This is a genomic window from Methylobacterium sp. AC690 (assembly GCF_979256535.1).
This window is the reverse complement of the sequence record NZ_CEEDOX010000023.1, coordinates 1-54645: the sequence shown is the minus strand read 5'-3', so window position 1 is coordinate 54645 and position 54645 is coordinate 1. Positions and strand designations below refer to the sequence as shown.

Annotated in this window: 57 protein-coding genes (1 of these 57 only partly in view); 33 read left to right on the top strand and 24 right to left on the bottom strand. The window is 72.6% G+C overall.

Annotated features, from left to right (window positions below):
- The 3 genes from cysW to AC0IY1_RS22190 all read left to right on the top strand — a co-directional run.
- Positions 1–131 carry the final stretch of a sulfate ABC transporter permease subunit CysW gene (gene cysW, locus AC0IY1_RS22200; RefSeq protein WP_055946695.1) on the top strand. Its footprint begins 754 nt before the window's first position, so 131 of the gene's 885 nt are visible here — the last part of the coding sequence; its start codon lies off the left edge, out of view; its stop codon occupies positions 129–131.
- Positions 132–135: 4 nt separating this feature from the next.
- Positions 136–1182 (top strand): sulfate/molybdate ABC transporter ATP-binding protein, encoded by a 1047-nt coding sequence (locus AC0IY1_RS22195; protein WP_055946692.1) that lies wholly within the window; start codon positions 136–138, stop codon positions 1180–1182.
- Positions 1183–1271: 89 nt separating this feature from the next.
- Entirely contained in the window at positions 1272–1832 is a 561-nt protein-coding gene (locus AC0IY1_RS22190) for a DUF4337 domain-containing protein (protein WP_243910365.1), read from the top strand.
- 65 nt (positions 1833–1897) lie between these two features.
- Here the strand turns inward: AC0IY1_RS22190 and AC0IY1_RS22185 are convergent, their stop codons facing one another.
- Entirely contained in the window at positions 1898–4222 is a 2325-nt protein-coding gene (locus AC0IY1_RS22185; protein WP_471772449.1) for a Tex family protein, read from the bottom strand.
- 282 nt (positions 4223–4504) lie between these two features.
- On the opposite strand from AC0IY1_RS22185, the gene AC0IY1_RS22180 reads away from it, so the two are divergent.
- Positions 4505–4678 (top strand): hypothetical protein, encoded by a 174-nt coding sequence (locus AC0IY1_RS22180; protein WP_181017261.1) that lies wholly within the window; start codon positions 4505–4507, stop codon positions 4676–4678.
- A 166-nt stretch (positions 4679–4844) separates the two neighbouring features.
- Here the strand turns inward: AC0IY1_RS22180 and AC0IY1_RS22175 are convergent, their stop codons facing one another.
- Positions 4845–6320 carry an OpgD/OpgG family glucan biosynthesis protein gene (locus AC0IY1_RS22175; RefSeq protein ID WP_471772501.1) on the bottom strand — a complete coding sequence of 492 codons (1476 nt, stop codon included), beginning with the start codon at positions 6318–6320 and terminating at the stop codon, positions 4845–4847.
- A gap of 226 nt (positions 6321–6546) precedes the next feature.
- Between AC0IY1_RS22175 and mdoH the strand changes: the two genes are divergently transcribed.
- Entirely contained in the window at positions 6547–8457 is a 1911-nt protein-coding gene (gene mdoH, locus AC0IY1_RS22170) for a glucans biosynthesis glucosyltransferase MdoH (RefSeq protein ID WP_471772446.1), read from the top strand.
- A gap of 15 nt (positions 8458–8472) precedes the next feature.
- Here the strand turns inward: mdoH and AC0IY1_RS22165 are convergent, their stop codons facing one another.
- Positions 8473–8895, bottom strand: coding sequence for a hypothetical protein (locus tag AC0IY1_RS22165; protein ID WP_103708943.1), 423 nt, complete (start codon positions 8893–8895; stop codon positions 8473–8475).
- 104 nt (positions 8896–8999) lie between these two features.
- Complete coding sequence (locus tag AC0IY1_RS22160; protein WP_471772499.1) at positions 9000–10199, bottom strand: trans-sulfuration enzyme family protein; 1200 nt, start codon at positions 10197–10199, stop codon at positions 9000–9002.
- A gap of 134 nt (positions 10200–10333) precedes the next feature.
- Between AC0IY1_RS22160 and AC0IY1_RS22155 the strand changes: the two genes are divergently transcribed.
- Entirely contained in the window at positions 10334–10867 is a 534-nt protein-coding gene (locus AC0IY1_RS22155) for a TspO/MBR family protein (protein ID WP_471772444.1), read from the top strand.
- 18 nt (positions 10868–10885) lie between these two features.
- Here the strand turns inward: AC0IY1_RS22155 and hemA are convergent, their stop codons facing one another.
- Positions 10886–12145 carry a 5-aminolevulinate synthase gene (gene hemA, locus AC0IY1_RS22150; RefSeq protein ID WP_471772497.1) on the bottom strand — a complete coding sequence of 420 codons (1260 nt, stop codon included), beginning with the start codon at positions 12143–12145 and terminating at the stop codon, positions 10886–10888.
- A 445-nt stretch (positions 12146–12590) separates the two neighbouring features.
- Here hemA and AC0IY1_RS22145 point away from each other — a divergent pair, with 445 nt between their 5' ends.
- Complete coding sequence (locus tag AC0IY1_RS22145) at positions 12591–12866, top strand: hypothetical protein (RefSeq protein WP_471772441.1); 276 nt, start codon at positions 12591–12593, stop codon at positions 12864–12866.
- Between the two features lie 160 nt (positions 12867–13026).
- A complete protein-coding gene (gene murA / locus AC0IY1_RS22140; protein WP_055946668.1) occupies positions 13027–14316 on the top strand; it encodes a UDP-N-acetylglucosamine 1-carboxyvinyltransferase in 1290 nt (429 codons plus the stop codon).
- Positions 14317–14361: 45 nt separating this feature from the next.
- Here murA and AC0IY1_RS22135 read toward each other — a convergent pair whose 3' ends face one another.
- Together AC0IY1_RS22135 and AC0IY1_RS22130 are read right to left on the bottom strand one after the other, a co-directional pair.
- Positions 14362–14721 carry a hypothetical protein gene (locus tag AC0IY1_RS22135; protein ID WP_471772439.1) on the bottom strand — a complete coding sequence of 120 codons (360 nt, stop codon included), beginning with the start codon at positions 14719–14721 and terminating at the stop codon, positions 14362–14364.
- A 98-nt stretch (positions 14722–14819) separates the two neighbouring features.
- A complete protein-coding gene (locus AC0IY1_RS22130) occupies positions 14820–15884 on the bottom strand; it encodes a glycosyltransferase family 2 protein (protein ID WP_471772493.1) in 1065 nt (354 codons plus the stop codon).
- Positions 15885–16178: 294 nt separating this feature from the next.
- On the opposite strand from AC0IY1_RS22130, the gene AC0IY1_RS22125 reads away from it, so the two are divergent.
- From AC0IY1_RS22125 to AC0IY1_RS22110, 4 genes are read left to right on the top strand one after another with little or no spacing between them, the layout of a single operon-like run.
- Entirely contained in the window at positions 16179–16658 is a 480-nt protein-coding gene (locus AC0IY1_RS22125; RefSeq protein WP_055946659.1) for a DUF2948 family protein, read from the top strand.
- Positions 16658–17953, top strand: a complete 1296-nt coding sequence (gene hisD / locus AC0IY1_RS22120; protein ID WP_471772437.1) for a histidinol dehydrogenase — start codon at positions 16658–16660, stop codon at positions 17951–17953. Before AC0IY1_RS22125 ends, hisD begins: the two co-directional genes overlap by 1 nt.
- A 7-nt stretch (positions 17954–17960) precedes the next feature.
- Positions 17961–18509: a UPF0262 family protein gene (locus tag AC0IY1_RS22115; protein WP_082512765.1), complete on the top strand. Its 549-nt coding sequence runs from the start codon at positions 17961–17963 to the stop codon at positions 18507–18509.
- A 39-nt stretch (positions 18510–18548) separates the two neighbouring features.
- Positions 18549–19010 carry an arsenate-mycothiol transferase ArsC gene (locus tag AC0IY1_RS22110; protein ID WP_103708949.1) on the top strand — a complete coding sequence of 154 codons (462 nt, stop codon included), beginning with the start codon at positions 18549–18551 and terminating at the stop codon, positions 19008–19010.
- On the opposite strand, the gene AC0IY1_RS22105 is transcribed toward AC0IY1_RS22110, so the two are convergent.
- Positions 18988–19860, bottom strand: a complete 873-nt coding sequence (locus AC0IY1_RS22105) for a C40 family peptidase (RefSeq protein WP_471772435.1) — start codon at positions 19858–19860, stop codon at positions 18988–18990. The genes AC0IY1_RS22110 and AC0IY1_RS22105 overlap by 23 nt on opposite strands.
- Before the next feature lie 264 nt (positions 19861–20124).
- On the opposite strand from AC0IY1_RS22105, the gene AC0IY1_RS22100 reads away from it, so the two are divergent.
- On the top strand, positions 20125–20502 hold the full coding sequence (locus tag AC0IY1_RS22100; protein WP_471772433.1) for a hypothetical protein: 378 nt from the start codon (positions 20125–20127) through the stop codon (positions 20500–20502).
- A gap of 80 nt (positions 20503–20582) precedes the next feature.
- Here AC0IY1_RS22100 and AC0IY1_RS22095 read toward each other — a convergent pair whose 3' ends face one another.
- The 5 genes from AC0IY1_RS22095 to AC0IY1_RS22075 all read right to left on the bottom strand — a co-directional run bounded on the left by AC0IY1_RS22095 (position 20583) and on the right by AC0IY1_RS22075 (position 26055).
- The gene (locus tag AC0IY1_RS22095; protein ID WP_103708951.1) at positions 20583–21266 is read right to left on the bottom strand and encodes an SDR family oxidoreductase; all 684 of its coding nucleotides are present in this window, start codon (positions 21264–21266) and stop codon (positions 20583–20585) included.
- 140 nt (positions 21267–21406) lie between these two features.
- Positions 21407–22123 carry an MgtC/SapB family protein gene (locus AC0IY1_RS22090; protein ID WP_471772431.1) on the bottom strand — a complete coding sequence of 239 codons (717 nt, stop codon included), beginning with the start codon at positions 22121–22123 and terminating at the stop codon, positions 21407–21409.
- Positions 22124–22174: 51 nt separating this feature from the next.
- On the bottom strand, positions 22175–22876 hold the full coding sequence (locus AC0IY1_RS22085) for an orotate phosphoribosyltransferase (protein WP_055946638.1): 702 nt from the start codon (positions 22874–22876) through the stop codon (positions 22175–22177).
- A 171-nt stretch (positions 22877–23047) separates the two neighbouring features.
- Positions 23048–24739: a methyl-accepting chemotaxis protein gene (locus AC0IY1_RS22080; protein WP_103708953.1), complete on the bottom strand. Its 1692-nt coding sequence runs from the start codon at positions 24737–24739 to the stop codon at positions 23048–23050.
- A 416-nt stretch (positions 24740–25155) separates the two neighbouring features.
- Complete coding sequence (locus tag AC0IY1_RS22075; protein ID WP_471772429.1) at positions 25156–26055, bottom strand: alpha/beta fold hydrolase; 900 nt, start codon at positions 26053–26055, stop codon at positions 25156–25158.
- 141 nt (positions 26056–26196) lie between these two features.
- Here AC0IY1_RS22075 and AC0IY1_RS22070 point away from each other — a divergent pair, with 141 nt between their 5' ends.
- The 11 genes from AC0IY1_RS22070 to panC all read left to right on the top strand — a co-directional run bounded on the left by AC0IY1_RS22070 (position 26197) and on the right by panC (position 35802).
- Complete coding sequence (locus AC0IY1_RS22070) at positions 26197–26424, top strand: hypothetical protein (RefSeq protein ID WP_181017263.1); 228 nt, start codon at positions 26197–26199, stop codon at positions 26422–26424.
- Positions 26425–26733: 309 nt separating this feature from the next.
- Entirely contained in the window at positions 26734–27744 is a 1011-nt protein-coding gene (locus tag AC0IY1_RS22065; RefSeq protein ID WP_055946622.1) for an AAA family ATPase, read from the top strand.
- 95 nt (positions 27745–27839) lie between these two features.
- A complete protein-coding gene (locus AC0IY1_RS22060; RefSeq protein ID WP_471772491.1) occupies positions 27840–28697 on the top strand; it encodes a DUF58 domain-containing protein in 858 nt (285 codons plus the stop codon).
- A gap of 78 nt (positions 28698–28775) precedes the next feature.
- Entirely contained in the window at positions 28776–29234 is a 459-nt protein-coding gene (locus AC0IY1_RS22055; protein WP_471772426.1) for a DUF4381 family protein, read from the top strand.
- Positions 29235–29267: 33 nt separating this feature from the next.
- Positions 29268–30278: a VWA domain-containing protein gene (locus AC0IY1_RS22050; protein WP_471772490.1), complete on the top strand. Its 1011-nt coding sequence runs from the start codon at positions 29268–29270 to the stop codon at positions 30276–30278.
- Positions 30275–31216, top strand: a complete 942-nt coding sequence (locus AC0IY1_RS22045) for a vWA domain-containing protein (protein ID WP_055946614.1) — start codon at positions 30275–30277, stop codon at positions 31214–31216. The genes AC0IY1_RS22050 and AC0IY1_RS22045 overlap by 4 nt, the downstream gene beginning before the upstream one ends.
- Complete coding sequence (locus tag AC0IY1_RS22040) at positions 31216–32124, top strand: tetratricopeptide repeat protein (RefSeq protein ID WP_471772424.1); 909 nt, start codon at positions 31216–31218, stop codon at positions 32122–32124. The genes AC0IY1_RS22045 and AC0IY1_RS22040 overlap by 1 nt, the downstream gene beginning before the upstream one ends.
- Entirely contained in the window at positions 32118–33425 is a 1308-nt protein-coding gene (locus AC0IY1_RS22035) for a hypothetical protein (protein WP_471772421.1), read from the top strand. The genes AC0IY1_RS22040 and AC0IY1_RS22035 overlap by 7 nt, the downstream gene beginning before the upstream one ends.
- Positions 33426–33465: 40 nt before the next feature.
- Positions 33466–34398: a class A beta-lactamase gene (gene bla, locus AC0IY1_RS22030; RefSeq protein ID WP_471772419.1), complete on the top strand. Its 933-nt coding sequence runs from the start codon at positions 33466–33468 to the stop codon at positions 34396–34398.
- A 50-nt stretch (positions 34399–34448) separates the two neighbouring features.
- Positions 34449–34844 (top strand): hypothetical protein, encoded by a 396-nt coding sequence (locus AC0IY1_RS22025; protein WP_471772417.1) that lies wholly within the window; start codon positions 34449–34451, stop codon positions 34842–34844.
- Positions 34845–34944: 100 nt separating this feature from the next.
- A complete protein-coding gene (gene panC / locus AC0IY1_RS22020; protein WP_471772415.1) occupies positions 34945–35802 on the top strand; it encodes a pantoate--beta-alanine ligase in 858 nt (285 codons plus the stop codon).
- 13 nt (positions 35803–35815) lie between these two features.
- Here panC and AC0IY1_RS22015 read toward each other — a convergent pair whose 3' ends face one another.
- The 8 genes from AC0IY1_RS22015 to AC0IY1_RS21980 all read right to left on the bottom strand — a co-directional run bounded on the left by AC0IY1_RS22015 (position 35816) and on the right by AC0IY1_RS21980 (position 42845).
- On the bottom strand, positions 35816–37216 hold the full coding sequence (locus AC0IY1_RS22015; RefSeq protein ID WP_471772412.1) for an extracellular catalytic domain type 1 short-chain-length polyhydroxyalkanoate depolymerase: 1401 nt from the start codon (positions 37214–37216) through the stop codon (positions 35816–35818).
- A 67-nt stretch (positions 37217–37283) separates the two neighbouring features.
- Complete coding sequence (locus AC0IY1_RS22010; RefSeq protein ID WP_055946596.1) at positions 37284–37709, bottom strand: hypothetical protein; 426 nt, start codon at positions 37707–37709, stop codon at positions 37284–37286.
- A 139-nt stretch (positions 37710–37848) separates the two neighbouring features.
- Complete coding sequence (gene dnaQ, locus AC0IY1_RS22005; protein WP_471772488.1) at positions 37849–38574, bottom strand: DNA polymerase III subunit epsilon; 726 nt, start codon at positions 38572–38574, stop codon at positions 37849–37851.
- 58 nt (positions 38575–38632) lie between these two features.
- Positions 38633–39247: a dephospho-CoA kinase gene (coaE, locus tag AC0IY1_RS22000; RefSeq protein ID WP_471772410.1), complete on the bottom strand. Its 615-nt coding sequence runs from the start codon at positions 39245–39247 to the stop codon at positions 38633–38635.
- Complete coding sequence (locus AC0IY1_RS21995; RefSeq protein ID WP_181017264.1) at positions 39244–40083, bottom strand: shikimate dehydrogenase; 840 nt, start codon at positions 40081–40083, stop codon at positions 39244–39246. Before AC0IY1_RS21995 ends, coaE begins: the two co-directional genes overlap by 4 nt.
- On the bottom strand, positions 40080–41108 hold the full coding sequence (locus AC0IY1_RS21990) for a cation diffusion facilitator family transporter (RefSeq protein ID WP_471772408.1): 1029 nt from the start codon (positions 41106–41108) through the stop codon (positions 40080–40082). Before AC0IY1_RS21990 ends, AC0IY1_RS21995 begins: the two co-directional genes overlap by 4 nt.
- 116 nt (positions 41109–41224) lie before the next feature.
- Positions 41225–41671: a protoporphyrinogen oxidase HemJ gene (gene hemJ / locus AC0IY1_RS21985; protein ID WP_103708964.1), complete on the bottom strand. Its 447-nt coding sequence runs from the start codon at positions 41669–41671 to the stop codon at positions 41225–41227.
- A 7-nt stretch (positions 41672–41678) separates the two neighbouring features.
- On the bottom strand, positions 41679–42845 hold the full coding sequence (locus AC0IY1_RS21980) for a uroporphyrinogen decarboxylase (protein WP_471772406.1): 1167 nt from the start codon (positions 42843–42845) through the stop codon (positions 41679–41681).
- Positions 42846–43395: 550 nt separating this feature from the next.
- Between AC0IY1_RS21980 and AC0IY1_RS21975 the strand changes: the two genes are divergently transcribed.
- From AC0IY1_RS21975 to AC0IY1_RS21965, 3 genes are read left to right on the top strand one after another with little or no spacing between them, the layout of a single operon-like run.
- Positions 43396–44226: a pyruvate, water dikinase regulatory protein gene (locus AC0IY1_RS21975; RefSeq protein ID WP_055946578.1), complete on the top strand. Its 831-nt coding sequence runs from the start codon at positions 43396–43398 to the stop codon at positions 44224–44226.
- Entirely contained in the window at positions 44223–44861 is a 639-nt protein-coding gene (locus tag AC0IY1_RS21970) for a Maf family protein (protein ID WP_471772404.1), read from the top strand. The genes AC0IY1_RS21975 and AC0IY1_RS21970 overlap by 4 nt, the downstream gene beginning before the upstream one ends.
- 29 nt (positions 44862–44890) lie before the next feature.
- Entirely contained in the window at positions 44891–45241 is a 351-nt protein-coding gene (locus AC0IY1_RS21965) for a lysozyme inhibitor LprI family protein (RefSeq protein WP_471772402.1), read from the top strand.
- A 22-nt stretch (positions 45242–45263) separates the two neighbouring features.
- On the opposite strand, the gene AC0IY1_RS21960 is transcribed toward AC0IY1_RS21965, so the two are convergent.
- The 3 genes from AC0IY1_RS21960 to AC0IY1_RS21950 form a co-directional block, all read right to left on the bottom strand.
- A complete protein-coding gene (locus AC0IY1_RS21960; protein WP_471772399.1) occupies positions 45264–45968 on the bottom strand; it encodes a uracil-DNA glycosylase in 705 nt (234 codons plus the stop codon).
- Positions 45968–47506: a bifunctional metallophosphatase/5'-nucleotidase gene (locus tag AC0IY1_RS21955; RefSeq protein ID WP_471772397.1), complete on the bottom strand. Its 1539-nt coding sequence runs from the start codon at positions 47504–47506 to the stop codon at positions 45968–45970. The genes AC0IY1_RS21960 and AC0IY1_RS21955 overlap by 1 nt, the downstream gene beginning before the upstream one ends.
- Before the next feature lie 110 nt (positions 47507–47616).
- On the bottom strand, positions 47617–48570 hold the full coding sequence (locus AC0IY1_RS21950) for a class I SAM-dependent methyltransferase (RefSeq protein WP_471772396.1): 954 nt from the start codon (positions 48568–48570) through the stop codon (positions 47617–47619).
- A 125-nt stretch (positions 48571–48695) separates the two neighbouring features.
- On the opposite strand from AC0IY1_RS21950, the gene hemH reads away from it, so the two are divergent.
- The 6 genes from hemH to AC0IY1_RS21920 all read left to right on the top strand — a co-directional run.
- Positions 48696–49826, top strand: a complete 1131-nt coding sequence (hemH, locus tag AC0IY1_RS21945; protein WP_471772393.1) for a ferrochelatase — start codon at positions 48696–48698, stop codon at positions 49824–49826.
- Between the two features lie 106 nt (positions 49827–49932).
- Positions 49933–51123 carry an ATP phosphoribosyltransferase regulatory subunit gene (locus AC0IY1_RS21940; protein ID WP_471772392.1) on the top strand — a complete coding sequence of 397 codons (1191 nt, stop codon included), beginning with the start codon at positions 49933–49935 and terminating at the stop codon, positions 51121–51123.
- On the top strand, positions 51116–52096 hold the full coding sequence (gene hisG / locus AC0IY1_RS21935) for an ATP phosphoribosyltransferase (protein ID WP_055946560.1): 981 nt from the start codon (positions 51116–51118) through the stop codon (positions 52094–52096). Before AC0IY1_RS21940 ends, hisG begins: the two co-directional genes overlap by 8 nt.
- Positions 52097–52217: 121 nt before the next feature.
- Positions 52218–52673 carry a hypothetical protein gene (locus AC0IY1_RS21930; RefSeq protein WP_471772390.1) on the top strand — a complete coding sequence of 152 codons (456 nt, stop codon included), beginning with the start codon at positions 52218–52220 and terminating at the stop codon, positions 52671–52673.
- A 173-nt stretch (positions 52674–52846) separates the two neighbouring features.
- A complete protein-coding gene (rlmN, locus tag AC0IY1_RS21925) occupies positions 52847–54148 on the top strand; it encodes a dual-specificity RNA methyltransferase RlmN (RefSeq protein WP_055946557.1) in 1302 nt (433 codons plus the stop codon).
- A 3-nt stretch (positions 54149–54151) separates the two neighbouring features.
- A partial coding sequence (locus AC0IY1_RS21920) for a hypothetical protein (protein WP_471772388.1) occupies positions 54152–54645 on the top strand: 494 nt, incomplete at its 3' end.

Below are 54645 nucleotides of genomic sequence, written 5' to 3'. Positions count from 1 at the left end.
AGTACAACTTCGTTGCCGCTTTCGCCGTCGCCTCCCTCCTGGCCGGCCTCGCCCTCGTCACCCTCTGCGTCAAATCCCTCCTCGAATGGCGCTACGCCGACGAGATCGCCGCGGGCGCCCGGGGCCACTGAGCGGATGGGCGGCTCCACCGCCATCCGCGTCGAGGCGCTGTCGAAGACCTTCGACACGGCCGCGGTTCTGCACGATTTCTCCCTCGACGTGCGGGCGGGCGAGCTGCTCGCGCTGCTCGGCCCGTCGGGCTCGGGCAAGACCACGCTGCTGCGCATCATCGCCGGCCTCGATTTCCCCGATGCGGGCCGCATCGTGTTCGGGGCCGAGGATGCGACCCGGCTCCCGGTGCAGCAGCGCGCGGTGGGCTTCGTGTTCCAGCACTACGCCCTGTTCAAGCACATGAGCGTGGCCGAGAACATCGCCTACGGGCTCAACGCCCGGAAACGCTCCGAGCGCCCGGCCAAGGCCGAGATCAGGCGCCGGGTCGGCGATCTCCTCGACCTCATCAAGCTCTCCGGCTTCGCCGACCGCTATCCGAGTCAGCTCTCGGGTGGCCAGCGCCAGCGCATCGCCCTGGCCCGGGCGCTCGCGGTGGAGCCCCGGGTCCTGCTGCTCGACGAGCCCTTCGGCGCCCTCGACGCCCAGGTGCGCAAGGACCTGCGCCGCTGGCTGCGCGAGATCCACGACCGCACCGGCCAGACCACGATCTTCGTCACCCACGACCAGGACGAGGCCCTGGAGCTCTCCGACCGGGTCGCGGTGCTGGACAAGGGGCGCCTGGAGCAGGTCGGCACCCCGGACGAGGTGCAGGAGGCGCCGGTCTCCGCCACCGTGCTGAAGTTCCTCGGCGACACCATCGAGGTCGAGGCGATCGCGCAAGGCGGCGAGGTCCGCGTCGACGGCCGCCTGACCCCCGTGCGGGCCCCCGAGGGGCTCGTCGGTCCGGTCAAGCTCTATGCCCGCCCCTGGCAGCTCCAGTTCGCGGAGGGCGACCAGGCCCATCTCCAGGGCGTCGTGCGCTCGTCCTACCGGACGCAGGGGCGCCAGCGCATCGAGGTCGACCGGCCCGAGGGCAGGACCGTGGTGGTGGAGGCCGCCGACACCAACCGCTTCGCCGCCGGCAGCCCCGTGGGTCTGCGGATCATCGGCGGCCACGTGTTTCCGAATTAGGGCGGTGGTTCCCGACTGACGGGAAAGCGTCTTGCGCTCGCCGACGCGATCGGGTGTGACTGCCGCCGTCCAAATCAGGAGGAGGCAGCATGTCGGGTGGTCACGGGGCGGGCGGCAGTTCGAACAAGCGCGTGGCGCTGCTGATCTCGGTGTTGGCGCTGTTCCTGGCGCTGGCCGAGACCCTGGCCAAGGGCGCCCAGACCGACGCCCTCGGGGCCAACGTCGAGGCGTCCAACCAATGGGCCTACTTCCAGGCCCGCACCATCCGGGGCACCGTCCTCAAGACCGCCGACGAGACCCTGGCGCTGCTGCCGCCGGAGGTCGCGAATTCCGAGGCCGTGAAGGCCAAGCGCGCCGAGTGGGCCAAGACCATGGCCCGCTGGGACAGCGAGCCCGCCACCGGCGAGGGGCGCAAGGAACTGGCCGAGAAGGCGCGGCACTCGCAGGAGGTGCGCGACCTCGCCCTGCACCGCTACCACCATTACGAGTTCGCCTCGGCCGCCTTCCAGATCGGCATCGTGCTCGCCTCGGCGGAGGTCATCACCGGCATCTTCGCCCTGGTGGTCGGCGGCGGGCTCCTGGGTGTTGCCGGGCTCGCTCTCCTCGGCTTCGGCCTCTACGCCCCGCACACCCTGCCGTTCTTCCACTGAGGCCTCGCGCCCGGTCGCGCGCCGCGGGGGCCGGGAAGACTCTGCCTGGAGAGCCGGCCGGGCGCTCAGCGCTTCGGCATCCCCTTGGCGAGGGCCGCACGCCGCAGGGCCTCCGCCATGGCGCCGCCCGCCTCGGGCGCCGGCGTCGCGCGCGGGGCCGGTCTCGCAGGCGGAGCGGCCGGCGCCTCGCGGCGGGCGGCGGGACGCGGCGCGCCGGCCTCGTCCGAGCGCATCGTCAGGGCGATGCGCTTGCGGTTCGGATCGACCTCCACCACGCGCACCTGCACGACGTCGCCCGGCTTCACCACCTCGCGCGGGTCCTTGACGAAGCGGTCGGCCAGCATCGAGATGTGCACCAGCCCGTCCTGGTGAACCCCGACATCCACGAAGGCGCCGAAGGCGGCCACGTTGGTGACTACGCCCTCGAGGCGCATGCCGGGCTTCAGATCGGAGATCTTCTCGACCCCCTCCTGGAAGGTCGCGGTCCGGAAGGCCGGGCGCGGATCGCGGCCCGGCTTCTCCAGCTCCGACAGGATGTCGGTGACGGTGGGCAGGCCGAAGGTGGCGTCGGTGAAGGTCTTGGGGTCCAGGCTGCGCAGGGCACCGGTATTGCCGATCAGCGCCTGGATCGGCTGGCCGGTGGCGGCGAGGATCCGGCGCACCACCGGGTAGGCCTCCGGGTGCACGCCCGAGGCATCGAGGGGATCGCTTCCGTCGCGGATGCGCAGGAAGCCGGCGGCGAGCTCGTAGGCCTTGGGCCCGAGCCCCGCCACTTTCTTCAGGCTGGTGCGGCTGCGGAACGGGCCGTGGGCGTCCCGGTGCACGATGATGTTCGAAGCGACCCGCGCGGTCAGGCCCGAGACCCGGGCCAGCAGCGGCGCCGAGGCGGTGTTCACGTCGACCCCGACGCCGTTCACGCAATCCTCCACCACCGCGTCGAGGGAGCGCGCGAGCTTCCCCTCGGCCAGATCGTGCTGGTACTGGCCGACGCCGATCGCCTTCGGCTCGATCTTGACGAGCTCGGCCAGCGGGTCCTGCAGGCGCCGCGCGATGGAGACCGCGCCGCGGATCGAGACGTCGAGCTCGGGCAGCTCCGCGCTGGCATAGGCCGAGGCCGAGTAGACCGAGGCGCCGGCCTCGGAGACCATCACCTTGGTGAGCGTCAGCTCGGGCTGCTTGGCGATCAGCTCGGCGGCGAGCCTGTCGGTCTCCCGCGAGGCGGTGCCGTTGCCGATGGCGACGAGCTCCACGCCATGGGCCCGGCAGAGCTTGGCGAGAGCGATCAGGGCCCCGTTCCAGTCGCGGCGCGGCTCGTGCGGGTAGATCGTGTCGGTGGCCACCACCTTGCCGGTGGCGTCGACCACCGCGACCTTCACGCCGGTGCGGAAGCCCGGGTCGAGCCCGAGGGTCGGCCGCGCGCCCGCCGGGGCCGCGAGCAGGAGGTCGCGCAGGTTGCCGGCGAAGACCGTGACCGCGCCGGCCTCGGCCGCCGCCCAGAGGCGCGCCCGCAGGTCCGTATCGAGGGCGGGCTTCAGGCGGGTGCGCCAGGCGCGCCGGACCGTCTCCGTCAGGAAGGCGTCGCCCGGCCGCCCCTGGTCGCGGATGCCGAAGGTCTTGGCGATGCGCAGCTCCTGCGATCCGGGCTGTCCCTTGGCCGGCGCGTCGCCCAGCGCATCGGCGATGGCGAGGTCGAGCACCTCCTCCTTCTCGCCCCGGAACAGGGCCAGGATGCGGTGCGAGGGCAGCTTCGCGAGGGCTTCCGAGAAGTCGAAGTAATCCGAGAACTTCTCGCCGGACGCGGCCTTGCCGGGCTTTACCGTAGCGACCATCCGGCCGCGCTGCCAGCCGCTCTCGCGGAGGGAGCCCACCAGCTCCGGGTCCTCGCTGAAGCGCTCGATCAGGATGGCACGCGCGCCCTCCAGGGCGGCCTCGACGTCGGCGACGCCCTTGCCCGCATCCACGTAGGCCCGGGCGGCCCCCTCGGGGGCTTGGTCCGGCCGGGTGAGAAGGGCCTCGGCGAGGGGATCGAGGCCGGCCTCGCGGGCGACCTGCGCCTTCGTCCGGCGCTTCACCTTGAAGGGCAGGTAGAGGTCTTCCAGCCGGGCCTTGGTGTCGGCGGCGAGGATGCGGGCCTTCAGCCCGGCCTCGAGCTTGCCCTGGGCCTCGATCGCCTGCAGCACGGCGGCCCGGCGCTCCTCCAGGTCCCGCAGGTAGGCGAGGCGCTCCTCCAGGGTGCGCAGCTGCGCGTCGTCGAGGGTGCCGGTGACCTCCTTGCGGTAGCGCGCGATGAACGGCACCGTCGCGCCGCCGTCGAGCAGGTCGACCGCGGCCTTCACCTGCCATTCCGCGACGCCGAGTTCGGCGGCGAGACTCGTGTTGATGGCGGCCATGGGGCGTCTCCGGGTGGGGCCGGGTGTCTACAGGGCCGCCCGCCGGGCGGTCAAACCCGGCGCCGCGGAAAACCCGGCGCGGAGCGGTGCTGCGGGTCCGACGGGCACGGACACCACACTCCTGGATGCCCGGGCCGAACATGGCTGAGAACCAGGACACCGCACAATATTTAGCCGTCTTTTCCAGTATTCGAAGATTGAAGCGGCCACCGAATCAATCTAGCCTCCAAACCGCTCGGCACAACGAAGTGTTGGCAGCAAACCCTGCCAATGGAGGCTGAAATGCGTTCAGTGACAACGCTTGCGGTAGCATTCGTGATTGCCGCCGCTGCATTCACCATCACGATGCTGACCAAGCCTCCGGTCTCCGAGGCGCGGGCCATTTCGAGAATCGATACCTACGCGCTGACCCTCGGCGCCCATCCCGCGGACGCGCAATCCTACGATTGTCAGTAGGTCCGGCCGCGACCTCCGACACCCAGGCGACGCGGATCGTTCGATCCGTGGCGAGGCCGTGGACGGAGCCCGTCCCCGCACCCCGCACGCGGCCGTTGCCGGCTTGCCTGCCGACGGCGCGGCTGCGGCGGCCGCGCGCCCCCATCGTCCCGGGATCGCCGGAGCCTCAGGCGGCCATGTCCCAGGTCTCGGTCACGGCCCGGCCGTCCCGGACGAGGCGGGCGCGCAGGATCACGTCGTCGGCCGGCATCGGTGCGGGCGGCCGCCACTCGACGTAGAGCCGCCAGCCGCCGGTCTGAGGCACGAACTCCACCACCGGGTCGACCATCGTGCCGGCGCTGGCCGAGACGTCGGCGGACAGGGTCGCGCCCCGGTCGGACGGCAGGGCCGGCCCTTCGAAATCCACGACGTAGAGGCGCCGGCCCGGGCTCGGCGGCGTGGTCGGGCGCAGGCGCTCGGCTGAGCCGACGCGGGTGGAGACGACCCGGCCGAGGGCGCCGGGCACCACGGCCGCCGGCTCCGCGCCGACCGTCGTGAGGCGGTAGGACACGCTCCGCTCGGTCCCGGCCGGCACGGGGGGGCCGGGCACGAAGGCCGCCACAATGTTGTCCATGTACTCCTCGCGCGACGGGATCTCGAAGAGCCGGACCGCGCCGGCCCCGAACCCCGATTCGGGCGTGACCCAGAGCCCCGGGCGCGCCTCGTGCCGGGCCTGCACGTCGAGATAGGCGGGGAAGTCGCGGGCGCGCTGCAGCAGGCCGAAGCCCTCCAGCGGGTCGACGCCGAAGGCCGAGATCTGCGGTTGCGCCCGGCCGTTGACGAGGGGCCGCCAGAGCCGCTCGCCCCGGGTCACCACCGCCAGCCCGTCGGAATCATGCACCTGCGGACGGAAATCGTCGAAGGGCTCGGCCCTCCGTGCCCCCGGGCCGTTGGCTCCGTGCAGGAACATGCTGGTGAGGGGGGCGAGCCCGAGATGCTCCAGGGTCGTCCGGGGATGCAGCGACGCCTCGACCTGCATCACCGAGGGGTCGCCCGGCGCGACGCGGAAGCGGTAGGCCCCGGCGAGGCTCGGGGAATCGAGCAGCGCCCAGATCTCGATGGCGCGGGCCTCGGCCTCGGGCTCGCAGATCCAGAAGGCGGTGAAGTCGGGGAATTCCTCCGCGCCCGGCCCCCCGGTGCGGATGGCGGCGCCCCGGGCCGAGAGCCCGTATTCCTGGCCGAATCCGCGCAGCCGGAAGTAGGAGGCGCCGAGGAAGACCAGGAATTCCTCCTGATCCGCCGGCCGGTCGGCCGCGAAGGCATAGTGCAGCCGGAAGCCGGCAAAGCCGAGATCCGGCGCGAAGCTCTGGCCCCTCAGGTCCGGCCCGAGCTCGAACAGGTCGGGGGCGTAGGGGATGGCCCGGGCCGGGCCGTCGCGGGGCTGCAGGACGAGGGCGACCCGCTTGCGCTGCAGGAAGCCGCGATGGAACAGCTGGGCCGAGAAGCGGCGTCCCAGGGGCAGGCTCGCCTCCGGCCGGAAGGTGATGGCGCGGTAGCCGTCGTAGGACAGGCCGGCCAGGGCCGGCGGCAGATCGTCCTGCGGCGCCGCGTAGGGGTGCGCCGCGAGCGCCCGCGCCTTCGCCTTCACGGCGTCAAATGTTATGGGAGCGAGGGCCGCGGCGCGCGTTCGGCCCGCATTCAGATCCTGCGCGGTAGGGAGGATCATCCCGACGGCCACGCTCAGCGTGGTCCGCAGGGCCTGCCGCCGCGAGAAGGGTTCGGTCCGCCCGCATCCTTCGAGACCCTCGCCATCGCGCATCGCTTCCCCTTTGCCGGCATCGTGCCCGGTGGCGGATCGCGGTGTCCCTCCTTCGAGTTTCCCGCGTCCCATGTCCCACAGGTTGTCGCACGACGCCCCGGCGGCTGAAATCCCGGGTTCGCTGGAAATCGCCCTCGACGCCCCCGGAGCCCGCCCCGGCGGGTTCCTGGGCCGCCGCCTGCTGCTGGCCCTGCCACCCCTCGTCCTGGGGGCAGCCGTCACCGCCCTGGCGCGGGCCGCCTACGGGACGCCGTCCGGCCTCCTCGGCGGAGCGGTGCTCGGGCTCTTCGCCCTCGTCATGACCTGGCAGGCCTTCGTGGCCTGGCAATACGTCTACGGCCTCGTGGCCACGGCCTTCGGCGACCGGGCGAAATCCGCCCTGGAGCGGCGCTCCCTCACCGTCCCGGCGGAGGCCTCGGGCCTGAGCCGCACGGCGGCGGTGGTGGCGATCCACGCCGAGGACGCCGTGGCGGTGTTCGCGGCCCTGCGGGTCATGGCCCGCTCGCTGCAGCGCGACGGGGGCGACGGCGGCGACCTCGACATCTTCGTTCTCTCCGACACGCGGGACGGGGCCATCGCGGCGATCGAGGAGCACGAATTCGCCCGGATGGAGGCCTGGACCCGTCAGCACGGCCCCGGCCTGCCGCGCATCCGCTATCGCCGTCGCCGGGACAATGCCGGCCGCAAGGCGGGCAACATCGCCGAGTTCTGCAAGACCTACGGGGCCGAGTACGACTTCATGATCGTGCTCGACGCCGACAGCCTGATGACCGGCAGCGCCATGCGCCGCCTCGCCCGGCTGATGGAGGAGAGCCCCCGGGTCGGCCTGATCCAGACCGTGTCCTACGCCACCGGGCGCGACACCCTGTTCGCCCGCATCCAGCAATTCGCCGTGCGGCTGTACGCGCCCCTGGCGATCCGCTGCCTGGAAACCTGGCAGGGGCCCGACGGCAGCTACTGGGGCCACAACGCGATCGTGCGGGTCGCGGCCTTCGCCGACAACGCCGCGCTGCCGGTGCTGCCCGGCAAGGCACCGCTGGGCGGCGAGATCCTGTGCCACGACATCGTCGAGGGCGCGCTCCTGCGCCGGGCCGGCTGGGAGGTCCGCCTGCTGCCGGAGATGGGCGGCACCTGGGAGGAGATGCCGACGAACCTCGTCGACCTCCTCGGGCGCGAGCGCCGCTGGTGCCAGGGCAACATGCAGCACCTGCGCGTCACCGCCATGCCGGGCCTGCGCCCCGCCAGCCGCTGGCACCTCGCCGTCGGCATCCTGTCCTACATGGCCTGCCCGCTCTGGGTCCTGTTCCTCGCCCTCGGAACGCTGCAGGCGGCGCGGACCGGCAACCTCGGCCTCCTCGGCTACGGCCTCACCGGCACGGGCGCGGCCGCCCATGCCCTGGCGGCCCTCGTCCTGACGATCCTGGCCCTGCCGAAGCTCCTGAGCCTCGGCCACGTCCTGGCGTCCGGCGAGCGCCGGGCGGCCTTCGGCGGCACCGCTTCGCTCCTGAAGAGCGCCGCGCTCGAACAGGCGATCTGGGTCCTGCTCTGGCCGGTGATGACGCTGTTCGCGGCGGGCGCCGTGGCCACCACCTTCGTCGGCCGCGTGGTGCGCTGGGATGCCCAGGTGCGCGACGATCGCCGCGTGCCGTGGCGGGAAGCGTGCCGGCTCCAGGTCGACACCCTCGTGGCGGGTGGCCTGCTGGCGGGCGGCCTCGCCTGGGCGGGCGACCCGTGGCTCGCCCTCTGGATGGCACCGGTGGCCCTCGGCCTGCTGTCGAGCCCGGCCCAGAGCGTGCTGACGAGCAGCGCCCGCCTCGGCCGGATCTCGCAAGGGCGGCGCCTGTTCCTGACGGTGGACGACACCGCCCGGGCGCCGGAACTCACCGCCCTGGCGCAGAGCCGGGGCGGGACGGCCGAGCCCGGTCGCGGCCGGCCGCAGCCGGCCTGGATCGCCGACGAGGTGCCGGCCTCGTCGAGCTGACCCGGGCTCGTCGGCCTACTGGTTCTCGAGCACCTTGATCGGATCCGTGCGCTGGGCGGGGCTCGGCTCCTTGGTGGCGCTGCTGGTCCCCCGGCCCGCGCGCGAATCATCCGACTGCTTCGGCAGGCCGGTGCCGCTCGCGAGTTCGAGGCAGGTCACCATCTCGACGTAGGACGGAAACCCGCCGGCCTCGAACTGCTTCTCGCACTGGTTCTTGGCGGCCGGGGTAAACTCGTTCCAGCGGCGCTTGATCTCGTCGCGCGAGGCGCGCTCGGAGCGCAGGCATCCCTCCTGGCTGGCATTGTCGCTGACGCTCGCGGAGGCCGCCGACCGGCAGGTCCGCTCGATGTTCAGGTCCGGCGGGCCGCTCTCGGCCCGGGCGGCGGTCGCGAGGCACAGGAGGGCGAGGGTTCCGGAGAAGAGGACGGGCTTCATCATGGGGGAGCGGTCTCTCGAGCCATGACCCTGCGCCGCGATCGGGCGGCAGGATCGGGATTTGCCCCACCAACGCGCGAGTTCCGCCCGCGGCACCACCGAAAACGTCACGGGCCCCGCAGGGCGGCGTCGAGATCGGCGAACAGGTCGTCCACCGCCTCGATCCCGGTGGAGAGACGCAGCAGGTCGGGGGGACACGGGGAGTCCGGCCCCTCCACCGAGGCCCGGTGCTCGATCAGGCTCTCGACACCGCCCAGGGAGGTCGCCCGCTTCCACAGCCGCACCCGCGCCGCGGTGCGAATGGCCGCCGCCTCGCCGTCCCGCACCCGGATCGACAGCATGTAGCCGAAGCCGCCCTCCATCTGCCGGGCCGCGACCGCGTGACCGGGATCGTCCGGCAGGCCGGGATAGAGGACATGCGAAATGCCGGGATGGCCCTGGAAGCGTCGGGCGAGGGCGGCGGCGCTGGCAGCCTGCGCCGCCGCCCGCAACGGCAGGGTGCGCAGGGAGCGCATCAGCAGATAGGCCTCGAACGGACCCAGGATCGCGCCGCCCCCGGAACGGATTGCGACGAGGCGCTCCCAGAACGCGTCCACCCGGGCGCCGGCCAGCACCCCCGCCACCACGTCCGAGTGGCCGTTCAGGATCTTGGTGGCCGAGTGCATCACGATGTCGGCGCCCAGCGTCAGCGGCCGGGTGTGGATCGGCGAGGCGGCGGTGGAGTCGACGGCGAGCCGCGCGCCCGCCGCGTGCGCGCGGCGGGCCGCCTCGGCGATGTCCGTGATCGTCCAGAGGGGATTGCCCGGTGTCTCGATCCAGACGAGCTTCGTGGCGCCCGGGCGGATCGCCCGCCCCAGGGCAGCGAGGTCGTCCATGTCGACGAAATCGACCGCGATCCGCCGACGCGGCATCTCGGCGTTGAGCCAGCGCTTCAGGCCCCAGTACATCACGCGGGGCGCCACCACGTGGTCGCCGGCCTCCAGGGCGGTGAACACGGCCGTGGCGGCCGCCATGCCGGAGCCGAACAGCAGGGCACCCGCCGCCGCGTCCTCCAGCATCGCCAGGACCGCCTCCGCCTCGCGCACGGTGGCGTTGTCGGGCCGGGCGTAGGAGAAGCCCGAGCTGTAGCCGTTGTCGGGATCCCGCAGGAAGGTGGTGGCCACGTGCAGGGGCATCACCACGCCCCGCGTCACCGGATCGACCCGGCCGAGGGCCTGGGCGGCGAGACTGCGCTTGGTGAAGGCGGAAGCTGGGGTGAAGGCGGGCGCGGCATCCGAAGGACCGTTCGGCGCGTTCGGTTCTGACAGGGGATCCGGCATGGAGCGTGTCCGCGAGGTCGGGATTCGATGGACCCGGCCTCGCAGACCTGTGCACGGACCGCAAGCCGGGGTCTCGGCGCTCCGTCCCGAGGCCCGGTCAGAGGCAAGGAAAACCGCCCGTCATGTCCCGCGCGCCCGCATCGTCACCGATCCACGTTCCCGCCGAGCCCGCCCTCGCCCTGCCCTGGCGGCTGGCGGCGGCGATCCTGCCCGTGGCGCTGACGGCCGTGCTGGGCTCGGCCGCCACGGGGCCGAACATCGAGGGCTGGTATGCCGGCCTGACGAAGCCGTCCTTCAACCCGCCGAACTGGGCGTTCCCGGTCGCCTGGACGATTCTCTACGCGATGATTGCGGTCTCGGCCTTCCGCCTTCTCGGAGCGAAGCCGCGCAGCGGCCCGACCCTGGGGCCGTGGCGCCTGGCGCTGGCCGCCTTCGCGGTACAGCTCGCCCTCAACGCCGCCTGGACCCCGACCTTCTTCGCCGCCCACGCGCTGGGGGCCGCCCTGGTGGTCTCGGCCGCGATGTGGGTGATGATCCTCTGGACAATCCGCCTGTCCTGGCGCTTCGACCGGGCGGCGGCGTGGCTGCTGGTGCCCTACGCCGCCTGGGTCGGTTTCGCCACCGTGCTCACCGGCGCGATCTGGCGCCTGAACTGAGGGGCGCCGCGGGGCGGCCTACTCGGCCGCCTCGACGAAGACGGTCCCGGCGCGGGGAAGGTCCAGGGTATCCCAGGTCTCGGTCAACGCCGCCGTGAGCCGGGCGATGCGGACATCGTCGTGGAAGGGCGACGGCGTGATGCGCAGGCGCTCGGTGCCGCGCGGCACGGTGGGGTAGTTGATCGGCTGGATGTAGATGCCGTGGTGCTCCAGCAGGTGATCGGCCGCCGCCTTGCACAGCTCGGCATCGCCCACCATCACGGGAACGATATGGGTGTCGGTGTGCAGCACCGGCAGGCCGGCGGCCTCCAGGGCGGCCTTGGTCCGGGCGGCCTGACGCTGGTGCGCCTCGCGCTCGCCGCTCGAGCGCTTGAGGTAGCGCACCGAGGCGATGGCGGCCGCCGCGATGGCCGGCGGCAGGGCGGTGGTGAAGATGAAGCCCGGGGCATGGCTGCGGACCGCGTCGCAGAGGACCGCCGAGCCGGTGATATAGCCGCCGACGCAGCCGAAGCCCTTGGCGAGGGTGCCCTCGATCACGTCGACCCGGTGCATCACCCCGTCCCGCTCGGCGATGCCGCCGCCGCGGGGACCGTAGAGGCCGACCGCGTGGACCTCGTCGAGGTAGGTCAGGGCGCCGTACTGGTCGGCGAGGTCGCAGATCGCGGCGATGTCCGAGACGTCGCCGTCCATGGAGTAGACGCTCTCGAAGGCGATCAGCTTGGGGCGGTCGCCCGCCGCGATCAGAAGCTCCTCCAGATGGGCGAGGTCGTTGTGGCGGAAGACGCGCTTCTCGCAGCCCGAATGGCGTACGCCCTCGATCATCGAATTGTGGTTGAAGGCGTCCGACAGGATCAGGCAGTTCGGGATCAGCTTGGCGATGGTGGAGATGCCGGCCTGGTTCGAGACGTAGCCCGAGGTGAAGACGAGGCCCGCCTCCTTGCCGTGCAGGTCGGCGAGCTCGCGCTCCAGATCGACGAGGGGCGAGTTGTTGCCCGCGATATTGCGGGTGCCGCCTGCACCCACGCCGCAGCGGGCGGCGGTGCGGGTCATGGCGCCGACCACGTCCGGGTGCTGGCCCATGCCCAGGTAATCGTTCGAGCACCACACCGTGATCTCGGAGGTCCCGCCGTCGGGCTTGCGCCAGTGCGCGGTCGGAAAGCGGCCCGCGATGCGCTCGATATCGGCGAAGACGCGGTAGCGGCGCTCGCCGTGCAGGCGGTCGAGGGCGGTGCGGAAATGGGTCTCGTAGTCGGTCCGGCCCCGCGCCGGCGATCCCATGCGGCAGCCGTCGTGGGACTTCTGGCCCGCTCCCTGCTTGGTGTCGCTGATCTTGATCGTCGCGGGCATGCGGTTCACGGGCATCCGTCCTTCACGCTTGGGCTGAGGGGCCTACGGTGGAGTCGCGGCCTCTGGCGGGATCGTTTCCACGCGGACCCTCGTGCGGGGGGCCCTCGATGCAATCGGTCTCGTGAGCGAGCCTGGCGCGGACTCCTGAAGGAGTCGCTGACGATGCTCGCCCTCTGACGCGGGTTTCCCCGACGCGGTCGCGACGATACAGGTGAACTTGGAATTGGTTCAAGTCGACAACCGCATTCCTGCTTTGCATCCATCGACCCGGGGCTGCAAAGCCGACACAACGACGTGGCGACGATGCGTCGCGTCGGGCCTCCCGACCCGGCGCGCCGTGCGCGACACCCACCCCGCAGACGGACCGGCGCGGCGCATGATGGACGACGAGACCGAGGCCGGAGCGCCCCCGCGGGCGACGCCCAAGAACGCCGCCGAGCCCAAGAGCGTGGCAGAGCCCAGGAGCGCGGCAGAACCCAAGAGCGCGGCCGAGCAGAGGGCCGAGCGCCTGAAGGCGGCCCTGCGCGACAACCTGCGTCGGCGCAAGGCCCAGCTGCGCGGTCGCCAGGATCCGCCCAAGGCCGGCGAAACGCCTGAGACCGGCGAAACACCCGAGACCGGCGAAACACCCGAGCCGGGCAGCGAAGCCTAATCGCGCGCCGAAAACCTCCTTTTCGACAAAACTTGGCTATAACGGTGCCGTTTCCGCGGGGACGGTTCACGTCCCGCCAGGTTTCGATTTCGGAATTCTCCCGCTCGCAGCGCCGCATGCGCACCGGGCGCGCGAAGATTTGGGCAAGGTTTTAGAAACAATGGACCGCATCAACATCATCGGCGGCCGGCCGCTGCACGGGGTGATCCCGATCTCGGGCGCCAAGAACGCCGCGCTGCCCCTGATGATCGCCAGCCTGATGACCGGCGAGACGCTGGAGCTCGGCAACGTGCCGCGACTGGCCGACATCAACGCCCTCCTGCGCATCCTCGGCAATCACGGCGTCGACCACATGGTGGTGGGCAAGCGCCCGGGCCAGACCACCGAGACCGGCCAGACCATCCGCCTCACCGCGTCCAACGTCATCGACACCACGGCGCCCTACGAGCTCGTCTCGACCATGCGGGCCAGCTTCTGGGTGATCGCACCGCTGCTCGCCCGCTTCGGCGAGGCCCGGGTCTCGATGCCGGGCGGCTGCGCCATCGGCACCCGTCCCGTCGACCTGCTGCTGATGGCGCTGGAGCGCCTCGGCGCCACCGTGGAGGTCGATGGCGGCTACGTCGTCGCCCGGGCCAAGAACGGCCTGCGCGGCGGCGAGATCCACTTCCCCAAGGTGACGGTGGGCGGCACCCACGTGGCGCTGATGGGGGCGGCCCTGGCCAACGGCTCGACCCTGATCGAGAACGCCGCCCGCGAGCCCGAGGTCGTCGACCTGGCCGCCTGCCTCACCAAGATGGGCGCCCGCATCGAGGGCGCCGGCACGCCGCGCATCACCGTCGAGGGGGTCTCGCGCCTGCACGGCGCCCGCCACGACGTGCTGCCCGACCGGATCGAGACCGGCACCTACGCCATGGCGGTGGCGATGACCGGCGGCGACGTGACCCTGGAGAACACGCGCGCGGACCTGCTGCACGCCGCCCTCGACGTGCTGGCCACCACCGGCGCCGAGATCACGACGGGCACCGATACCATCCGCATCCGCCGCAACGGCGGGGGCATCGCCGCCGTCGACGTCACCACCGACCCGTTCCCCGGCTTCCCCACCGACCTGCAGGCGCAGTTCATGGCGCTGATGACGCTGGCCAAGGGCCAGTCCCACATCCGCGAGACGATCTTCGAGAACCGCTTCATGCACGTGCAGGAGCTGGCCCGCCTCGGCGCCCGGATCCGGCTCGAGGGCGACCTCGCCATCGTCGAGGGCGTCGAGCGCCTGAAGGGCGCGCCCGTGATGGCCACGGATCTGCGCGCCTCCGTCTCCCTCGTCATCGCGGGCCTCGCCGCCGAGGGCGAGACCAGCATCAACCGGGTCTACCACCTCGACCGCGGCTTCGAGGCCCTGGAGGCCAAGCTCGCCCGCTGCGGCGCCGAGATCACCCGCGTCCGCAGCTGACGGAACCGGCCCTCCGCCCGAACGGGGCGGAGGGCCATGGGAAGATCAGCCGCCGATCTCGCCGTGCTTGCGGCCGAAGCCCGGGATGTCGCAGCCGCAGCGGGAGCCGTAGGGCTGCGGGCGGGTGATGCAGTTGCCGCGCTGGGTCAGGCAGAGGCGCCCGAATCCGCCGCCATAGCCCCGGGGGCGCCGGTCGTACCGGTCCTCGTCGTAGCGCCGGTGCTCGTAGCGATCCGCGTCGTAGCGGCGCTCGAAGCGACGCGGCCGGTCGTCGCCGTCGTCGTATTGCGCCCGCGCCTCGAAGGCGCCGAAGCCGGTGCCGAGCGTCGCCGCGGTGGCGAGCGCGAGGATCGTGGACTTGATGGTCGTCATGGACTGGATGGTTTTCGTGGACTTGCCCGTCATGGCTGGCTCCCCTCGGATGTGCCGTCTCATCGCGGCCCGGTCTAGCGCCCCTGGGCTGAACGCGGCCTGAGGGGCCTGCCGCGTCTCGACCGCGCGTTTCAGCCGAGGAACCGCGTGACGAGGCGCACCAGCGGAAGCACGGCCCGGGCAACCCGGATCTGAGCGGGCAATTGCCGCGGCCCGAGGGGACGATGGACGAGGCGTGGGCTGGCGCGCTCGGCCTCGGCCACGGCATGTCCGGCCAGGGGATGGGCCGCGACGCGGGCGGCGTCCGCTTCCGCGATCCGCAGGGCCCGGGCCCAGCCGCGCTCGGTCCCGAGGCGGCCGGCCGCGTGCAGCCGGCGCAGGCGGCGGCGCCAGGCGTAGCGGAAGAGCGCCCGCGGCACCGATTCGAGGCGGGCGTCGCACAGGCTGTCGGGCTTCTCGCAGCGCGCCCGGATGGTATCGGCGACGCCGCCCGGCGCCCGTCCCACCAGCCGCCCCGAGACCGTGACGCGGATGGACGGGTCGTGCCGGACGTGCAGGCCCTGGGCGAGCAGCAGCGCCACGAAGGCGCCGTCCTCGCCCAGGGCGATGGCCGGCATGCCGCCGACCGCCCGGTAGGCCGCGACGCTGACGCTCAAGGTGGCGCCGATGGTGGTGCGATGGCAGGGCCAGGGGTCGTGCGGATCGGGGTCGATGCGCGCCTCGGCCTCGGTCAGGAGATCGCTGTAGATGTCCTCCCGGTCGCCGCGCCAGTGCAGGGAGGGCGGCAGCAGGGCCCGCTCGTCCGGATCGAGCTGGATGCGGCCGGCCACCGCGTCGGCGCCGCGGTCGAGGGCGGCCCGGTTGCGCGCGACCCAGTCGGGCGGAACCCGGCTGTCGGCGTCGGTCGACAGGATCATGCCCTCGGCGCCGAGCCATTCGGCGGCCCGGTCCATCGCCTCGCGCCGGGCCCAGCCCGCATGGGCCCCGGCATAGTCGACATGCGTGACCCGGACCGGCACCGACATCCGCGGCACGAGGTTGGCGACGATGGCCTCGGTGGCATCGGTGCAGTTGTTGAGGAACAGGACCACCCCGAGGCTGCCCGGCGGGAGGCCGGTCTGGGCGTCGAGGGCGCCCAGGCAGGCGGCGATGCGCTCGGCCTCGTTGCGCACCGGGATCGCGACCACCGCGCGGATCGCGGCGACGCCGTCGCGGGACCGGGGGGCCTCGCCGGGGAGGGACAGGGATGCGGCCGACACGTGACGACTCCGTTCGCCGGGGGAGGAGCGGCGCAGCGCCGGGTCCCTAGCAGGTTCGGCCGGAGGGACAATGACCCAGTCTCGCTGTCCGGATCCTGAATGACGTCCGGCTTCCGGAATGCCCCCCGCCAGTTGCCGTGGGCGGGTCGCCTCGCTACCTACGGCTCCCATCCCTTGAAGGGTCGAGCCCGCGCCCGGGCCGGCCCGCCGACAAGAGCGCGACACCCGATCATGGAGCTTCTCAAGCTCGCCGCCCTCGATGCCGAAGACCTGGCGGTCATCTCCGCCCACCTGCAGGATGCGATCCTGAAGGCGAGCGACCTCGCCTATCTGGGCGCGCAGCACCGCTTCGTCCTGGTGGCCCGCCGCTTCGACTGGTCGGCGGCGGACGATGCGCCGCCGCGCCGGCGCCTCACCGGCATGCATTTCGACCGGGTGCTGCGCGTGCGCAGCCGCGGGATCACGCCGGGGACCGACGCGGACGCGCCCCTCGAGCTCCTCGCCATCACCTTCGAGCCGACCGAGGCGCCCTCCGGCACCGCCACCCTGGTCTTTGCCGGCGGCGCGGCGATCCAGCTGGACCTCGAATGCATCGAGGCCCAGCTCAAGGATCTCGGGCCGGTCTGGGAAGTGGAAGGGCGGCCCGACCACGAGGCCGTGGCCGCCGGACGCGCCGCGATTGCGGGAAACGCCCCGAAGGGAAACGCCTGATGGTCCGTCTCGATTCCCGCGACGAAGACTTCGCCGCCGCCTTCGCGCGCCTGCTCAGCGTCAAGCGCGAGATCTCGGAGGATGTCGACGAGACCGTGCGCGGCATCATCGCCGGCGTGGTCGCGGGCGGCGACGCGGCACTGGTCGACTACACCCGTCGCTTCGACCGGTTCGGCGAGGATTTCACCGTCGACTCCCTGCGGGTGACCCCGGCCGAGATCGAGGCGGCCGTCGCGACCTGCCCGGCCGAGGCCCTGGAGGCCCTGCGGTTCGCGGCCGCCCGCATCGAGGCGTTCCACGCCGCCCAGGTGCCCGGCGACCACATGGCCACCGACAGCCTCGGGGTCACCGCCGGCTGGCGCTGGACGGCCCTCGAATCCGTCGGCCTCTACGTTCCCGGCGGCACCGCGAGCTACCCCTCCTCGGTGCTGATGAACGCCATTCCGGCCCGCGTCGCCGGGGTGCCCCGCGTCGTCATGGTGGTGCCGATGCCGGAGGGCACCCTGAACCCGCTGGTCCTCGCCGCCGCGCATCTGGCCGGCGTCGACGAGGTCTACCGGGTCGGCGGCGCCCAGGCGGTGGCGGCCCTGGCCTACGGCACGGACACGATCGCCCCGGTGGCCAAGATCGTCGGTCCCGGCAATGCCTGGGTGGCGGCGGCCAAGCGCCGGGTGTTCGGCCAGGTCGGCATCGACATGATCGCCGGCCCGTCCGAGGTGCTGATCCTCGCCGACGCGCATGCCAATCCCGACTGGGTGGCGGCCGACCTCCTGGCCCAGGCCGAGCACGATGCCGCGGCCCAGTCGATCCTGATCACCGATTCCGAGGCCCTGGCCGACAACGTCGCCGAGGCGGTGGAGCGCGCGCTGACCACCCTGCCCCGGGCCGAGATCGCCCGGGCGAGCTGGCGCGACTACGGCGCCATCGTGGTGGTGCGAGGCTTCGACGAGGCGGTGCCGCTGGTGGACCGCCTCGCCCCGGAGCACCTCGAGATCGAGACCGCCGATGCCGAGGCCCTGGCCGCCCAGGTGCGGAATGCGGGGGCGATCTTCCTCGGCTCGTACACGCCGGAGGCCATCGGCGACTATGTCGGCGGCCCCAACCACGTCCTGCCCACCGCCCGCTCGGCGCGGTTCTCCTCCGGGCTCGGCGTCCTCGACTTCATGAAGCGCACCACGATCCTGCGCTGCGACCCGGCGGCCCTCCGGGCGCTGGGCCCCTCGGCCATCGCCCTCGGACGGTCGGAGGGCCTGGAGGGCCACGCCCGCTCGGTGGCGATCCGCCTGAACCTGTGAGGGCCTGATGTCCGGCGCGGCCAAATCGAGCGACGTGAAATCCCAGGACGCCCAGGCGTCGGCGGGAAAGGCGCCGGAGGCGAAGGCGAAGTCGCCGCATCGCCTCGCGGTGGTGACCCTCGACGAGGAGTCGATCGGCCGGGGCAACCCGGATCAGGAGCACGAGCGCGCCATCGCGATCTTCGATATCCTGGAGGACAACAGCTTCACGGTCCCCGGCCGCGAGGGCCCCTACGCCCTCACCCTCGGACTCGTGGAGAGCAAGCTCGCCCTCGTCATCAAGCGCGAGGACGGCGAACCGGTGATGACCCACCTCCTGTCGCTGACCCCGTTCCGTCGGGTGATCCGCGACTACGAGATGATCTGCGAGAGCTACTACAACGCCATCCGCACCGCCTCGCCGACCCAGATCGAGGCGATCGACATGGGCCGGCGCGGCCTGCACAACGAGGCGTCCGACCTGCTGCGCCAGCGCCTCGAGGGCAAGGTCGACCTCGACCACGACACCGCGCGCCGCCTCTTCACCCTGGTCTTCGCCTTGCACTGGAAGGCCTGAGCCGCGACCCCTCTCGAAGTGCGAGGCTGAGACGACCGGATGGCGGACGCGACCGGCCCGAAGAAGACGCGCGTGCAGTCGGCCCTGTTCATGTGCAACTTCAACGCCGTGCGCTCGCTCGCGGCGGAGGCCATCGCACGCCATTACTTCGGCAGGTCGATCTACGTGCAATCGGCCGGGGTGCGCTCCGGCGAACCGGCCGATCCCTTCATGGTGGCGGCCCTCGACGAGATCGGCATCGACGCGGCGCGTCACAAGCCGCGCACCCTGGCCCAGCTCGAGGAGTGGGAGGGCCTGAACTTCGACCTCATCATCACCCTGGCGCCGGAAGCGCACCACGCCGCCCTGGAGCTGACCCGCACCAACGCGGTCGAGGTCGAGTACTGGCCGACCCCAGACCCGACCAACATCCAGGACGGCACCCGGGAGCAGCGCCTCGACGCCTACCGCGACGTCCGCGACGGCCTGGTCTACCGGATCAAGATGCGGCTGAAGGGCTGAGCCGCCGGATCGACGTCACCGGGCCGTAGCTCTTCTCCCGGATACGGGCGACGGCCTCGGCGAGGGGCTCAACCGCCACCGCCATGTGGTGGCCGTTGGCGTGGATGAGGCGGGTGGCGTCGAGCATCAGCCCGACATGGCCGCGCCAGAACACGAGATCGCCGCGGCGCAGGTCCCCGAAATCCGGGGGCAGGGCCTCGCCGAGCCCGCGCTCCTGCTGGTCGGCGTCCCGCGGCGCCGGCCGCCCGGCCTGCGCGAGGCAGAGCTGGACCAGGCCCGAGCAATCGAGACCCAGACTGGTGCGCCCGCCCCAGAGATAGGGCGTCCCGACGAGGCGCTCGGCGGTGGCGGCGTAGTCGGGTTCGACCGCGTCGAGGGGTGCGCAGTGGCCGGCAAAGACGTAGCCGCCCGCGATCCGGAGATAGTCGCCCTGGGTCTCCGTCGGGTGGAGGCGGGCGCCCAGGGTCAGCCAGCCGCTGGCGGGCTGCTTCAGGTCCGGGCCGGGGTAGAGGAACGTGCGCAGGGCGATGACGCGGTGGGTCGGTGCCAGAGCGGGGCCGAGGGCCGCCTCGGGCAGGTAGCCGACATAGCCGTCATGGGCGAACTGGACGAAGGCGAAGCCCTCCTCGGCGCCGTAGGCGGTCACCGCGTCCCCCATCACCGCCTCGGTTTCGAGGCCGGCATCGAAGCGCGGCGTCCGGCGCAAGGGGGCCGAGGGCACGACCACCGCGCGCGCCTCGCCCACGACGTAGCGTTCGGCCGCCACATGGCCGCGCAGGCGGGCATCGGCGATCTCGGGCCGGGCCGGCACGAGACGCGGGTCGGAGAGATCGAAGAGGGAATCCGCCATAGCCCCACCCATTATGGCTCCGACTATCGGCGCCCGCCGGCCGCATCGCAACCGCCCGGACGATTCCCGCGGGAGCGCGGCATTTCGACGCCCGGATTTACCCAATCCGCCGGCAGAACGCTTCTCGCCCAGGCAGGCCCGTTCGGGGACGCGCCATCGGCGGCTGACCGGACATCGATCACGCCGCCGCGATGCGCCGAACGCGCGGCTCGCCCGCGAATGTGTGCACTGCACAAACGGCCGGATTGCGCGTATGGTCCGGTCATGCCCGAAGCGAGTCGCGCCGTGAAGAAGCCCTCGAAATCTTTCCAGGATCTCCCGCCGATCCGTGTGCGGCGCGAGCCGCCGACCATCCCGGAGGCCGTCGCCGCGGCCCAGGACCTCGCCGACGACATCGACCAGCAGGTGGAGATCGCCGCCGGCCTGATCGGCCTGCCGCCGGAGGCGGTGCGCGAGCACGTGGTCGCCGCCGCCAAGGTCCGGTCGGAGGCCAAGCCCGACCGGGTCTCGGACCGGATGCCGGAGCGCATCCTCACCGCCGCCAGCCCGAGCCGGGCACCGCGCACCGTCATCGTCGAGCGCCGGACCCGGCCGCCGGTGGTGGTCGAGCGGCGCGGACGCCCGCCGATCGGGCGCCCCTGACCGGGAGGGCCGGTTTTCCCCGGCCCGGCGTTTCCCGTCCCTCCACCAGTCCAGAGTCTTGCTACCAGTCCAGAGGCTTCCTACCAGTCCAGAGTCTTGCCGGTGTAGTCGAGATAGGCCGTTCCGGTCCGTCCGAGCTGGGCCGTGATCACGTCGGCCATGCCGGTGACGCTGGTGGCGACATCGATATCGGCATCGGCCCCGCCCATCTCGGTGCGGACCCAGCCCGGATGCAGCAGCAGAACACCGAAGCCGGCGTCCCGGTGGCGGATCTCGAAGCTGCGCACCAGGGTGTTGAGGGCGGCCTTGCTCGCCCGGTAATTCTCCCAGCCGCCGGATTCGTTGAGGCCGACGCTGCCGAGGATCGAGCTCATGAAGGCGACGAGGCCCCGGGGTGCGAGCCGGTCGAGGAAAGCCTCGGCGAAGCGCACCGGGCTGACCGCGTTGGTGAGGTAGACCTGGGCGGCGACGTCGCGCGGCACCAGGTGCAGCGGCTCGTGCGCCTGGGTCGCGACGCCCGCCACCACGAAGATCAGGTCGAAGCTCTGGCCCGCGAGGCGGTCGTGCAGGGCGGACACCGCCCCGTCATCGTCGATATCGGCCGTCTCGACCGTGAGGGCGTCGGAGGCCAGCGCGGCGAGGCCCGGGGAGGCCGAGCGCTGCGTCGCGGTCACCCGCCAGCCGCGGTGCAGGAAAGTCTCGACGAGGCCGAGCCCGAGGCCGCGCGAGGCCCCGACGATGAGCGCGTTCTTCTGGGATGCCATGGTGATCCGTGTCCCTGGTTCGCGGAAGGGCCGGGCGCCCGGCGACGCCGCCCTCCCCTGTCCGGGGAGGTTGGACGAAGGCGCCGGTCCGGCAATCCGGGCGGCCCGCGCCGAGGTGCGCGGGCGCACCCGCGCGTCCCTCAATCCGCTGTCTGCACCGACCAGGTCGCGTGCTCGATGCCGGGCATCCGTGCGAGGCCCGCCACCACGGCGTCGAGCTCGGCGCCGGCCACCGCCGTCGCCACCAGGGTCGCCACCACCTCGACGGTGTCCTCGCCCCGCTCCACCACCTCGATCCCGCCGACGGGGTACTGCGCCGCCTCCAGGCGCTCCACCAGGAGGTCGCGGGTGGGGCCGGCGGCCTCCGCCTGCACCGTCACCTGCACCTCGTAGGTCGCCTCGGTCTGACTCTCGTCGATCGGGGCGCGGTTGATGGCGTTGACGAGGGGACGCAGCAGGGTGTTGCCGGCGAGCACCGCGGCGGTGACGAAGGCCGCCTCCAGGGGAAAGTCGACGCCCGCGAAGGCGCCCACGGCCGCCGAGCACCACAGGGTCGCGGCGGTGTTGAGGCCGCGGACGTTCATGCCCTCCTTCATGATCACGCCCGCGCCGAGGAAGCCGACGCCCGAGATCACGTAGGCCACCGTGCGGGTGCCGCCGGGCGCCCCTTCGAGGCGCATGCCGAGGTCGACGAAGGCGGCCGCCCCCACCGCCACCAGGACGTTGGTGCGCAGGCCCGCCGTGCGCTGCCGGTACTGGCGCTCGGCCCCGATCAGGGTGCCGAGCCCGAAGGCGACGAGGAGGCTGAGCGCCGAATTGACGGCTTCGGGCATCGGCCCGGACAGGAAGGGGATCATCGTCCTGCCCTGACGCGGTCCCATGACGGGACCATGACGGCGCGACCGGGATCAGGCCTGCGGGTAGTCGGAGATGCCGCCATGCGCCGCCGACCACTTGGCGGGCTCGTGCAGGAAGCTCTCGACCTCGGCGAGGATCTTGGGGTCGAAATGGCCGCTCTCCTTGGCCACCGCCAGCACGTCCCACCAGGTGGTGAGGTAGTGCAGCTGGACGCCGAGGTCGGCCATGAGTTCGCGGCTGTTGGGGAAGATGTCGTAGAAGAACATCACGAAGCAGTGGTCGACCTGGGCGCCGGCATCGCGCAGGGCCTTGCAGAACAGCGCCTTGCTGCGCCCGTCGGTGGCGAGGTCCTCCACCAGCAGGGTCCTGGCGCCCTCCACCACCTCGCCCTCGATCTGGGCGTTGCGGCCGAAGCCCTTGGCCTTCTTGCGCACGTACTGCATCGGCAGCATCAGCCGGTCGGAGATCCAGGCCGCGAAGGGGATGCCGGCGGTCTCGCCGCCGGCCACGTGGGTGATCGACTCGTAGCCGATGTCGCGCACGATGGTGGCGGCCGCGAAGTCGTTCAGGGTGGAGCGCAGGCGCGGGTACGAGATGATCTTGCGGCAGTCGATGTAGACCGGGCTCGCCCAGCCCGAGGTGAAGGTGAAGGGCTTCTCCTGGTAGAAGTGCACCGCCTTGATCTCGAGCAGCATCTTGGCCGCCTCGCGGGCGATCACGGCGCGGTCGATCGGCAGGAAGGAGGTCGTCATGCGCGGGGTTCGCTCTCGTGCGGGCGGCGGCCGCGGCCCCGTCCCGCTTCCGGGAAGGGCCGCGCATCCGTCTGAAGGGTTGGGTTCTCCTTCCCGCCAACCGCCAGGGGCGTCAACCCTGGAGATCGCCGGCGAGATCGCGCGACGAGCGGCGCCGTCCCCGGGGCCCGCTCAGGCGGCCTTCACGTCGGCGAGGAATCCGCCGACCTCGCGCGTCAGGTTCTCGGAGTGCCGGGCGAGTTCCTGGGCGGCGCTGAGCACCTGCGAGGCGGCCGCCCCCGTCTGGCCGGCGCCGTCGCGCACGCCGGCGATGTTGGTGGTCACCTCCTCGGTGCCGCGCGCCGCCTCCTGCACGTTGCGGGTGATCTCCTGGGTCGCGGCCCCCTGCTCCTCCATGGCGGCGGCGATCGAGGCGGCGTAGCGCGACATCTCGGCGATGATCCGGCTGATGGCCTCGATGTCGCCGACGGCCTCCTGGGTCGCGGTCCGGATCTCGGTGATGCGCTCGCCGATCTCCCCCGTGGCCTTCGCGGTCTGCCCGGCCAGTTCCTTCACCTCGGAGGCGACGACGGCGAAGCCCCGGCCGGCATCGCCGGCGCGGGCCGCCTCGATGGTGGCGTTCAGCGCCAGCAGGTTGGTCTGCGCGGCGATGCTGGAGATCACCTCGACGAAGGTGCCGATGCGCTCGGTGGTGCCGGCGAGGCGGCGCACGGTGGCGTCGGTCCGCTGGGCATTCTCCACCGCCTGGTCGGCGATGCGGGCCGACAGGCTGACCTGGCTCACGATCTCCTGCACCGAGGCCGACATCTCCTCGCTGGCCGCCGCCACCGTCTGGACGTTGGCGGAGGTCTGCTCGGCGGCGCCCGCGACGATCACGGTCTGCTGGTTGGTCTGGCCGGCGACGCTGCTCATCGACTGGGCCGTGGCCTCCATCTCGGTGGCGGCGCCCGCCAGGCCCTGGGTCAGGACCGAGACGTTGCTCTCGAAGGCGCGTGTCAGGGTGTCGAGGCGCTGGGCCCGGCGCATCTTGGCGGCGTCCTCGGCCGCCTGCGCCTCGGCGAGGCGCCGGGCCTCCAGGGCGTTGTCCTTGAAGACCTGGAGCGAGCGGGCCAGGAGGCCGACCTCGTCCCGCCGCGCGGTGCCCGCCACCGCCACCGCGAGGTCGCCGGCCGCGAGGCGGCCCATCGCCGCCGTCATGGCGGCGAGCGGGCGGGTGACGCCGTAGAGGGTGATCAGCGCGAGCAGGCCGACCGCGAAGCCGAGACCCAGGATGGCGGTGACGATGAGGGTGCGCGTGGCGCTCTCGGCCGTCTCGGTCGCCGCCTGCTTGGCGGTCTCGAGGTCGCGCAGGTTCGAGGCGACGCGGGTCGCCACGCTCTGGGCGATCTTGAGCCGGGCCGGGCGGACCTCCAGCTTCGAGATCCGGGCGGCCGCTTCGTTCTCGTTGCGCAGGCCGAGGGCGATGGAGCGGTCGGCGACGGCGAAGAACGCCGCGAGGTCGCTGCGGACGCCCTGCAGGATTCCCCGGCGTTCTGCGGTGTCGGCGAGGGTGATCAGGCGGTCGTTGGCCTCCAGCGCGGCTTTGCGGCTCGCCTGGTAATGGGCGAAGTCCTGCTGCATCAGCGCGGCGTCGGTCTCGATGATGGTGTTCTTCTCGGCGATCACCGCCTCATCCACGGCCAGGGCGAGTTGCTGGGCCACGGAGAGCCGGGTGGCGCGGACATCGACGATCTGGGTCGTGTTCTGCGCGAGGGTGGCGAGGCTGGCGCGGGCCAGGACCACCAGCCCGACCGCCACGAGGATGAGGATCAGGCTCGGAAGGGCGAGCTTTCCCAGAAGTTTGAGATCGTTGAATGCGCGCATGGCGGCCCCCGTGACGGCGCCGGCGCGGGACCTTGATCGGTCTCTCAGGGACGCGGCGTCGTGCTCACATTTTCGTGAGAGGGCCCTGAAATAATGATTAACGTATTCAAATCTCGCAGCCCATGATCGAAATTTCGCGACGTTCTGGTTGTATTCCGAGGTTTTTCGGCCCGGCGCGCGGATCGCTCATCAATCGCGCTCCCAGACAGGCCGCGCGTTGCGGCGAGCGAAAGGCTCGAAACCCTGACGTCTGCCTCCCAGTACGGCGGAATACAGCGCGCATGCGAGCGCGGGTCAGACAGCTGAGGCTCCGGCTGCGAACGGATACGCCGTTCTGCCGGCAGACCCGCCGGCTCACGCCAGGAGGGCTTGCTGGGCCGCCGGCTCACGCCAGGAAGGCTTGCAGACCCGCCGGCTCACGCCAGGAAGGCCTGCAGGGCCGCCAGGGTCGCGGCGGGGTTCTCCTCGGCCAGGAAATGGCCGGACGTGACCTCGGCGGCGACGGCGCCCGGCGCGAAGGTGCGCTGCCAGGCGGCCAGGGGCGTCTCGGTGCTGCGGTCGAGATAGCGGTCGCCGGTGAGGATCAGGGTCGGGCAGGCGAGCCGGCGGCCGGCGGCGAGGTCGGCGAGATCGGCCTCCCGGTCGCGGGTGGCCCCCGCCCGGTAATCCTCGCAGAAGGCCTGGATGCGCTCGGGCACGCCCCAGGCCTGCCGGTAGAGATGCAGGGCGGCGGGCGCGAAGGCCTCGAGGGACCCGTCTCCGCTCCAGTCGCGCAGCAGCCCCTCGAAATAGGCGTCCGGGTCGCGGCCGATGGCCTGTTCCGGGCCCGGCGCGGCCTCGGCCAGGAAGTGCCAGTGCGAGGGCTTGCGGGGGTTGGCCTCGATCCGCTCCCACTGGACCAGGGTCGGCAGGATGTCGAGGAGGGCCAGCCGGGCGATCCGCCCCGGCTCGTCGAGGGCGAGGCGGTAGCCGATGCGGGCGCCCCGGTCGTGCCCCACGAGGGCGAAGTGGACATGGCCGAGGGATTCCATCACCGCCACCACCTCGGCCGCGAGGGTGCACTTGGCGTAGGCCGCGTGGCGCGGGTCGCCCTCGGGGGCGGCCGACCAGCCGTAGCCCTTGAGGTCGAGGCAGATCACGCGGTGGCGCTCGGCGAGGGCCGGGGCGATCCGGTGCCAGCAGGCATGGCTCTGCGGAAAGCCGTGGAGGAGCAGCACCGGACTCCCGTCCTCCGGCCCGCCGATGCGGGCGAAGAAGCGGCCGGCCGGGATGTCGATCCAGGGGGCGGCGAAGCGGGGAAAGAGATCGGTGGTCACGGACGGCGCCTCCGGCAGGGGCCCGGGGAACGCACGGGGCGGGGCGGCGGTTCGCGGTCGCGGGCGGCGGCGTTCCGGGTAGAAGCGCGCGGTTTTCCGACTAGATCCCTCCCATTCCCCTCCCCAGCAGGACTTTCCCCGATGCAGACGTGTTTCACCGCCCTCGCCCTGGCCGCCGGCCTCGCCCTGGCCGGCCTCGCTCCCGCCCAGGCCGCCGGGTGCTGCGGAGGCGGTGCCGGCATGATGTGCGGCAAGGGCAAGATGGACATGCGGGCCGGCGCCATGAAACCGTCCCGGACGAAGAAGACCGCCTGCTGCTGCGCGGGCATGGCCGGACAGGGCGCGGCCCCGATGTCGAAGAAACTCTGAGCGGGACCGGACGAACTCTTCCGCCGACGCCACGCCCGCAAAGTTGTGTTCGGACCGGGAGGCCCGGCGCACGCCCTGCGGCCTCGCGGATGCCGGGGCGGGATTGACGCCCGCCCCGCGCAGCGGGCACACCCGAAGGCGGCGGATCGCGCAAGAATCCGACCCAAAAAAGATCACCGAGGAGACGCGCATGGACCGGCCTACCGTTCCTGCTCCGCAGAGTCCTGTTCGACGGCAGCGCCCGGTTGGACGGAGTCCTGCTTCATCGACGATCCGGGCGATCCGTTCGGCCGGCGCGAGCCGTTCCGCATGAGCGGCGCGGCCCTCGCCGAACGGCCGGCGACCGGCGCCCCGCCCGTGGACGCCGCCCTGCGCGGCCGTGTCCTCGCGCTCCGCGACGGCCTTCTGCACGGGCTCATCGGCGCCGACGCGATGGTCGAGCGCCTCCTCATCGGCCTCCTCACCGGCGGCCACCTCCTCATCGAGGGCGCTCCCGGCCTCGCCAAGACCCGCGCGGTCAAGCGCCTGTCGGACGGGCTCGACGGCAGCTTCGCCCGCATCCAGTGCACCCCCGACCTGATGCCCGCCGACCTGACCGGCACCACGGTGTGGCGCCAGGATGCCGGCGACTTCGAGTTCCTGCCCGGCCCCCTGTTCCACTCCCTCGTCCTCGTCGACGAGGTGAACCGTGCGCCGCCGAAGGTGCAGTCGGCCCTGCTCGAGGCCATGGCCGAGGGTCAGATCACGGTCTCGGGCCACACCCATGCTCTGCCCGACCCGTTCATGGTGGTGGCGACCCAGAACCCGATCGAGCACGCGGGCACCTTTCCGCTGCCCGAGGCGCAGCTCGACCGCTTCCTCCTCCACGTCCTGGTGGAGATGCCGGACGAGGCCGCCGAGCGCCGCATCCTCGACCTCGTGGAGGGCGAGCTCAACCACCACGCGGAGGCGATGCCGGTGCGGCTCACCGTGGCCGAGATCCGCGCCGCCCGGGAGGCCGCCCTCAACGTCTACGTCTCCCCGGCGCTCAAGGACTATCTCGTGCGGCTGGTCGCCGGCACCCGCACCGACGCGGCGGCCCCGGACCTGCGCGCCGCCATCGAGCACCCGGCCTCCCCGCGCGGCACCCTGGCGCTGATGCTCGCCGGCAAGGCGCGGGCCTATCTGCACGGCCGCGACCACGTCATCCCGGAGGACGTGGCGGACCTCGCCGCCGACGCCCTCGCCCACCGCATCGGCCTGACCTGGCGCGCCGCCGCCGAGGGCCAGACGGCCCGGGGCGTCATCCGCGGCCTCGTCCAGCGGGTGCGGGCCCTCTGAGAGCGACCATGACCGTGCCGAGCCCGGCCCCCGCCCTCGTGCCGGATAGCGACCCGCTGAGGGCGCCGGGCATCCACCTCTCGGGGGAGGCGCTGATGGGCCTGCGCCACCTCGCCCGGCGGGGCTCCGGCCCCGCCACCCGGACGCTGGCGGGCCTGCCCGGCGGGATCGTGACGCGGCGGCGCGGGCGCGGCTCCGAGCCGGACGACGTGCGCCTCTGGTCCGAGGGCGACGACCGCCGGCACATCGACCGCAACGCCACCGCCCGCACCGGCATCCTGCACGTGCGCACCCATCACGACGAGCGCGACCGCGCCGTGGTGCTCCTCCTCGACGTCCGGCCCTCGATGCTGTTCGGCACCCGCCGCGCCCTGCGCTCGGTGGCGGCCGCGGAGGCCCTGGTCCTGCTCGGCTGGCGCATCGTCGGCGATGGCGGCCGCATCGGCCTCGTGGCAACGGGCGCCGGCGAGCCCGTGGTGGTCCGCCCGGCCGGCGGCGAGCGGGCGATGACCGCCCTCACCGGCGCCCTGGCGCTGGCCCATGCCCGGGCCCTGGCCGACGGGGCCGCCGAGGATCCGCCCCTCGCGCCGGCCCTGACCCTGGCCCAGAGCCTGCTGCCCTCGGGCGGTCACCTCGTCATCGGCAGCGCCCTCGACGTTCCGGGCCCGGATTTCGACCCCCTGCTGACGATCATGGCCGAGCGCCTGTCGATCCGCCTCGTCCTGGTCAGCGACGCCTTCGAGCGCGCCCGGCCCCCGGGCTTCTACCCCTTCGCCACGCCGGACGGCCGGCGCGGCACCGTGCAGGCGAGCCGGACCGACCGGGCCTCCGCGGGCACCGATGCCCGCCTCGTCGCCTACGCCCAGCGCGGCATCGCGGGCCTGCGCCTCGACGTCGAGGCCGGCCCGGAGGCCTACGCCCCGCTGATGGAGCGCCTCGATGCGATGCTGTAGGGCGCCGAACTCTCGGGGACCGACAGGCTCTCGGGGACCCAGAAGCTCTCGAGGACCAAGCCGACAGGGAGAGGCCAGGTGACGCCCGACGCCCCGCAGGGCCTCGACCAGCTGCGCGGCCTGCACCTGCCCGCCGAGACGGGCGGGGCCCAGGGCGCGGTGATGCTCGCCATCGCGCTGGGCTTCACGGCGGCCCTCGTCCTCGGCCTGGTCCGCCTGCTGCGGGCGCGCCGGCGCGGCTCCGTCCGGCGCGCGGCCCTGGCCGACCTCGCCGCCGCCAACGCCCTGCCGCCGGAGCGCCGCCGGGTGGCGCAGGCGCAGCTCCTGCGCCGCCTCGCCCGCACCCTCCAGGGGGACGCCGCGGCCGACGCCCAGGGCGCCGCCTGGGCCGCCACCCTCGACCGGCTCTTCGCCACGACCTTCTTCAGCGCCGGCGCGGGCCGGATCTTCGCCGAGGGGCTCTACCGGCGCGGCGCGCCCGAGCCCGGCCCGGTGGATGCCGAGCTGGCGCGGCTGTTCGCCCGGATCGGGGCCTGAGCCATGCTGACGGGATTTTTGCCGACGAACTTCTTGCCGCACTGGTTCACCGCCCTCGCCTCGGCCTTCGACCTCGCGAGCCCGTACGCCCTGCTCCTCCTGCCCCTGCCGCTGCTGGCGGCGAGGCTGATGCCCCCCGAGCGGGTCGGGGCGAGCGGCGCCCTGCGGGTTCCGCCGTCCCTGGTGTCCGAGGCCGCCCGCGGCGACAGCGTGGCGGCGCGCGGCCGCGGCCGCACCCTCCTGGTCTGGACCCTGTGGGCGGGCCTGGTGGTCGCGCTGGCGGGACCGCGCCTCGTCCTGCCGGCCACCGCCCTGCCGGCCTCGGGCCGCGAGATCATGCTGGTGATGGACCTCTCGGGTTCGATGGAGCGGCGCGACTTCGCCCTCGACGGCCAGACCGTGACCCGCCTCGCCGCGGTCAAGCGCGTCGGCACCGACTTCATCCGCCGCCGGGCCGGTGACCGCATCGGCCTCGTCATCTTCGCCAACGAATCCTACGTCGCCGCCAGCCCGAGCTTCGACACCGCCACCGTCGCCCGCGCCCTCGACGAGGCGACCATCGGCCTCGTCGGCCGCTCAACCGGCATCGGCGACGGCCTCGGCCTCGCCCTCAAGCGCCTGACCCCGGCGGGACCAGAGGCCGAGGGCGTGCCGGCCGCCACCGCCAAGGTGGTGATCCTGATGACGGACGGCGCCAACAATGCCGGCCAGACCACGCCCCGGGACGTGGCCGGCCTCGCCAAGGAGCTCGGCGTCCGCGTCCACACCATCGCGCTGGGACCCCGCGACGTCTCCAACGCCGACGGCGAGCAGGACGTCGTCGACACCGAGACCCTGCGCGAGATCGCCGACCTCACCGGTGGCCGGATGTTCCGCGTGAAGACCACCGACGACCTCATCGCCATGGCGGACGCCATCGACGCGATCGAGGGCGGGCGCGCCAAGGCGCCGCCGGTGCCCCTGCGCAAGGACCTCTGGCCCTGGCCCGCCGCCCTCGCCTTCCTGGCCGCGGCCGGCCTCCTCGCGTCGCGGCGGACCGCATGAGCTTCCTCGACACCGTCCTCGCCACCTGCGCGATCCTGCGGCCCTGGTGGCTGGTGGCGATCCCCCTCGTGGCCGCCCTGGCGCTGCGCGCGGCCTGGCGCTCGGCGCCGCTCGGCGACTGGACCCGGGCCGTCGATCCCGGCCTGATGGCGCTGCTCGCCCGGCGCGGCGCGGTCCTCGGCGGACGCCGGCAGGCGAACCTCGCCGCGGCGATCGCGGCCGGGCTCGTCGCCCTGGCCCTCACCGGCCCGGCGGTGGAGCGCCCGGACGCCGCCACCTTCCGCAACCTCGACGCGACCGTGGTGGTATGCGACCTGTCGCGTTCCGTCGCGGAGGGCGGTCACCTCAAGGACGTGCGCCAGGTGGCGCAGGGGGTCGCCGAGGCCGCCGGCACCCGCAGCGTCGCCGTGGTGGTCTATGCGGGCGACGCCTATCTCGCCGCCCCGCCCACCACCGACCGGGACGCCCTGTCCTCCACCCTGTTCGCCCTGGACGGCGATACCGTGCCGGACCGGGGCACCCATCCCGAGCGCGGCCTTGCCCTGGCCCGCCGCACCCTCGCGGAGGCCGGCGTGATCGCGGGCGACGTCGTCCTCGTCACGGACGGCGACGGCATCGGCGACGCGGCCCTGCGCGAGGCCGCCGCGATCCGCGCCAAGGGCTGGCACCTGCACGGCCTCTTCGTCCCCGCCGGACCCGGCCTGCCCGCGGGGTCGCCCAAGCCCGACCGAGGCGCCCTCGAGCGTTTGACCGACGCGGGCTCGGGCCGCTTCGCCCTCCTCGACAGCCCCGCCCCGGTGCTCGACGCGGTGGGCGCCAGCACCGCCCAGCACCTCGCCGCCGGGGGCTACACCGTCCTGGCCTTCGCCGATCTCGGGCGCTGGCTCGTGCTGCTGGCGCTGCTGCCGGCCCTCGTCCTGTTCCGCAGGAGCGCCTGATGGCCCTCGGTGTCCTGTCCGACCGCCTGCCCGCCCTTCCCCGCGACTGGACCCGCTGGGCACGCCTCGCCGCCCTGGGGCTCGCGGGCGCCGGCATCCTTGCCCTGACGGCGACGGCGCAGCCGCGCACCAGCCTCGGCCGTGCCCTGCTGGGGGCCGGCCTGCCCGAGGCCGCCGCCTGGGTGTTCGACGACCCGGCCTGGCGCGGCCCGGCCCTCTACCAGGCCGGGCGCTACGACGAGGCCGCCGCCCTGTTCCGCAACGGCGGCCGGCGCAACGCCTACAACCTCGGCAATGCCCTGGCGAAATCCGGCGACCTGCAGGGCGCCCTCGACGCCTACGATGCCGCGCTCCAGTACAACCCCCGCGATGCCGACGCGCAGGCCAACCGCTCGCTGATCGCCCGCCTCGTGGACGAGGGCGCCGGCGATCCCGGCAAGGGCGGCGGCGTGGCCAACGCCACCGCCACGGTGGGCGCGCGCTACAACAAGACCTCCAACCAGGACCCCAACGACGACACCCAGGCCACCTCCAGCGGCGAGGGTCTGGCCGGCAACAAGGAGGGCGGCACCACCTCCTCGACGCCGGGCAACAGCAAGGTCGCCCGGCGCGGCAAGGCCGAGCAGGTCTCCGTGGATTCCGGCAAGGGCGAGGCCCGCGGCTCGGCCAGCGACGCGGCGGGGCGCGGCCGCACCGGGGCGGGATCGGCCATGGTCGCGGCGGCCCCCGAGCGGGAGGTGCGCCGCGTGACGAAGAGCTTCGAGGCCCATGAGATCCGGCCCGACCGCCTCTGGCTGCAGACTCTGCCGGACGATCCCGGACGGTATCTCAAGCTGCGCCTGAAAGCGGAACAGGCCGCCCGCGTCGAGGCCGGCACGGCGGTGCCCGGCGGGAGCAATCCATGGTGAGCGATCGGTTCGCGTTCCGGACTCGGCGGGGCGTTCTCGCGGCGGGCCTCGCCGTCCTCCTCCTCGCGCCCTTCCCGGCCCGGGCCGAGATCGGTCCCGGGGACCTCACCCTCACGGTGACGCCGGAGCGCAACGGCAACGCCGATCCGTTCTCCCGCGAGATGGTGCTGCTGCGCATCCACGGGGTCTACCGCCAGCCGATCCTGCTGGAGGAGGTGATCCAGCCGTCGCTCGCCAATTTCAGCTGGACGCAGCTCGGCCGCGACCTCTGGTCGAAGACCCGCCTGCCCGACGGGCAGGTGGCCATCGCCTTCGACCGGGTGGTCGCGATCTTCCCGCACCATCCGGGCGACTTCACCATCGATCCGTTCCTGCACCGCCTCACCGTCAACGACGGCGGGAAGCGGGTCGTGGTCGACGTGCCCTCGGCTCCGGTGACCCTGCCGGTCGCCACCTGGACGAAGCCGGTGGGCGGCCCCGACGCGAAGGAGCCCTGGTGGCTGCCGGCCAAGGACGTGACGATCACGGATTCCTGGAGCCCCGATCCCGAGACGGTGAAGCTCGGCGAGACCACGCGGCGCATCGTCACCCTGGAGGCGCAGGGCATGGTCGCCGAGGGGCTGCCGCCCCGCCCGGTGATGCGCACGCGCGGCATCCTCACCTTCGCCGGGCCGGTGACCCGCGAGACGATCATCACGCCCGCCGGCCCGGTGGCACGGGCGACCTACCAGTGGGACGTGCGCCCCGCGATCGAGGAGATCATCCCCCTCGACGCGATCGTCATCCCGTGGTTCGACACCGTCTCGCGCACCCTGCGCGAGGCCGAGATTCCCGCCCGCCAGATCGGCGGCGGCCTGCCCGACCGGGACGACGAGGCGAAACCCGTCCTGCCGGCTTCCCCCCTTGTGGTGGCGACCGCGGCCCTCGGCGCCTTCGGCCTCGGCCTCGCCCTGCTGGGCTTCGGCACTGGCGGGCGTTCGGGACGCCGGCGCCTCGACGCGCGGACGCGCCGGGCGCTCGGGCGCGCCGCCTCGGCCCGGGACGCGCGGGGCTTCCGCGCCCATCTCGACCCCGTCCTCCTGGAGCAGCCCGACCTCGTGCAGGCCTGGCGGGCCCAGCCGGAAGTCGCCGCAGGCCTCGACGCCCTGGATTCCCACCTCTACGGACTCGGCACCGTCGCGGCCCCCGACCTGCCCGGCCTCGCCCGGGCCCTGAGCCGGCCGGCGGCCGCGGCAGCGCAGCCGAGGGAGATGTCCTCGCGTCTCGCCTCCCTCGACGGCCGGGCCCGGACCGCACCCTGACCACTCCACGACCTACCTGAGCCCCCTCGACCGGAACCACATGAGCCTGACGCGACGGATCCTCCTCGGGGCGGGTGCCCTCCTGCCCCTGCGGCCACGGCCGAGCGCGGCCCAGGGCCAGAACCAGGGTCAGGGAAAGACCGATCCAGGTCCCGCGGGCCGGTTCGCCGACGCCGGGGCGGCGCTGGCGCGGATCGCCGGCGACCTGGGCGGCCGCGCCGGGATCGCCGTCCTCGACACGGGTGGCGGACCCGCCCTGCTGCACGACGCCGACGGCACCTTCCCGCTCTGCAGCACCTTCAAGCTGCCCCTCGCCGCCGCGATCCTGGCCCGGGTCGAGGCGGGCCGCGAACGGCTCGACCGGCGGCTCGCCTACGGCGAGGCCGACCTCGACACCTACGCCCCCGTCACCACCCGCGCCTTGAGGGCGGGCGGACCGGAGGCCGGGACGATGTCGGTGGAAGCTCTGTGCGCCGCCGCCCTGGTCTGGAGCGACAACACCGCCGCCAACCTCCTGCTCGGTGCCCTCGGTGGTCCCGCGGCCCTGACCGACTTTTGCCGGGACCTCGGCGACCCGGTGACCCGCCTCGACCGAACCGAACCCGACCTGAATTCGGCCGTGCCCGGCGATCCCCGCGACACCACCCGGCCCGCCGCGATGGCGGCGACCGTCGGGAAGATCCTGCTCGGACCGTCGCTGACGGAGGCCGGCCGCGCCCGGCTCGAGGGCTGGATGACGGCCTCCCGCACCGGAACGAAGCGCCTGCGGGCGGGGCTTCCGGCCGATTGGGGCATCGGCGACAAGACGGGCAGCGGGGCCTACGGCACTGCCAACGTGGTGGCGCTCCTGCGCCCGCCGGCCCGGGCGCCCCTGGTGGCAGCCGTTTACATCACGGGGTCGGACGCCACGAGCGAGGCCCGCGACGCGGCCCACGCGGCGATCGGCCGGGTCATCGCAACGGCCTATGGTTAACACTCGGTTCACGCCTGCCTGCCACCGTCGTCCCGCGAGGAGTGGACCCGATGCGGCGTGGTGGTGTGACGATCAGACGGGACGGGACGGTGCTCGCCCTCCTGGCCGGATTGTTGGCAGCCCCTGCCGGTGCGGCGGATCTCGGCGGCCTGGCCTTCCCGACCCCTGGCCGCGCGGCGGAGGGTTACGCGCCGGAGCCCGAGAGCCTGCCGCGCTACTTCCCGCGGGCCGAGGAGGACGGTGGGGTGGTCCACCGCTCACCGGTGCCGCGCCGGCGGCTGGCCGGCTGCATTCCCCGGCGGGTTCCGATCCCCACCGATGCCCCCGGCGACCCGAGCTATGTCGGCTCGGCCTACGGCCTCGGCAAGCCGAGCTACTACGGCTTCACCCCACCCCTCGGAGTCGACGATCCCTACGGCCGGCCCCTGAGGCCCTATTGTCCCTGAGGCGTCTGGCGTCCCGTCGGCGGGGCGATTAGGTCTCGCGCCGGGACGCGATCCGCGCCCACGGGACTTTGCCGAAGACCTTGTCGAGGACGACCCGCCGATGTCCGATCCCGCCTCCCTGCTCCGGTTTACAGCCGTCGCCCCCCTGCGGGCCGCGGTCGCCGCGTGGCGCCGGGCCGACGAGCGGGTGGTGCTGGTGCCGACGATGGGGGCGCTCCATGCCGGCCACCTCGCCCTGATGGCGCGGGCGCGCGGCCTCGGCCGACGCGTCGTGGCGAGCATCTTCGTCAATCCGACCCAGTTCGGCCCGAACGAGGATTTTTCGCGCTATCCCCGCGACACCGAGACGGACCTCGCCCTGCTGGCGGAGGCGGGGGTCGATGCCGCCTACCTGCCGGAAGTCTCCGGGATGTACCCCGAGCATTTCTCGACCCGGATCGAGGTGGGCGGGCTCACCGAGGGCCTGTGCGGCGCCTATCGGCCGGGGCATTTCTCGGGCGTCGCCACGGTGGTGACCAAGCTCCTCAACCAGGTCCAGCCGGACTGCGCCCTGTTCGGCGAGAAGGATTACCAGCAACTCCTGGTGATCCGACACGCCGTGCGCGACCTCGACCTGCCCGTCGAGATCCAGGGCGTTCCCACCCTGCGGGAGGCGGACGGCCTCGCCCTGTCGTCGCGCAACCGCTACCTCACCGCCGAGGAGCGGGCGCGCGCGCCACGCCTTCACGCCGTCCTGTCCGAGATCGCCGCGGGCCTCGCGTCCGGCGGAAGCGCCGGCCCCCTGATCGCGGGAGGCCGGGCCGCGCTGGTCGAAGCGGGCTTCGCGCCGTTGCAGTATCTCGAGGTCCGCGATGCCGAGACGCTGGCGCCGGTGGAGCACGCCTCGCGGCCGGCCCGGGTGCTGGCGGCGGCCTATCTCGGCCGCACGCGCCTGATCGACAACGTCCCGGCGGGCTGAACCCGCCGGACGTTCAGGCCCGGCCCGCCACCAGGGGATTGGCCCGGAAGAAGTCGAGCATCGCCCGCGCCGCGTCGGGCCCGCGCGGATCGGTGTAGCTCCCGGCCGAGCTGCCGCCGGACCAGGCATGGCCGAGGCCGCGCACGATCCAGCCCTCCACCGCGACCCGGCCGTCCGCATCGGCGTAGCGGGTGCGGGTGTAGGGCAGGCCTCCCGGGCTCACCGCCTCCGCCGCCTCGGGCGTCAGCCCGTCGATGCCGGCCTGGGCCAGCGCCTGCTCGCCGTTGCGCGGGTTCACGGTGCCGTCGCTCTCCCCATGGAAGACGATGGTGGGCACCCGCACCGCGGCGACCGCGCAGTCGGCGGCGGCCACCGGGCCGAGGCGCATCACCGTGAGCGCGGTCGAGACGTCGCGGGCACAGCCTGCCGCGAGGCCGGAATGGATGCCCACCGCCGCGTAGAGGTCGGGATAGGCCCGGGCGATGTTCACCGCCGCCGCGCCGCCCGCCGACAGGCCGGCGATGTAGACCCGGGTCGGGTCGACCCGATGCTCGGCGATGATCGCGCGGGTCAGCCCGGCGATGATGCCGGCCTCGCCGGAGTCCCGACCCTGGTCGACGGGCTGGAACCAGTTCCAGCAACGCTGGCCATTGGCGCGCCCACTCTGGGCCGGGTAGGCCACGAGGAAGCCCTCCGCCTCCGCGAGGGCGTTCATGCCGGTGCCGGCGGCGAAATCGTCCGGCGACTGGGTGCAGCCGTGCAGCATCACCACCAGGGGCAGGTTCGGACGGGCGTCGCTGGGGACGAACAGTTTGTAGTCCCGCGCCCCGGCCGCGTTGGCGAAGCCGTGGTCCGTGAAGCTGCCGCCCTCCGTGAGGGGCGCGCGGGCCTGGTTGAAGCCCGACGGGCCGAGACCGCCGGCCAGGCCCGAGACGAGGGTGCCGAGATTGCCGGCGAGGCCGGAGGGGGTCGCCCCGCCGTGACCGGCCTTGCCAAGGCCGCCGAGCACCGGGGCGATGCCCCGCGTCACCGTCTCCACGACCTTGCGCAGCTTCTCGGGGAGGATCGCGGCGAGGCGCGCCTCCTCGGCCGCGGCCGAACCCGATTGGGCCGCAGCCGGACCCGATTTGGGCTCGGTCCTGAACGCAGGCTCGGATGCCGACGGGGATGCTGGCTTGGCCGATGCGCCGGACCGGTCGGTCGCTGGGCCGGTCTCGACGCGCTCGGCCACGAGGTCGATGGTGTGGGGCTGGGACGCCGGGGCGCCGTGGTCGGCCGTCGACCGGCCGGGCGCGCCGGCGAAGCCGCGCTGCAACAGGTCCGTCGCGTCCTGCAGGCGCCCGGCGGCCGTGAGGCGCGTCGCCTCCATCATGTCGGCGAGGCGGTCCTGCATCCGGTTCGAAGAGTCGGTCATGGGGTTCGCTTTCCGGCTCGACGACGGGTCGAACCATGCGAGATAGGGAATGCGGTTTCGGAGATGGTCAGCGAAGGCGGTCGGCGAGGGCCGCCTTCACGGCCGGGGTCGCCTGCAGGCTTCCCATGACCTCGATCGACGCGATGGCGTCGCGGGCCAGTTCCGGCGTGACGTCGGGCGCGATGCTGGCGAGCCCGAGGACGCGGATGTCGAGGCGGATGCCGCTCGCACGCGCGGCCTCGAGTTCGGCCCGGTCGTAGCGGCGCAGGCCGAGTTCGACGCCCTTGCGGGCCACCGACTGCCGGGTCACGTCGCCGTGGCGGGCGATCTGGTTGCGCACGGCCGTGCGGATGAAGTCGCTTCGGTTGGCGTAGACGCTCTCGGACACGAGAAGGTCGATGTGGCCGAGATCGACGTAGCCGAGATTGATCGTGATCTTCTCGGTGTCGCCGACCCGGATCGGCGCCCTGGGCTTATCCTCGAGATCGAGCATCGGACCTTCCCGTTACCATCCAGTGGGATGGTATATGGGAGGCTTTTGCTGCAATGCAATAAGCAGCCTCGTGCGTCGCAGCATCATGGCGCTGACGGGATGACCGGCCGGCGCCGATCCGGGGCGGTTCGAGGCGTCTTCAGGCAGTCTCCTCCTCGCCGAGATAATCGCGCCAGACCGCACCACCGCCCCCGAGGGTCGCGATGAAGGCCGCGTGCCGGGTGCGCTCGGCCTCGCTGAGCCGGTGGCGCAGCTGGCGCGGCCCCACGGGGACGACCTCGCCGCCATCACCGAGGATCACCACCGCCTCGACCTCCGTCATCGCGAGCCCGAGGCTGGTCTGCTTGCCGCCGAGGAGCTCGACATAGACCTCCGCCAGGATCTGCGCGTCGAGGAGCGCGCCGTGCTTGGTCCGCCGCGTGGTGTCGATGCCGTAGCGCGAGCACAGGGCGTCGAGGTTGTTGGCCGCCCCCGTGTGCTTGCGGCGGGCGAGCTGCAGGGTGTCGACGACGTCGGCGAGGTCGATCGGCGGGGGCGCCGCCGCGCCGAGGCGGGCGTATTCCATGTTGAGGAAGCCGACGTCGAAGGGCGCGTTGTGGATCACCAGGGGTGAGTCGCCGCAGAAGTCGCGGAAGGCGTCGACGATGTCGGCGAAGAGCGGCTTGTCGGCCAGGAAGGCGTCGGAGATCCCGTGCACCGCGAAGGCGCCCTGAGAGACCGGCCGGGTCGGGTTGATGAACTGGTGGTAGGACCGGCCGGTCTGGACGTGGTTGATCAGTTCGACGCAGCCGATCTCGATCAGGCGGTCGCCGTTCTTGGCATCCGTGCCGGTGGTCTCGGTGTCGAGGACGATCTCGCGCAGCATCGAAGGATCCTGGAGGGTGGCGTTCGGCCACCGGACCATGCGCCCTCCTAAGACCGCGTCAAGGCGCAGCCGGCATCGGTCCCGCGGTCAGTTGCCGGATGATCGCCGCCACCTCGGCCTCGGCATGGGCGAAACCCAGGCTGGTATCGAGGACGAAATCGGCGCGGGCCCGCTTCTCGGCATCGGGCAGTTGCTTGGCACGGATCGCCTCGAAGGTCGCCGCATCCATGCCGGGCCGGGCGAGGACCCGGGCGCGCTGCACCTCGGGCGGGGCGGTGACCACCAGGACCCGATCGCAGCGGGCCTCGGCGCCGGTCTCGAACAGGAGCGGGATGTCGAGGAGCACGAGGGGCGCCCCGGCCTGGCGGGCGAGGAAGTCCCGGGCCGCCGCCTGGGCCAGGGGATGGACCAGGGCCTCGAGGGCGGCGAGGCGCTCGGGCGCGCCGATCACCGTCTCCCGCAGGCGCGTCCGGTCGACGGCGCCGTCGGGGTCCAGGGTTCCGGGGAAGGCCGCGCCGATGACGGCGGCCGCCGCCCCCCCGGCGCCGTAGAGGGCATGCACGGCCCCGTCCGCGTCGTGGACCGGCACCCCGTGGCGCGCGAACATCGCCGCGGTGGCGGACTTGCCCATGCCGATCGAGCCGGTGAGCCCGAGGATGACCGGCCGGGTCATGCGGGCGCCAGGTCCGCGACGATCCGGGCGCGCAGGGCCGGCGTCACGCGCGGAGTCGTGCGGAACCAGCGGGCGAAGCCCGGCACCGCCTGGTGCAGCAGCATGCCGAGGCCGTCGACGGCGGGCAGCCCTCGCGCCCGCGCCGCCGCGAGGAGGGGCGTCTCCAGGGGCGCGTAGACGATGTCGGCCACCGCCGCGTCCTCGGGCAGGGGCAGGAGGTCGAGGGCGAGGGGTGGGTGGCCGACCATGCCGAGGGAGGTGGTGTTCACGAGGAGCCCTGTCCGCGCCAGGGCGTCCGGCAGGTCGGGCCAGGCCACGGCCTCGACCCGGGCGGGATCGAGCGCCACCAGGGCCTCGGCTCGGGCCAGCGTCCGGTTCGCGACCCGGATCCGGGACAGGCCCCGCTCCAGCAGGCCGACGACGATGGCCCGGGCGGCCCCGCCGGCCCCGAGCACCAGGGCGGTGCCGGCGCCGCGCTCGGTCCAGCCGAGGCCGAGGCTCTGGTCGAGATGGGCGACGAAGCCCGGGGCATCGGTGTTGTCGCCGCAGAGGCGCGCGGACCCGTCGAAGAACAGCGTGTTGACCGCCCCGATCCGCTCCGCCCGCGGCGTCAGGGATTCGACCAGCCCGAACGCCGCCTCCTTGTGCGGAATGGTGACGTTGCCGCCGGCGAAGCCGTTCGCGCGCAGCCCGGCGAGGAAGGCCGGAAAGGCCTCCGGCGCCACGTCGATGCGCTCGTAGCGGCCGTCGATGCCATGCTCGGCGAGCCAATGGCCGTGAATCAGGGGCGAGCGCGAATGCGCGATGGGATGTCCGACGACGAAGGCCCGGATCATACGGTGCAGTCTCCGGCAAGCGCACAGGCGGGGCCGCCCGCCTCCTCGATCTGCAGGGTGGCGTGGCCGATGCCGAAGCGGGCCTTCAGCTCGGCGGCCGTGGCGATGAGGAAGCCGTTGCCCGGATGCCCCTCCGCCATGATGAGATGCGCCGTCAAGGCGATGTCGGTGGTGCTCATCGGCCAGATGTGGAGGTCGTGCAGATCCGCCACGCCGGAGCGGCCGCGCAGGTAGGCGCCCACCGCCGTCGGGTCGATGCCGGGGGGCACGGCCGAGAGGGCCATCACCACGCTGTCGCGCAGGAGGCCCCAGGTCGCCCAGATGATGAGCCCGGCGATGACGAGGCTGACCAGGGGGTCGATCCAGGCCGCCCCCGTCAGCACGATGATGAGGCCGGTCACCACCACGCCGGCCGAGACGGCGGCATCGGCCAGCATGTGCAGGTAGGCGCCGCGGATGTTGATATCGTGGCTGCCCGAGGCGAAGAGCCAGGCGGTGACGCCGTTGATGAGGATGCCGAGGCCGGCCACCATCATCACGGTCATGCCCGCCACCGGCTGGGGCTCGGGAGCGATCAGGCGGGCGACCGCCTCCCAGGCGATGGCGCCGGTGGCCACCAGCAGGAACACCGCGTTGAACAGGGCCGCGAGGATCGAGGAGCCGCGCAGGCCGTAGGTGAAGCGGGCGGTGGGCGCACGCTTGACCAGCACCGAGGCGATCCAGGCGACGAGGAGCCCGAGGACGTCCGAGAGGTTGTGGCCGGCATCCGCCACCAGGGCCATGGACTCGCTGGCGAAGCCGTAGATCGTCTCGATGACCACGAAGGCGATGTTCAGGCCGATGCCGATGGCGAAGGCGCGCCCGAAGGTCGCCGGCGCGTGAGAATGGCCGCCCCCGTGGGAATGACCACCACCATGCGAATGGCCGTGCCCGGCAGAGGCAGAGGCGGGGGCAGAGTTGGGAGCGTGGGCATGCCCGTGCTCGGCGTGATCGTGGTCGTGATGATCGTGCATGTGGTCAGCCATCGATCCCGCTTTCCGTCGCGCCTCGGGCCGTACCGGTCAGCCCCCGCGGCCGGCCCCGGCTCCCGGGTTCACCGCATCCCGGCATCCTGTGATCCCGGGATACCGTGCAAACGCCCTCACCCGAAACTCGGCTTCACCGCCGCCAGGATCACGATCAGGATCATGAGGAGCGTCGGCACCTCGTTGAGGACGCGGTAGAACTTGTGCCCGCGGGTGTTCCGGTCGGCGGCGAAGTCCTTGACCATCCGGGCGAGCCAGCCGTGGATACCGCTCATGGCGAGGACGAGGACGAACTTCGCCTGGAGCCAGCCCGCGGCGTAGTAGCCGCTCATCCAGGCCAGGATCAGTCCGAAGATCCAGGTGGCGATCATGGCCGGGGTCATGATCGCCTTCAGCAGGCGCCGCTCCATGACCTTGAAGGTCTCGGACTGGGCCGCCGCATGCGGCCCCGGCACCAGGGAGGCGTGATAGACGAACAGGCGCGGCAGGTAGAGCATCGCCGCCATCCAGGAGATGAGCGCGACGAGGTGCCCGGCCTTGAGCCAGGGATAGAGGCCGTCCATCGCCGCCTCAGCCCCGCAGGCGGGCGAGCATGCGCTCGACATGGGCGATCGGCGTCTGCGGGGTGATGCCGTGGCCGAGGTTGAAGATATGCGGCAGGCCCTCGGTGGCGGCCAGCACCCCGTCCACCGCCGCGTCGAGGGCCGTGCCCCCCTCGATCAGGGTCTCCGGATGGATATTGCCCTGCGTCACGGTCGTGGCCGGCACCCGGTCGCGCAGGGCCTTCAGGTCCACCGACCAGTCGACGCCGACCGCGTCGGCGGCGGTCTCGGGCACCACCCGGGCATGGCCGTCGAGGCCGGAGCCGCGGGCGAACACGATGATCTTCGCGCCCGGCACCCGGGCACGGACGCCGGCGATCATCCGGGCGATGGGCTGGAGCGACCAGCGGGTCAGGGCGTCGCGGTCGTTCGACCCGGCCGAGGCGCTCTCGGGCAGCGCGCTCTCGGCGACCTCGTTGACGGTCTCCTCGCCGACGGTCTCGCCAGGGTTTTCGCGGGCGTCGGGGAGCGCACCGGCGTGGGATTCGAAGATCTGCACGGCATCCGCCCCGGCCTCGAGCTGGCGCACCAGGTACTCGGTCTGCACGGTGACGAGGCGGTCGATCAGCGCCTCCACCAGGGCGGTGTCGTGCCGGGCGAGGGCCCGGGCCGGCGCGAGGTCCGGCGTGCCGCGGCCGCCGATCATGTAGCTCGCCACCGTCCAGGGGGCGCCGCAGAAGCCCAGCAGCGTGGTCTCGTGGGGCAGCTGCGCGCGCAGGCGCCGGACCGTCTCGAAGACGGGCTCGAGATGGGTGAAGATCGCCGGGTCTCCGGCCTCGCGCAGGCGCTCGAACTCGGCCCGGCCGGCCATGGCGTCGAGGCGGGGGCCCTCGCCCTCGACGAAGCGGACGTTCTGGCCGAGGGCGTCCGGGATCACCAGGATGTCGGAGAACAGGATCGAGGCCTCGAAGCCGAAGCGCCGGATCGGCTGCAGCGTCACCTCGGTGGCGAAGTCGGGATTGTAGCAGAGGTCGAGGAAGGAGCCGGCCCGGGCCCGGATCTCCCGGTATTCCGGCAGGTAGCGCCCGGCTTGGCGCATCATCCAGGCGGGCGGGCGGGACTGCGCCTCGCCCGCGAGAACCCGCAGGACCGTCCGATCCCCTGAAAGACGGTCCCCTGCAACTGCCTGGCTCATCCGATCTCCGACGTCCCGTTCCCCGATGGCCGGTATGTAGCACCGAAGCGTCGGATGTCCCCCTCTCGAAAACCCGTGCTCTCGAAAACCTCTGTTCGCCTGCGGGTGCCGGAGGGGGGCTCACGCCGCCATCCCCACACCGCTCTTCTAAAAGGAAAGAGAGATTCTAGGACTCTGTTTTTTCTTTTAGAGGGGCGGATGGCGGGAGCGAAAAACCGTCCACAGGGCGTCCCCGCGGCCGCGGCGTTAATCAGGCTTTAACGGATTGGGTCCAATGTCCCGGATAGGTGATGGCCGACAGTGCCTTGCCCCTGCCCGGCGGACGCCGATCGGGCCTCGGTCCCGGATTCTCCCAAAACCGTACGGGAATCGCGCCGGTGTGATCGCGTGTTGACGCCGGAGTCGACAAGCCGGCCGGGCCTGCCGCTGGACCGCCCGGGCAAGCCGGCTTATCCACCCTTATCGACTCCCCTGACCGAGCCCGGTGGACAAGACCCTGGGGCGCGCCCTCAGGGATCCTCTCCGCCGGGCCGGAGGAGACTGCCCCTCGATGAGCCGTAGCTATTTCCACCTGCACCTCGTGTCGGATTCCACCGGCGAGACGCTGATCAACGTGGGCCGCGCGGCCGCCGCCCAGTACGAGGGGGTCTCGGCGATCGAGCACGTCTATCCGCTGGTGCGCTCCGCCCCGCAGCTCGAGCGGGTGATCTCCGAGATCGAGGCCGCGCCGGGGCTCGTGCTCTACACCCTGGTGGGCCACGACCTCACCGAGCGGCTGGAGGCGGCCTGCCGCGAGACCGGCTCGCCCTGCCTCTCGGTGCTGCAGCCGGTGCACGCCCTGCTGCAATCCTATCTCGGGGCGGATTCGACGGCCCGGCCCGGCGCGCAGCACATGCTCAACGCCGAGTACTTCAAGCGCATCGACGCGATGAACTTCACCCTGGCCCACGACGACGGCAACCTGCCGCTCGACGTGAACGAGGCCGACGTGATCCTCGTGGGCGTCAGCCGCACCTCGAAGACCCCCACCGCGATCTACCTTGCCAATCGCGGGCTGAAGACCGCGAACTTCCCCCTGGTGCCGGGCATGCCCTTGCCCGAGAGCCTGGAGACGGCGCGAAAGCCGCTCCTGGTCGGGCTCCTCGCCAGCCCGGAGCGCATCGTCCAGATCCGCCAGAACCGGCTCCTCAGCCTGAAGGCCGACGATTCCTCCCTCTACGTCGACCGCGGCGCCGTGGCCGACGAGATCGCCGCCTGCCGGCGGCTCTGCGCCAAGCACCGCTGGCCGACCATCGACGTGACCCGGCGCTCGATCGAGGAGACGGCGGCCGCCATCCTCGACCTGCACCGCGAGCACCGCCTGAAGTTCATCGCCTCGTGAGCGCTCCGAGCCAGCCGACGGTCGCCTCGCCCTGGCGCGGGGGCCTGCCCCTCCTCCTCGCCTCCACCAGCGTGACGCGGCGTGCGCTCCTCGAGAGCGCGGGCCTCGGGGCCGACACCGAGAGTCCCGGGGTCGACGAGCGCGCCGTGGAGGCGGCCTGTGCCGGTCTGCCGCCGGAGGCCCTGGCCCGGCGGCTCGCCGAGGCCAAGGCGGGAGCCGTGGCGGCCCGCCGGCCCGGGCGCGTGGTCGTCGGCGCCGACCAGGTCCTGGCCTGCGACGGCATCCTGTTCCACAAGCCGGCGGATCTCGCCGCCGCCCGCGCGCAGATCGGCGATCTCGCGGGCCGGACCCACGCGCTGCACGCGGCGGTGGCGCTCGCCGTCGACGGCGCCGTGGTCGAGAGCTTCGTCGAGACCGCGCACCTGACCATGCGGCCCCTCGATGCCGCGGCGATCGCGGCCTATGTCGATCTCGCCGGGCCCGACCGGGTCTGCTCCAGCGTCGGCGGCTACCAGCTGGAAGGCCTCGGCATCCATCTGTTCGCGACGGTCGCGGGCGACCACTCCACCATCCTCGGTTTGCCGCTGCTGCCGCTCCTGGCACGGCTGCGGGCGCGGTGCTGGCTCAGCTTCTGACGTTTCTCCGACCGCGCGAGGCCTGCTCCATGGTGACGATTCTCCGCCCGCTGCTCGGCGGCCTGCTCCTCGTCCTCGCGGCCGGCTCGGCCGAGGCCGCGAGCTTCTCCTGCGAGAAGGCGGAGTCCGCCGACGAGAAGGCGATCTGCGCCCACCTGCCCCTCAACGACCGCGACGTGGAGATGGCGACCCGCTTCGAGATCCTGCGGGCGATGCTGCCCATGGGCGGCAATGCCAAGCTGCGCGAGGACCAGGAAGCCTGGCTCACCGAGCGCCGCGCCTGCGGCGCCGACGTGGACTGTCTGAAGCAATCCTACGAGGGCCGGCTGAAGGTCCTGCGGGCCGTGTTCTCGGAATTCGCCAAGCAGGGCCCGCTCTGAAGGCACGACACCCCCCCGGCCCTCAGCCGAGCTGCCAGTCGATCGGGGCGACGCCGTGGGCCGACAGCCAGGCATTGGCGGCGTCGAACGGGCGCGAGCCGGGAAAATCCCGCGCACGGTTGAGCGGCGAGGGATGGCCGCATGCGACGATGCCGTGGCGGCCGGCCTCCACCAGGGCGGCCCGCGCCCGCGCCTGGGCGCCCCAGAGCAGGAACACTGCCGGCTCCGAGCGGGCCGAGACCGCCGCGACCGCCTGGTCGGTCAGGGCCGACCAGCCGTAGCGCAGGTGCGCACCGGCCTTGCCGGCCTCCACCGTGAGGGCGGCGTTGAGGAGGAGCACGCCCTGCCGGGCCCAGGGGGTGAGGTCGCCCGTCCGGGGCCTGGCCGGCGGGGCGTCCGGTTCGGCGAGCTCGGCCAGGATCACCTTGAGCGAGGCCGGCAGCCGCCGCGGGCCGCCATAGGAGAAGGCCAGGCCGTTGGCGTCGCCCGGCGTCGGATAGGGGTCCTGCCCCAGGATGACGACCTTCACCCGGTCGAGGGGCGTGAGCGCGAGGGCGTTGAAGATGTTCTCGGGCGCCGGCAGCACGGTGGCACCGGCGGCGATGCGGGCATCGACCCGGGCGGCCACCGCGTCGGCGGCGCCATCGTGAAAGAACGGCAGGGCGAGCCAGGGCGAGCCCGAACTCCGGAAGCGGGCGAGGGCGTCGGCGACGGGCGTCTCGGACATCAGCGAACCAGGATACGGCCCTCCGCGGGGGCGGGGAGCGGGGCGTTGGCGCGGATATAGGCCATCACGGCATTGGCCACGAGCTGTCCGTCCGTCCGGCCGATCAGGGTCCGGCCCCGGGCGAGGTCACCGTAGCCGTTGCCGCCGTCGTACAGGAAATTGTTCGACGCGACCGTGTAGGTCGCGTCCGGGTCGACGGGGCTGCCCGCCGCGGTCAGCGACACGATCCGCTTGCCCACCGGCGCGGCGGGATCGACGCTGACGACGAGGCCGGACACGTGCGGGAAGCGCCCCGCCGGCCGGCCCCAATCGGCCAGCGCCCCTTCGAGGAGGGTGCGGAGGCGCCCGCCCGTCAGCGAAACCAGCACGATGGTGTTGCCGAAGGGCAGTTCGGTGAGGATGTCCCGGCGGGTCAGGGTCGCGCCGGCCGGATAGAGCCGGTTGCCCCGGATGCCGCCGCCGTTGGTGATCGCGACCTGCGCCCCGGTGGCGGCCCGCAGGGCGTCCGCCACGAGGCTGCCGAAGCTCGCCTCGCGGACCCGCACCGCGGCGATGCGGCTGTCGAGGGGGGCACGGGTCGCGCCCACCGGCACGTCGAGTTCCCGCGACAGCGCGCCTTGAAGGCGCTGCACCTCCGCCAGGGTCTCGGGATCGGGGGTGACCTGGGCCGAGTCGTGGATGCGGAAGCTCGGGCGCCAGTCCACGCGCCGATCCCGGCCCGTGCCGGTCACCGTCGCCGTCACGTCGATGGCGGTGACGTAATGGGCGTCGAAGCTCGATTCCGCCATCACGGTCTGGCCGTCGTAGCGCACCACGAGGTCGTGGTCGTGGCCCGAGAGCAGGATGTCGACGAGGCGGGCGGCCACGATGGCGTCGTCGGTGGCCCGGGCCGTGTGGCAGACGCCCACCACGAGGTCGACGCCCTCCGTTCGCAGGGCCTGGACCTCGCGGGCCAGGGTCTCGATCTCGGGGGCGAAGCGCAGGTCGCCCGCCTGCGATTTCTCCGGCGTGCTCGCCAGTGCGATGCCCACCACGCCGACCCGGATGCCCCCGAGGGTGACCAGCATTCGGTCGCGCAGGCCCGCCAGCGGCCGGCCGGCCCCGTCGCGCAGGTTGGCGGCCAGGACGGGAAAGCTCGCCTCGCCCATGCGCTCGGCGAAGGTGGCGGGACCGAAATCGAACTCGTGGTTGCCCGGTACGAACACGTCGGGCGGCGCGCGGTTGAGGAGCTCGACGATGTGGGCGCCGCGGTCGAAGCCCGACAGCAGCGAGGGCGACAGGGTGTCGCCCGCATGGGCGTAGAGCATCGGCACGCCCCGCGCCCGCTCGGCCTTCACGATGGCGGCGAGGCGCGCGAAGCCGCCCCGGCCGTCGACCTCGGCCATCTGGTAGAGGTCGTTGACGAGGAGCAGGGTGAAGGTGGGGTCAGGCGCCGCCGCGGGCGCGGCCCCGGCCGGGCCGCCCAGACCGACGGCGAGACCCGCCCCGAGGCCGAGGGTCTGGCGGCGGTTCGGAATGGTCCTGTGGGGGTTCGTCACGGCGGCGTCTCGGGCATCGGGCGGGCGGCCGGATGCCGCCGCCCGATCCCGCGTTCTAGGACGCCGTTCACGAAGGGGCTACGACGGCCGGCAAGCGGCGCGCGGCCGCCTCAGCGCGACACGAAGGTGTCGCGCACCGCCTTGGCGTTGCGGCGGACCATCGGCCAGAGCCAGGCGCCGGAGGCCAGGAAGACGGCGGGCGGCATCGGCTTCAGGTCCACGGCCAGGCGCTCGGCGAGGCCGGGATTGGCCAGGGCCACGGGCGGGGCATCGGTCTTGGCATAGACCACCGCGGTGTTCTCGCGCGGGTAGTCCGGATGCGGCACGAGGCCGGCCCGGCGGGCGGTGAGATCGAAGGTCTCGCGCACGAAGCCGTGGACATGGGCGAAGTGGAAGCGCTCGTGCGCGGGTTTGCCCGTGGTGGCCATGTCGGGCACGGCGGCGAAGAGCACGCCGTCCGGCTTCAGCCAGCGCGACAGGCGCTCCATAACGTCGGCGGGGTCGCGCAGGTGTTCCAGCACGTGCCGGGTGGTGATGACGTCGAAATGCGCCTCCGGGAAGCGCTCGTCCCCGGCATCGTCCAGCACCTCGACGCCGTGATGCGTGCGGGCGTAGTTGGCGTAGTCCCGACCCGGCTCGATGCCGATCGCCTCGCAGCCCTTCGCGCGCGCCTCGGCCAGGAACTCGCCCGATCCCGAGCCAAAATCCAGGACCCGGGCCCCCGGCTTCAGCTTGGGCGCCAGGAGGCCGGCGCGGAAGGCCGCCTCGCGGGCCGAGCGCTTGAGGTGGACCCGCGGCGGGCCGCCCGCGAAGGCGAGCTGATAATCGGCCCGGTAGGCGCTGGCGTAGTAGTCCGCCAGCTCGGCCGGCGTCGGCATCGGGTCGGTGCGGATCAGGCCGCACTGGCGGCAGGCGATGGATTTCAGGGTCTTCAGCCGGCGGTCGCTCTCGGCCACCACCACGGACTCCGCCGATCCGCAGAGATTGCAGGCGGTCGGCCCCCCCGTATAGGGATAACCCGTGAAGGGCATGAAGTGGTTGAGGAAGTACCGGGGAGACGGCATGTCGCGCCTTCATCCATCGTGTGATCGCTGGAAGGCTCCGTGCTCTAGATAGATATCCCCAACGACACAACCTTTGTGAACCCGCCGCTCTCAAGCGCTCACCTCCAGGGCGATACGGAAACCCGATGAACGAACGCGTCGCACCGCCGCTCCCGCAGGACGGACTGTCGCTCCCGACCCAGACGGGCGTGCCCGGAAGCGCTCCCAACACGGCTCCGGGAGCCGCTCCCGGACCCGGACCTGGCAGCCTGCCCGCCGAACATCCGCCGGTGCGCTGGGGCCGGGTCGGCGTCCTCCTGATGAATCTCGGGACGCCGGAAGGCACGAGCTACTGGCCGATGCGCCGCTACCTCAAGGAATTCCTCTCCGATCGCCGGGTGATCGAGGTGCCGCGCCTGATCTGGTGGCCGCTCCTCAACCTGATTATCCTGACGAAGCGCCCGGGGCCGAAGGGCCGCGACTATGCCAGCGTCTGGAACAACGAGCGCGACGAGGGCCCCCTGAAGACGATCACCCGCGGCCAGGCCGAGCGCCTGCAGGCGGCCATGGGGGATTCGGTCGTGGTCGACTGGGCGATGCGCTACGGCAAGCCGGAGGTTTCCGTGCGGATCCAGGCCCTGCTCGACCAGGGCTGCGACCGCATCCTGCTGGTGCCGCTCTATCCGCAATACGCGGCCGCGACCTCGGCCACGGCCTGCGACCAGGCCTTCAAGGCCCTGATGCAGATGCGCTGGCAGCCGACGGTGCGCGTCTCGCCGCCCTATCACGACGACCCCGTCTACATCGACGCGATGGCGACCTCGATCCGGGAGGGCCTGGCCAAGCTCGACTTCGAGCCCGAGGTGATCCTGACCTCGTTCCACGGGGTGCCCAAGAGCTACCTCCTCAAGGGCGACCCCTATCATTGCCAGTGCGTGAAGACCGGACGCCTGATCCGCGAGGCGCTGGGCTTCTCGCCGGAGAAGATGCGCACCACCTTCCAGTCGCGCTTCGGCAACGAGGAATGGCTGCGGCCCTACACCGACGAGACGGTGCAGACCCTCGCCAAGAGCGGCGTCAAGCGCATGGCGATCGTGGCGCCCGGCTTCACCGCCGACTGCCTCGAGACCCTGGAGGAGCTCGACGGCGAGAACCGCCACTACTTCGAGGACAATGGCGGCGAGCAGTTCGCCTACATCCCCTGCCTGAACGACAGCGACCTCGGCATGACGGTGATCGAGACCGTGGTCCGGCGCGAATTGCAGGGCTGGGTCTAGGGTTCCGGGCCGGACGGTGTCGCCGGAAGCCATCTCCAGGTGAAAGCCATCGCCAAGTGCAGGCCCGGTTGCTACTAGAGCCCGCGACGAGGCGGCAGGCGAGACGATGACGAGACCGGAGGCAGGCGGGGGCACCGCGGGCGAACAATCGCAGGAGCACCTGCGCCTGCTCGCCCATTTCCAGGAAGCCGGCTACGGCGCCGTGACGCCGCCGGTGCTCCAGCCGGTGGAGCCGTTCCTCGAACTGTCCGGCGAGGACATCCGCCGGCGCATCTTCGTGACGCAGGACGCCGCGGGCAGCGAACTCTGCCTGCGCCCGGAATTCACGATTCCGGTCTGCCGCCACCACCTCGCGCATGCCCCGAAGTTTTCCGCTCCCCAGGACCCGCAGGGGGCCGACTACAGCTATCTCGGACCGGTCTTCCGGCTCGCCGGCGACGAGCCGGACGAGTTCCTCCAGGCCGGCATCGAGTCGGTCGGGCGCACCGACACGCCGGCCGCCGACGCGGAGGTGATCGGCCTCGCCCTGGAGGGCCTCGCCCTGCTCGGGCGCAGCGACGTCGCCGTCCGCCTCGGCGACATGGGCCTCGTCGACGCCCTGCTCGATGCCCTGAGCGTGCCCCCCACCGCCAAGCGCCGTACCCTGCGGGCGCTGGCCGCCGGCCGGTCCCTCGACGCGGTCACCAACGGCCTGCGCATGGAAGACCCCCATGCGGGGCTCCTCGCCGCGATCCAGGGCCAGGATCCGAAGGGGGTTCGCGCCTTCGTGGAGGATGTGCTGTCGATCGCCGGCATCTCGCGGGTCGGCGGCCGCAGCGCCGGCGAGATCGCGGAGCGCTTCCTCGCCAAGGCGTCCGCGCAGGCGAGCGGCGGCTCCGGGCTCAACCCCGAGAACCGCGCCCTCATCGATCGGTATCGCGCCATCGAGGGGGATCCCGACAGCGCCGCCGCCGCGGTGCGGGCCCTGGTGCAGGAGGCTGGCCTCGACCATCCGCCTCTCGATGCGGCCCTCGACCTGTTCGAGGAGCGCACCGGCTTCATGGCCGCCCGCGGCCTGGCCGTGGAGCGCTTCCGCTTCTCGGGCGGCTTCGCCCGCAACCTCGACTACTACACCGGCTTCATCTTCGAGGGCACGGCGCCCGATGCGCTCAAGCTGCCCCTGGTGGGCGGCGGCCGCTACGACGGCCTGCTCCAGCACCTCGGGAGCCCCGTGCCCGTGCCCGCCGTCGGTTGCGCCGTCTGGCTCTCGCGGGTCGTCGCGGACGCCCCCACCGAGAAGGACGCGACCGTTGGCTGAACCGGATTCCCTCGTCCTCGCGGTTCCCTCCAAGGGCCGGCTGCAGGAGAACGCCGCCGCCTTCTTCGCCCGGGCCGGCCTCAAGCTCGCCCAGAACACCGGCGCGCGGGATTACCGCGGAAAGCTCGTGGGCGTGCCCGGCGTCGAGGTGCGGTACCTCTCGGCTTCCGAGATCGCGGCCCAGCTCGCCAGCGGGGCGGCCCATCTCGGCATCACCGGCGAGGACCTGATCCGCGAGTCGCTGCCCGACGCCCGCGGCCAGGTCGAACTCCTGACGCCCCTCGGCTTCGGCCAGGCCACCGTGGTGGTCGCCGTGCCCCAGGCCTGGATCGACGTCCGCGCCATGAGCGACCTCGACGAGGTCGCCGCCGAGATGCGGGTCCGCCACGGCAAGCGCCTGCGCATCGCCACGAAGTACATCAACCTCACGCGCCGCTTCTTCGCCGAGCACGGCGTGGCGGATTACCGCATCGTCGAGAGCCTGGGCGCCACCGAGGGGGCGCCGGCGGCAGGTTCGGCCGAGATTATCGTCGACATCACCACCACGGGAGCGACGCTGGCGGCCAACGCCCTGAAGATCCTGGAGGACGGGATCATCCTGCGCTCGGAGGCGAACCTCGTCGCCGCCCTGAACGCCCCCTGGGGCGAGCCCCAGCGCCGGGCCCTGCGCGCCGTCCTCGGCCGCATCCAGGCGGAGGAGCGCGCCCGCACCACCCGCGAGGTCCGCGCCGCCATGCCGGACGACGGCGACATCGACCTGGCCGGCATCGCCGCCCTGCACGACGCGGCCCTGCCCTACGGCGCACCCGAGGGGCGCGGCGAGATGGTGCTGCACTGCCCCGTCGACGCGGTGTTCGACCTCGCCGACGCCCTGGTGAAGGCCGGAGCGGGCGCCGTGAACGTGCGCAAGATTGACTACGCCTTCACGCCGGACAACCCGCTGATGGACCGGCTGCTCGGCCGGCTCGGCTAAGGCGGGCGCTTGGGCAGGTGTTTGGGTAGGTGTTCGGGCGGGCGTTTGACGCGCCGCGCCCGGGGCCTATCTCAGCGCGCAAGCGGAGCGTGAAGCCTCCGCGCCTGAGGAAACCCCCCGCATGTTCGCTCGCCTTCCGCTGGCCGCCGGCCTCGTTACCTGCCTCGCGCTGCCGCTCGCCGCGCAGGCCCAGATCCGCAACGCGCCCTCGCCGCGGGCCCTGGAATTCGCCGCCTACATCTTCGCGGCCGCCAATGTCTGCGGCTACCGCATCGGCACGGAGGAGTTCGACGCCCTCCTCGAGAAGCAGAACGTGCGGGCCGCGGACGTCAGCCCGCGGGGCCCGTTCGGCGGGCGGGTGCAGACCATGTTCGCCCTGATGTCGAACCAGATGCAGCTCAACCGCGAGAAGGCCTGCATCGCGGTCGCGGGGGAGTACGGCCCCGAGGGCAACGTCAGCAAGAACGTCCTCCTGCCCGCCGAAGCGCCTGCCGCCGGCGCCCCGCAGAGCGAGATCAAGCTTGGCGAAACCAAGCCTGGCGAAATCAAGCCGAGCGACGTCAAGCCGGCACAGTAAGTGCCCGCCGGCCGGGCGGCGAGCGCCGTCCGGCCCGGGTGACCGATCCGGGATAAGGCCCGAGGCCGGGGTGCCGGATCGCATGATCCCAGCACAGCCCCGTCCCGCATTCGCGTTTTGGACCCGAATCCCCTATATCGGACCCATTCCAAGTCCGAAGGTTCATCCAGATCATGGCGACGGCGTCGTTCGACACCGCCCGGCGCGACGCGAGCGCCGTTCCCGCAATCGAGAAGCTGCCCGAGTTCGAGCCCCAGGCCGGCAGCCCGGCGCTGCCGCCCGGGCGCGCGTCCCTGGTAGGGCTCACCCGTGAGCAGCTGAAGGCCCGGCTGGGCGCTATCGGCGTCTCCGAGCGCGAGCAGCGCATGCGCTCCGGCCAGATCTGGCACTGGCTCAACGTGCGCGGCGCCAAGGCCTTCGACGAGATGACCAATGTCGGCAAGGGCCTGAAGACCCAGCTCGCCGACGCCTACACCCTCGACCGGCCCGAGGTGGTCACCGAGCAGGTCTCCCGCGACGGCACCCGCAAGTGGCTGATGCGCATGGCCCCCACGGGCAAGCACGACCACAACCGCGGCGCCGAGATCGAGTGCGTCTACATCCCGGGGCGCGGCCGCGGCACCCTGTGCGTCTCGAGCCAGGTCGGCTGCACCCTGACCTGCTCGTTCTGCCACACCGGCACGCAGCGCCTGGTGCGCAACCTGACGGCGGCCGAGATCACCGCGCAGCTCGTCGTGGCCCGCGACCACCTCAACGACTGGGCTGGCCAGAACCCGACCGCCCCGGGTGCGGACGAGAGCCGGCGCAAGGTCACCAACATCGTCTTCATGGGCATGGGCGAGCCCCTCTACAATCTCGACAACGTGGTCGACGCCGTCGGCGTCATGGCCGACCAGGAGGGCCTCGGCCTCTCCCGTCGGCGCATCACCGTCTCGACCTCCGGCGTCGTGCCGCAGATGCAGCGCCTCGGCGACGAGGCCCACGCCATGCTGGCGATCTCGCTGCACGCGGTGCGCGACGACATCCGCGACACCCTCGTGCCCCTGAACCGCAAGTACCCCCTGGCCGAGCTGCTGGCCGCCTGCCGCTCCTATCCCGGCCTGAACAACGCCCGCCGCATCACCTTCGAATACGTGATGCTGAAGGGCGTGAACGACAGCGACGCCGACGCGCGCGAGCTGGTGCGCCTGCTCAAGGGCATCCCGGCCAAGATCAACCTGATCCCGTTCAATCCCTGGCCGGGCAGCGTCTACGAATGCTCCGACTGGGAGCGGATCGAACGGTTCTCGGAAATCATCTACGAAGCCGGCTACGCCTCACCCGTGCGCACCCCGCGCGGGCGCGATATCCTGGCCGCCTGCGGCCAGCTGAAGAGCGAGACCGAGAAGCTGCGCGCCCGGGCCCGGATGATGCTGGAGGACGGCATCGGCGCCGAGGGCGTCTATGCGGGTGCCGACGACGGCGACGAAGACTGACGGGTGCGTCTCCTCGGCGACCTGTTCATCGCCAGCCTCGCCCTGATCCTGGCGATTCCCTGCGGGGCGGCCGTCCTGGCCTTCGGCGCGATGCTCGACCCGGCCACCAGCGAGACCCTGTCCCGCCTCGGCCTCGTCGGGCTGTTCTCCGGGTTGACCGATCTCGCGTCCGGGATCGGTCCCGAGACCCTGCTGTTCGCCCTGGCCGCCATCGCCCGCGCGCTGTTCGTGCTCCTGGTGGTGCCGCCGGTCCTGGTGGCCGTCCTCGGAGCGGTCCTGAACTGGCGCGCCGCCACCTGGTACGGCGCCGGTACCGGCCTGCTCACCGCCTCCGTGCCCTGGCTCGCCCGCGGCCTGTCGCGCGGCGGGGCAAGCGGCGAGGCCCTGGCGCTGGAGGGCCGCATCACCGCGGTGCTGTTCCTCACCGGCGCGGCGTCGGGCCTCGTCTACTGGTTGATCGCGGGGCGCCACCACGGCGCGCCGGTGAGGAACAGCAC

What these genes read in the sequence shown, in the direction of transcription:
- AC0IY1_RS22185 (WP_471772449.1), bottom strand. Translation starts at nt 4,222, where the DNA reads ATGGCCGCCATCAACACGAGTCTCGCCGCCGAACTCGGCGTCGCGGAA.
- AC0IY1_RS21930 (WP_471772390.1), top strand. Translation starts at nt 52,218, where the DNA reads ATGTTCGCTCGCCTTCCGCTGGCCGCCGGCCTCGTTACCTGCCTCGCG.
- AC0IY1_RS22100 (WP_471772433.1), top strand. Translation starts at nt 20,125, where the DNA reads ATGCCCGAAGCGAGTCGCGCCGTGAAGAAGCCCTCGAAATCTTTCCAG.
- AC0IY1_RS22085 (WP_055946638.1), bottom strand. Translation starts at nt 22,876, where the DNA reads ATGACGACCTCCTTCCTGCCGATCGACCGCGCCGTGATCGCCCGCGAG.
- mdoH (WP_471772446.1), top strand. Translation starts at nt 6,547, where the DNA reads ATGTCCCACAGGTTGTCGCACGACGCCCCGGCGGCTGAAATCCCGGGT.
- AC0IY1_RS22025 (WP_471772417.1), top strand. Translation starts at nt 34,449, where the DNA reads ATGCGGCGTGGTGGTGTGACGATCAGACGGGACGGGACGGTGCTCGCC.
- AC0IY1_RS22110 (WP_103708949.1), top strand. Translation starts at nt 18,549, where the DNA reads ATGGCGGACGCGACCGGCCCGAAGAAGACGCGCGTGCAGTCGGCCCTG.
- AC0IY1_RS22125 (WP_055946659.1), top strand. Translation starts at nt 16,179, where the DNA reads ATGGAGCTTCTCAAGCTCGCCGCCCTCGATGCCGAAGACCTGGCGGTC.
- AC0IY1_RS22010 (WP_055946596.1), bottom strand. Translation starts at nt 37,709, where the DNA reads ATGCTCGATCTCGAGGATAAGCCCAGGGCGCCGATCCGGGTCGGCGAC.
- AC0IY1_RS21975 (WP_055946578.1), top strand. Translation starts at nt 43,396, where the DNA reads ATGAGCCGTAGCTATTTCCACCTGCACCTCGTGTCGGATTCCACCGGC.
- AC0IY1_RS22155 (WP_471772444.1), top strand. Translation starts at nt 10,334, where the DNA reads ATGTCCCGCGCGCCCGCATCGTCACCGATCCACGTTCCCGCCGAGCCC.
- AC0IY1_RS22105 (WP_471772435.1), bottom strand. Translation starts at nt 19,860, where the DNA reads ATGGCGGATTCCCTCTTCGATCTCTCCGACCCGCGTCTCGTGCCGGCC.
- murA (WP_055946668.1), top strand. Translation starts at nt 13,027, where the DNA reads ATGGACCGCATCAACATCATCGGCGGCCGGCCGCTGCACGGGGTGATC.
- AC0IY1_RS22060 (WP_471772491.1), top strand. Translation starts at nt 27,840, where the DNA reads ATGGGCCTGCGCCACCTCGCCCGGCGGGGCTCCGGCCCCGCCACCCGG.
- AC0IY1_RS21990 (WP_471772408.1), bottom strand. Translation starts at nt 41,108, where the DNA reads ATGGCTGACCACATGCACGATCATCACGACCACGATCACGCCGAGCAC.
- coaE (WP_471772410.1), bottom strand. Translation starts at nt 39,247, where the DNA reads ATGACCCGGCCGGTCATCCTCGGGCTCACCGGCTCGATCGGCATGGGC.
- AC0IY1_RS21950 (WP_471772396.1), bottom strand. Translation starts at nt 48,570, where the DNA reads ATGCCGTCTCCCCGGTACTTCCTCAACCACTTCATGCCCTTCACGGGT.
- AC0IY1_RS22065 (WP_055946622.1), top strand. Translation starts at nt 26,734, where the DNA reads ATGAGCGGCGCGGCCCTCGCCGAACGGCCGGCGACCGGCGCCCCGCCC.
- hemH (WP_471772393.1), top strand. Translation starts at nt 48,696, where the DNA reads ATGAACGAACGCGTCGCACCGCCGCTCCCGCAGGACGGACTGTCGCTC.
- AC0IY1_RS22115 (WP_082512765.1), top strand. Translation starts at nt 17,961, where the DNA reads ATGTCCGGCGCGGCCAAATCGAGCGACGTGAAATCCCAGGACGCCCAG.
- rlmN (WP_055946557.1), top strand. Translation starts at nt 52,847, where the DNA reads ATGGCGACGGCGTCGTTCGACACCGCCCGGCGCGACGCGAGCGCCGTT.
- AC0IY1_RS22015 (WP_471772412.1), bottom strand. Translation starts at nt 37,216, where the DNA reads ATGACCGACTCTTCGAACCGGATGCAGGACCGCCTCGCCGACATGATG.
- AC0IY1_RS22135 (WP_471772439.1), bottom strand. Translation starts at nt 14,721, where the DNA reads ATGACGGGCAAGTCCACGAAAACCATCCAGTCCATGACGACCATCAAG.
- dnaQ (WP_471772488.1), bottom strand. Translation starts at nt 38,574, where the DNA reads ATGCTGCGCGAGATCGTCCTCGACACCGAGACCACCGGCACGGATGCC.
- AC0IY1_RS21980 (WP_471772406.1), bottom strand. Translation starts at nt 42,845, where the DNA reads ATGAGCCAGGCAGTTGCAGGGGACCGTCTTTCAGGGGATCGGACGGTC.
- AC0IY1_RS22035 (WP_471772421.1), top strand. Translation starts at nt 32,118, where the DNA reads ATGGTGAGCGATCGGTTCGCGTTCCGGACTCGGCGGGGCGTTCTCGCG.
- AC0IY1_RS21960 (WP_471772399.1), bottom strand. Translation starts at nt 45,968, where the DNA reads ATGTCCGAGACGCCCGTCGCCGACGCCCTCGCCCGCTTCCGGAGTTCG.
- AC0IY1_RS22090 (WP_471772431.1), bottom strand. Translation starts at nt 22,123, where the DNA reads ATGATCCCCTTCCTGTCCGGGCCGATGCCCGAAGCCGTCAATTCGGCG.
- AC0IY1_RS21940 (WP_471772392.1), top strand. Translation starts at nt 49,933, where the DNA reads ATGACGAGACCGGAGGCAGGCGGGGGCACCGCGGGCGAACAATCGCAG.
- panC (WP_471772415.1), top strand. Translation starts at nt 34,945, where the DNA reads ATGTCCGATCCCGCCTCCCTGCTCCGGTTTACAGCCGTCGCCCCCCTG.
- bla (WP_471772419.1), top strand. Translation starts at nt 33,466, where the DNA reads ATGAGCCTGACGCGACGGATCCTCCTCGGGGCGGGTGCCCTCCTGCCC.
- hemJ (WP_103708964.1), bottom strand. Translation starts at nt 41,671, where the DNA reads ATGGACGGCCTCTATCCCTGGCTCAAGGCCGGGCACCTCGTCGCGCTC.
- hemA (WP_471772497.1), bottom strand. Translation starts at nt 12,145, where the DNA reads ATGGGATCGCCGGCGCGGGGCCGGACCGACTACGAGACCCATTTCCGC.
- AC0IY1_RS22040 (WP_471772424.1), top strand. Translation starts at nt 31,216, where the DNA reads ATGGCCCTCGGTGTCCTGTCCGACCGCCTGCCCGCCCTTCCCCGCGAC.
- AC0IY1_RS22190 (WP_243910365.1), top strand. Translation starts at nt 1,272, where the DNA reads ATGTCGGGTGGTCACGGGGCGGGCGGCAGTTCGAACAAGCGCGTGGCG.
- AC0IY1_RS22080 (WP_103708953.1), bottom strand. Translation starts at nt 24,739, where the DNA reads ATGCGCGCATTCAACGATCTCAAACTTCTGGGAAAGCTCGCCCTTCCG.
- AC0IY1_RS22145 (WP_471772441.1), top strand. Translation starts at nt 12,591, where the DNA reads ATGATGGACGACGAGACCGAGGCCGGAGCGCCCCCGCGGGCGACGCCC.
- AC0IY1_RS22165 (WP_103708943.1), bottom strand. Translation starts at nt 8,895, where the DNA reads ATGATGAAGCCCGTCCTCTTCTCCGGAACCCTCGCCCTCCTGTGCCTC.
- AC0IY1_RS22195 (WP_055946692.1), top strand. Translation starts at nt 136, where the DNA reads ATGGGCGGCTCCACCGCCATCCGCGTCGAGGCGCTGTCGAAGACCTTC.
- AC0IY1_RS22180 (WP_181017261.1), top strand. Translation starts at nt 4,505, where the DNA reads ATGCGTTCAGTGACAACGCTTGCGGTAGCATTCGTGATTGCCGCCGCT.
- AC0IY1_RS21965 (WP_471772402.1), top strand. Translation starts at nt 44,891, where the DNA reads ATGGTGACGATTCTCCGCCCGCTGCTCGGCGGCCTGCTCCTCGTCCTC.
- AC0IY1_RS21995 (WP_181017264.1), bottom strand. Translation starts at nt 40,083, where the DNA reads ATGATCCGGGCCTTCGTCGTCGGACATCCCATCGCGCATTCGCGCTCG.
- AC0IY1_RS22070 (WP_181017263.1), top strand. Translation starts at nt 26,197, where the DNA reads ATGCAGACGTGTTTCACCGCCCTCGCCCTGGCCGCCGGCCTCGCCCTG.
- AC0IY1_RS22095 (WP_103708951.1), bottom strand. Translation starts at nt 21,266, where the DNA reads ATGGCATCCCAGAAGAACGCGCTCATCGTCGGGGCCTCGCGCGGCCTC.
- hisD (WP_471772437.1), top strand. Translation starts at nt 16,658, where the DNA reads ATGGTCCGTCTCGATTCCCGCGACGAAGACTTCGCCGCCGCCTTCGCG.
- AC0IY1_RS22045 (WP_055946614.1), top strand. Translation starts at nt 30,275, where the DNA reads ATGAGCTTCCTCGACACCGTCCTCGCCACCTGCGCGATCCTGCGGCCC.